Raw genomic sequence first — 43,322 nt, forward strand, 5'->3', positions numbered from 1 at the left:
GACTTCGCGTGCTGGCTCACCCTTGAAAACTAGAACACGTTTCTGTCATTGGTCAATGGGTGTTCGCGGGCTTGCGTCCGCCGGAGGTCGCGGTGACCGCATCGGCGGCGGTCACCAGAGCCTTGCCGCGCCGAGCGATCTCGGCGCCGGTGATGGACGCGCCGACGTACATGGTCAGCACCATGTTCTGTCTGCCCTCGGCGTCGTAGGTCGGGGCGGCCAGCAGGCTGACGGGATGATGCGCGCGAGGGCGCAGGTCCGAGCCGAGGTGCACCCGCTCACCGAGGCTGCCGACCAGTTCGCCGACGATTTCGCGCAACTCCGCGGGTAGATCGCGGTCGGCGACGCCGGCCAGCAGGGCGTAGAGGCGCCTGCCCGCCGCGGTGAGGCTTTCGACCAGGTAGCCGCGCTCGCGGCATTCGGCGACCACCCGGCGCAGGCGCGTCTCGTCCTGCTCGAGCGGGACCGCGGGTGGGATGGCCAGCCAGGCCTCGAGCGCTTCGTCGCGGTCCCAGAGCACGTACATCAGGCCGACCGGAGGAGCGAAGTGGTAGGAGGCGCCGACTTTCACCAGACCGGGGCCGGTGCTCTCCAGGATCGAGATCCGATCGCCGACGACGGCCGAAGCGGTGCAGGTCGTGCGGTACTCGACGCTGAGTTTCTCCAGTTCGGCGCGGGCGATCGCGGAGATGGCGAAACTCGCCTGGGCGACGCGGCCCGCGGCGATGAGCGCGGGGCCGAGGCCGTAGGTGTGCTGGCGCGGGTCGCGCACCAGGTAGCCGGCGGCGGTGAGCTCGTTGACGATTCCGAGCACCGTGGGTTTTGCCAGGTCGAGTTCGCGGGCCAGCTCGGACAGGCCGAAGCGTTTGCCGCGCTGCTCGACGAGGAAATCCAGCACCCGGACCACTCGGACGGCGGGGGCGGAGCGGCGGGCGGTCATGGGGACTCCGAATCGGAAATGCGGTGGATCATGGACAACTACTGGAACAGGTTCTAATCTGACCTCAGTCGAAATGTACCAGACCGGTACAAATATGAACCGATCATCGGAGATTGCTCTTGCTGACCGAGCCGTTCGCCGAGGCCATGGCCGCCGCCGAGAAGATCGTCCACGAAGCGCCGCACATCCGGACCGAACAGGATCTGGTGGAGGGCTTGGACTATCTGGCGGGCAGCGTGCGCGCCTGCCTGCAGCTGGCGTGGGCCTACGACCGCGACTTCCCGTTCTTCGCCCGCAGCACGCACCAGTACACGAAGATGGGCCTGGACAATCCGGACACCCTCTACTTCCACGCCTTCCTGCGCCCCGACGCCGAATACGTGGTCACCGGACGCCGCGGCACCACCCGTGACCTGAGTTTCCAGGTGCTCAACGGCAACTATTCACCGGTCGACGTGCCCGACAGCGAGACCGCCTTCGACGACCGCGAGCTGGACATCGACGCCGACGGCCGCTTCGAGCTGCGGCTGGGCCCAGGCCCCGCGGGCCCCGGCTATGTGCATCTCGCCGAGGACTCCGCCATGCTCGTGGTGCGCGAGGTCTACAGCGATTGGGCGAACGAGAGGCCGGGCAGCCTGCGCATCGAGCGGGTCGACACCGTCGGCAGCGCACCACCCGCGCCGACCCGCGAACTGCTCGCCAAGCGCTACGAGATCGCGGGCAGGATGCTGGTCTCCCGGCTGAAGACCTTCCTGGCCTTCCCCGAGTGGTTCTACCTGAAGCTGCCGGTCAACACGATGACCGAGCCGCGCTCGACACCGGGCGGGCTCACCACCCAGTTCTCCTCCGTCGGCCACTACGAACTCGACGACGACCAGGTCATGATCATCACCGTGCCCAAGTCGGACGCGCCCTATCAGGGCTTCCAGCTCGGCAGCATGTGGTACATCTCGCTGGACTACATCAACCACCAGACCAGCCTCACCGCCGATCAGGCCGGGGTGGACCCGGACGGCATGATCCGCCTGGTCGTGAGCGAGCGCGATCCCGGACTGGTCAACTGGATCGAGCGGACCGGGCACGCACGCGGGTACCTGCAGTTCCGCTGGCAGCGGTTGTCCAGGGATCTCGCCGCCGAGGACGGGCCGACGGTGGAGATCGTGACGTTCGACGACCTGCCGAGCCGATTGCCCTATTACGACGCCGCGCGCGTCACCCCGGAGCAATGGCGCGCGCGGATCGCGGCGCGTCAGGTCGCGGTCGCGGAGAGGATGTTGGGCTGATGTTGTTGCCGGACAAGGTCGTGGTGGTCTCCGGCGTCGGGCCGGGACTCGGACAGGCGATCGCGGTGCGCAGCGCCGTGGCGGGCGCCGATGTGGTGCTGGCCGCGCGCACGCGCTCGCGCTTGGAGAAGGTGGCCGAGGAGATCACCGCGCTGGGCAGGCGGGCGCTGGTCGTCCCGACCGACATCACCGACGAGGTGGCGGTGCAGGCGCTGGTCGACACCACGCGCGCGGAGTTCGGCCGGGTGGACACGGTGGTCAACAACGCGTTCGCGATCCCGCCGCTGGCCGATCTGGCCACCGTCGACATCGATCAGGTGCGCGCGGGCTTCGAGACGAACGTGCTGGCCGCGCTGCGTCTGACCAGACAGTTCATTCCGGACCTCGCCGAGTCGAAAGGCTCGGTGGTGATGATCAATTCGGCGGTCCTGCGGCATTCCCGCCGCACCTTCGGGCCCTACAAGATGGCCAAGGCGAGCCTGCTCGCACTGGCGCAGAGTCTGGCCACCGAGATCGGGCCGCAGGGCATCCGGGTCAATACCGTTGCCCCCGGCTACATCTGGGCCGACAACTTGAAGTGGTACTTCGACTATCTGGCCGGGCAGCGCGGCATCACCGCCGAGGAGGTCTATGCCGAGACGGCCTCGACCATCGACCTGCGCAAGCTGCCCGAACCCGACGAGATCGCCGACGCCGTGGTCTTCTTCGCCTCGTCGCTGGCACGCGCGATCACCGGCGCGTGCCTGGACGTCAACGCGGGCGAGTACCACCACTGATGAGGAGCACACAGAACATGATCGGCAGGGACGCATGATCGGCAGGGATGACGTCGGGACGGTCGAGGATCTGCACGCCTCGGCGGCCAAGGTGGTCGGGCTCGACGACTTCGGCGCGGACGACTATCGCGAGGGGCTTGGCGTGCTGCTCGACTCCTATCACCGTGAGGCGCAGCTGACCCCGTTCGGTAACAAGATCAACCGGGCCTTCCTGCGCGGCGCTCTGATCGCGCGGTTGTTGAGCGAGAACGCCTGGCAGCGGCATCCCGAGCATGCCGATGTCGCCATCGAACGGCCGATCTTCGTCACCGGCCTGCCGCGTTCGGGCACCACGGCGGTGCATCGCCTGCTGGAGGCCGACCCCGCGCATCAGGGTCTGCAGATGTGGCTGACCGAGATGCCGCAACCGCGCCCGCCGCGCGAGACCTGGGCGCAGAACCCGGTGTATCAGCGCATCGAGGCGGGCTTCGCCCGCCACCACGTGGAGCATCCCGAATTCCTGGGGATGCACCACATCTCGGCCGACCAGGTGGAGGAGTGCTGGCAGTTGCTGCGCCAGTCGGCGATGTCGGTGTCCTACGAATGCCTGGCCTATCTGCCCGGCTATTCGCAGTGGTTGAGCGGTCGCGACTGGACGTCCGCCTACGCCAGGCACAAGCGCAATCTGCAGCTGATCGGGCTGCCCGACGCCGAGAAGCGCTGGGTGTTGAAGAATCCCAGCCACCTGTTCGCCCTCGACGCCATCATGGCGGTCTACCCGGACGCGCTGATCGTGCAGATGCATCGCGATCCGAGCACCATCATCGCCTCGGTGTGCAGCCTGAACGAGAAGGCGAGTGAGGGCTGGTCGGAGAAGTTCCGCGGCGAGGTCGTGGGTGAGTCGCAGCTGGATCTGTGGGGGCGCGGGGCGCAGCGCTTCCTGGCCGACCGCAGGCGCTACGACCAGGCCCGGTTCGCCGATGTCTACTACGACGATTTCGTCGCCGATCCGCTGGCGTCGATCGCCGAGATCTACCAGCGGTTCGGGATGACACTCAGCGCCGGAGCCGAGGCGGCCATGCGGGACCTGCACAGCGAGAGCACCACGGGCGCGGCCCGTCCCGCGCACCGGTACACCCTCGCCGACTACGGGCTCACCGCCGCACAGGTCGACGAGCGTTTCGGGGAGTACCGGGCGGCGCACTTCCCGGGCCGTTGAGGCCCGGGCTGCTCAGGCCTGGCCCGGCCGCAGGACGATGAACAGCCCGTGCGCTTCGGCGCACAGGCGTTCCCCGTCGTGCAGGGTGGCGCGCACGTAGACCTTGCGGCCTTCGTGGTCCTCCACCCAGGACCGCAGCGTCAGTTCGGTGTTCAGCGGGGTGATGGACCGGTAGTCGACGGTCAGCGACGCCGTCCGGGTCACCGATCCGGCGTGGATGGCCGCCGCCATACCGCACAGCTCGTCGAAACCGACCGCCATCTGGCCGCCGTGCGCGGCCGCGTTGCCGCCCAGGTGGACGGTGCGGAAGGTGATCGCGGTCTCCACGCCCTTGCGGCTCGCGCGCTTGACCCGATAGGGCGGCAGGGTGATGTTGCCGCGCGCGGGCAGTTCGTGCCGGGTCCACGACGGCGCCGACCATTCGTCGACGACGGTTTCGGCGAGCGCGGCGTTGATCTCCTTGAGCTTGGCGATCAGGTCGAGGGCCTGATCGTCGCTGGGATTGGACAGCCTGGCGTGGTCCATCAGGGTGCGCACCTGCTCGATCATTTCGCCCAGGTGCGGTCCGCCGCGGCTGACGTCGGCGTCTTTCATCATCTGTTCCCACATCGGCCGGAATCCGCCTTCGTGGTGCTCGGCGGTCGGTAGTGCCTCGGCCACGTGGTCATCGGTCATGACTTCCAAGGTATCCGGTAGCCTGCCCGATACCGCTCGCCGGGTGGGCACCCGAGATCGCCACGGCCGAGGACGGGTTCAGTCGCCGGTGCGTCCGTCGATGCGCTCGCGCAGCAGGTCGGCGTGTCCGTTGTGCCGTGCGTACTCCTCGATCACGTGCACGTAGACCCAGCGCAGGCTGTATGTGGCGCCGCCGACGGGAAACGCGAAGGTGTGATCGAGCGGCAACGGGGCCACGGCGGAATCCGCGGCGGCCACCTCGGCGAGGAAGGTCGCGAACGCGGCCTGCGGGTCGGCATCGCCGATGTGATCGAAATCGCCGCCGGGGTCGTCCTCGGCGCAATACAGGTAGTCCAGCGGCATGCCGGCGGCCGCGATGCGGAACCAGCCGCGCTCGACCTCGCTCATGTGCCGCACGAGGCCGAGCAACGACAGCTCGGAGGGCGGGACGGAACGCAGCCGGAGCTGGTCGACGCTCAGGCCGGTGCACTTCCACAGCAGTGTCGCGCGGTGGCGGTCGAGCCAGCCCTGGAGGATCTCCCGTTCACTCGCGACGGTGGGCGCTGCGTTCCTGTCGATGCCGGGCGCTGTCCAGATCACGTCCCGAGGGTAACGAGGGACCATCTGCGTATGGCTCCGATCGAGAGCACGGGGTGGCGCCGAGCAGAGAATGGGGCAGACTGGCCCGATGCCTGCGGATTCCAGCGGACCGGGTCGCGCCGGTGACGGCGTGCCCGCTCACCTGCCCGGCGACCCCGAACGCTCCGTGCTGGAACTGGCTCGTGGCGAACAGCACTGGCTGCGCGCGCGGATGCTGCCCGAAGGGCTCTACGAACTCCGGTATCGCGACGGGCCGGGCGCGGAGCGGTTCGAACTGTTCAGCTCCGATCACGTATTGGTGCGCGACATCCTGTTCGCCTGGCTCGACGAGAACCCGTGGTGGCGCGACGGGGTCGCTTGGTCGCCGATCGACCCGGCCATCTCGGAGATCGAGGCGGTGCGCGACGAACTCGCCGATCTGCTGGGCGGTTTCGACCTGTTCGGCACGCTCGAGGATCTGGACGCCGGGCTCGACGAGTTGCTGGGGGAGCCGGACGGCGGCTCCGAATCGGGTTTCGACGGGTGAGCCCACTCCCGTCCGCGTGTGCGCAGCGGTGTTCGCGGGGGAGGTGCGTGCCGTGGCGCCGAAGCCTTGTGCCCACCCGGCGGGCCTGCCTACGATGCCGAAGGTAGAACACGTTCTATATTCGGCATTACGTCATCGAGGTCACGTCGCGGGTGCGCGGCGACGATGGGAGCGCACATGATTCTCGACCGGTTCCGCATCGACGGGCAGGTGGCCGTGGTGACGGGGGCGGGGCGCGGCTTGGGCCGCGCGATCGCCGTGGCCTTCGCGGAGGCGGGTGCCGACGTGGTGATCGCGGCGCGCACGAAGGAGCAGCTCGACGAGGTGGCCGAACAGGTGGCCGCGGCGGGCCGGAAGGCGCACGTGGTCCCGGCCGATCTCGGTGACCCGGAGGCCGCGGCCGCCCTGGCCGGGATCGCCGTCGAGCGGTTCGGCAGGCTCGACATCGTGGTGAACAATGTCGGCGGCGCGTTGCCGTACCCGCTGCTCGATACCACGCCGAAAGCGATGACGGAGGCGTTCGGCTTCAATGTGGCGAACGCGCACGCGCTGGTGCGCGCCGCCGTGCCGCACATGCTGGCGACCGCGGGCGGCGGGTCGATCGTCAACATCACCTCGAGCATGGGCAGGTTGCCCGGCCGGGCGTTCGCCGCCTACGGGACCGCCAAGGCCGCGCTCGCGCACTACACGAAACTGGCCGCCATGGATCTGAATCCGCGCATCCGCGTCAACGCCATCGCACCGGGGGCGATCCTGACCTCGGCGCTCGAGATCGTGGCCGGCGACGAGCGCATGCGCGGCGAGCTCGAGCGCAAGACGCCGCTGCACACCCTCGGCGAGCCGGAGGACATCGCGGCCGCCGCGCTGTACCTGGTCTCGCCCGCGGGAAAGTATCTGACCGGCAAGGTGATCGAGCCCGACGGCGGCATCATCGAACCCAACCTCGCGCTCCCGATCCCGGATCTGTGACCCCGGCGCGGGCCGGAGTCGGCCGGGGGCTCAGACGGGTGCCACGGGCTCGAACCGCAGCATCTCCTCGGAGCCTGCGCGGATGACCCCCACGCTGGATTCCGGCACCTCGTTCCAGGCGCCGGGCAGGTCGCGCAGCGGTTCGGAGACCACGAACCTGGTCAGGCCGCCGAGATGTCGCAGCGCCTCGACCTCGGGGTGCAACGCTTTCAGCTTCTCCATATCGGTCGAGAAGAACAGGGACCGGGACCGGTGTTCGGTCGAGTAGCGGAAGATCCAGATCGTCCCGCCGTCGGTCGTGGCGACGGTCATCTGGACCGGATGCTCCACCCCGTGCGCGCGGCCGACGTCCTCGACGAACCCGACCGCCCTGGACACGCCACCGACCGGGTCGTCGGTGAGGCCGAAGGTCAGGGCCAGATAGAACAGGACCTCGGAATCCGTCGTCCCCTCGAGTTCGGGGAACAGTTCCGGCGCCAGCGCCGTCATCAGGTCCCGGCGCATCTCGCGATGCCCCTCCAGGGCGCCGTTGTGCATCCACAGCCAGCGCCCGTGCCGGAACGGATGGCAGTTGCTGCGCTGGACCGGCGAGCCGGTCGAAGCGCGGACGTGCGCGAAGAACAACGGCGTGCGTATCTGACCGGCGATCTCGCGCAGGTTGCGGTCGTTCCAGGCCGGCTGAATGCTCTTGAACAGCGCGGGCTCGACGCCCTCGCCGTACCAGCCGATGCCGAAGCCGTCACCGTTGGTGGTGGTGGCTCCGAGATGCGATTCCATGCTCTGGTCGATCAGGGAATGCTCCGGGCGGACCAGCAGGTCCTCCGCGAGGATCGGCTCTCCTGCGTACGCCAGCCACCGGCACATCAATCCATTGAAACAGAGTTCCGCCCGGATGCGGTACCTCCGGCCCGGCGTGTGGTCAGTCCGGGAAAGCGCCCGAGGCCGCACCCGAGCCGAGCGGGATCGGCGCGCCCGCCGGGCTGAGCTGCGCGGCGTCGAACGGCAGCAGCGCGCCGGAGCGGGTGTTCGACCGCAGATAGGTCTGCAGCATGGCGGCCGCGTCGAAGCCGGCGACGGTGCGGTCGAACAGCGGGGGCGGGCTCGCGCCTGCGGTGCCGACGTACATCTTGGTCCCGTCGGCGGTGAACCCGACCGACATCGGCGAATCCACCGCGATCGAGCCGGTGATCTCGCCGGAGGCCAGGTCGATCACCTGCACGGCATCCGCTCCCGCGGTCGCCACCAGCAGACTGGTCCCGTCGGGGCTGATGGCTCCGGCCACCGGAGCGCTGCCCGGGGCGAAGGCGATCGCGCCGGTGCGGCTCCAGGACGCGATGTCGATCACCGAGACGTTGTCGCCGAGAGCGTTCACCGAATACAGCGTGTTGCCGTCGGGGGAGACAGCCGCCGCGAACGGCGCGGAGCCGTCGATCTGGATCCGCTCGCCCAGCTGGAATCCGGTCTCCGGGTCGAATACCGCGGCGGTCGAATCGGCGAAGACGGTGTAGAGCTGGCTGCCGTCGGGGGCGATGGCGGCCGCGAACGGGATGGCGGGCAACGGCATCGAGTCGACCAAGGTCTGCGACTCGGTGTCGATGACGTCGATGGACGGGCGCGCGGTGAAGATGTACACCCGGTCGCGCACCGGATCGGCGATCGGCTCGGTCATCCCGTCGGTGCCCGAGATCGGGATCCGTGCGGTGACGGTGTCGCTCGCGCGATCGATGACCGCGATGTCGTCGGGTCCGGTGAAGGGCGCGTTGAACGCCTGCACGTAGAGATGGCGGCCGTCGCGGGCGGCCACGACCGCCGACGCGTGCGCGCCCACTCCCTCGATACGGCTGTGCACCCGGTCGGTGGCGGTGTCCACGACCAGTACCGCGCCCTCGCCCGCGATCGGAATGTAGGCGTCGGCGACGCCGTCCCGTGCTCCCGCGACCGGAGCGAGCAGGGACAACAGGGCCGCGCTGAGCGCGAACGCGCGCGCGGGCCGACGCCGGAACCTGATTGCCATCCTCGGACCTTTCGTGTGGGTATCCGAACGGACTATTCCCCGGAAACGCCGCTGCCGCAAGCGTTGCCGTGATCGCTCACAGTACCCAGAGGAACGGCCGGACCCTCCTGCCCAGAAAAGACTACCGACCGGTATGGTTGTCCGGCTCGACATTTCGCAGGTCCCGCGCGTTCTGAAATGTGTTTATTCCGAACCTGATCGGTCCCACATATTCGACAGCAGCGTGAAACTCGGGGTGTCGGCCAGTGACTGGCTGGACTCGTAGATGCGCTGGTATCCGGTCTCCGCAATACGCCACACGCCGTCGGGGTCGCGGCGGTAACGATCGCGGTAATAGCCGGCGCCGCGGATGAGTGCGCCGAATTCGGTGGCGATGACGGTGTCCTCGAAGGCCCATGACCCGGTGGCGGTGTCGCCGTCGACGGTGATCTCGGGATGGTGTGCGATGTGTACCGTGACGATGGCGGGCCCCGCTGTGGTGCGCAGGAAATCCGTGATGGCCTGGCGTCCCTGGAAGGACAGCGGCTCGCCGAGCGCGTGCGTACCGTACTCGGCCCGAGCGTCTTCGGTGAGCGTGTCGGCGAATTCGTCCCAGAGTTTGAGGTCGAGTGTGCGGAAGTAGCGGTATTTGAGCCTGCGCACGGATTCGACGGCTTCCAGATCCATTCGGACAGCCTTGCACGGCGAATGGGACTCCACAAGAACGTGTTCTACTATTCCCGGTTGTTCGTGCACGCGCGGATATTTCTTCTAAGCTGGGCGCGCAGTGCGAGGAGAGGTTGTGTCATGACGGTCGAGATGGTGGGCCATCGCGAATTCGGCAGGGTGGTGTCCCATCGGGTGAGCGGCCCGGCTGTCCAGCCACCCGTCTCGATGATCGAGCGAATGACGGTGATCCTGGATGCCTTCGACGCCGAAACGCCGACCGTCACTCTGCTCGGCCTGACCGAACGCACCGGCCTGCCGCGGTCCACGGTGTACCGCATCCTCGACCAGATGGTGCGTCTGCGCTGGCTCGCGCACGCGCCCGGCGGTTACCGGCTCGGCCTGCGCGCCTTCGAGATCGGCGCACTGGCCACCGCGCACAACGAGATCCGCGAGGTGGTCAGCCCGCTGCTGCAGGATCTGTGTCAACGCATGTCCATGGCGGGGCATCTGGCCGTGCTCGACGGCCGCGAGGTGTTCTTCCTGGACAAGGCGGGTGGCAGGCAGGCCGCCGCGATCCCGACCCGGCTCGGCGGCAGGCTGCCCGCGCACAGCACCGCGCTCGGCAAAGCGCTGCTGGCGACGCTGGAGCCGAGCATCGTCGATGCCTCCCTGCGAGAACGGTTGCCGCAGTTGACCGCTCGCACCATCACCGAGCGCGGCGAACTGCACCGTGAACTGCGGCGGGTGCGCCGCCAGGGCGGTGTGGCGGTGGATTCGGAGGAATCGGTCGACGGGTTGTGCTGTGTGGCGGTGCCGTTGCGCGGGCGCGGCGCGGCGATCGCGGCTCTGTCGCTGTCCGGACTCGTCGACGGCGATCGTCCCGCGCTGGACACCGCCCGGCTGGCCAGGATGCTCGCGGAGACGGCGCAGGAAGCGGCCCGCGCGCTGTTCCCCCGGCACGCCCGGTTGCGCTAGGCCGGGATCCCGCAGCCGTCGGGGCGGTATCGCTCGAAGCGGCCGACCCGGAAGCGGGGAACCTCGGTGCGGCCGCCGGGAACCGCCCGTGACATCGCGTCCGGCCGGGATACGGGCCGGTGCGCCGCAATCGGGTTCACCGCCGACGCCGCGTCGGTCGGCGGAACTCAGCTGGGCTTGGCGACCGGGAATTCGGCGGCGAGTTCGGCGAAGACCGCGGAATTGAGATCGAAGGCGCGCTGCCCCTCGTCGAGCACGCGGCGGCGTTCGAGTTCGTCGACCGGCAGTTCGTCGAGCAGTGCGCGATATTCGCGCTTGAAGGCCGCGGGGTTGGCGATCTCGTCGAAGACGTAGAAGCGCACGCCGTCGCCGCGCCGCGGCAGGTCCCATAGTTTCTCGGCGGTGCCGCGGATGACCTGTCCGCCGGACAGGTCGCCGAGATAGCGGGTGTAGTGGTGCGCGACGTAGCCGGCGGGCCAGTCGCGCGCGCATTCGTCGATCCGCGCGGCGTAGGCGGCGGTGGCGGGCAGCGGTTCGATCTCGCTGCGCCAGTCCGCGCCGAGCAGCGCGGTGAGATCGCGTTCGAGTTCGGCGGTCCTGGCCAGTTCCTTGCGGACGAACGGGCCCGCGACGGGATCGGTGGCGAGTTCGTCGATGCGGGATTCCAGCGCGCGGTAGATGAACCAGAGTTGGCCGGTGTAGCGATGATAGGAGTCGATGCCCAGGCGTCCGCCGAGCATGTCGGAGATGAAACTGGAGTTCTCCGCCTCGGCATGCTGACGTTCTGTCGCGCTGCGGATGCGGGTTGAGAACGGAACGGCTTCCGACGACATTATTCGAAGTACCTCGCAATCACCTGAGGGCTGCCGGGAATTCCCCGGCAGCCCGACCGGATCGACGATACCGGTTCAGCCGGATTGTCGCACCGATGTGCGCCGGCGGTGGAAGGTCAGCGCTTGCCCTGCAGCACCGGCGCCAGGAACAGCAGCACGATCGCCGCGATGACGGCGAAGATGAAGCCCCAGAAGTTGAGCTCGGTGATCGACCCCTTTCCGATGAAGCTGGCCAGCAGGCCGCCGATGAGCGCGCCCGCCATGCCGAGCAGTGCGGTGAGCTTGAAGCTCATCTTGTCGTCACCGGGTTTCAGTGCCCGGGCTACATATCCGATGATCACGCCGATGATCAGAAAGCCGACGATCTGTACGATTGCGTTCCACATACCGCACAACTCTCCAACCGGTGCATCGGCTTGTCCAGCGACATGCCGAAGGACGTCGCTGTACACGGCGTGAATTCCTGCTATCGATCACGTTGCGACCCGGCCGATTCCGTGCGGCGGGCGCGCATATGAGATACCGGACTATCCGGACACGGTGGGCGGCTTCCGTTCCGGCCCGTGCAGGCGTCGCTTCCGCATCAACACCGGTTTGCGCAGGACGACCGTCGGTTTGCGCAGCACCACGACCGGTTTGCGCAACGATCCGAACCGGCTGCGGATGCGCGGCCTGCGCAGTGTGCGGTCGAACCATTCGCCGAGGGTCACGCCCGCGGCCAGTGCGCAACCGACGCCGAAGGCGGCGAACAGGTGGTCGAAGCCCAGTGTCAGTTCGTCGTTGAGCAACGCCGACAGGCCGCGATAGACCTTCAGGCCGGGCAACAGCGGGGTGATGCCGGCGACCGCGACGACCAGCGGCGGGGTCATCGCGCGCCGCGCCATCAGACCACCGGCCAGGCCGACCAGCGTCGCCGCGACGCCGGAGGAGATGATCGGCCCGAAGCCGAGATGCTGCACGAACAGAAAGCAGATGGTGCCCGCCGCGCCACCGAGCGCGGCGGCTGTCAGCGCCCGCCGCTCGGCGTAACAGGCCAGCGCGAATGCCGCCGCGGCGGCCGCGCCCGCGATGATCTTCACCGGAAGATCGGTGATATCGCGACCGGAACTCAGGTCGATCGCGGGAACGGTCGCACCGACGGTGACGCCCAGCCGCAGCGCGAGCGCGATACCGGCGATGATGCCGCCGGTCATCATCATCAGCTCCAGCATGCGGGCGGAGGCGGTGATCGGCGCACCGGTGATCGCGTCCTGGACCGAGCCGACCAGCGCGAGTCCGCTGAGCAGCACCGTGATGCCCGCCGCCACGATGAGGGTGGCGTCGACGCTCAGCCCGAGCGGGTCGGCGAAAGTGGCCAGCACGATGGCCGGGGTGGCGGCGATGAAGCCGCCGGCGACGTGCTGGAAGAAGAACGGCAGGCCGTATTGGTTGAGGGTGCGGTTGGTCCGGTCGATCGCGCCGGTGGTGATGAAACTGAGCACCGTCACCAGTACATCCGCGCCGAGCAGGGCGGCGATGGCGGCGGCCATCAGCGACCAGCCGAGCGTCGCGACCCAGCGCGGGTACGGATGCGGCGCGGCGACGATGGCGTCGAGTTCGGCGCGCGCCTCGGCGGGGGACAGGACATGATCGCGGATACGGCGGGTGAGCCGGTCGGCGGCGGCCAGCCGGGTGAAATCGTGCGAGCGATATCGCACCACCCGCATGGTGCCCGCCGGTGGCAGCCGCGGCCCGCGATCGGCCCAGACGCGGATGGAGTCGTAGGTGACGTCGACATCGCAGCGGGCCAGGCCGTAGGTGGCGGCCACGAAGCGGATCTGGGTAGCGGTATCGATCACGCCGGTGCCGGAGGCCAGCACCACCTCGCCGACCCGGACCGCCAGATCCAGCACTTCGGCCACCGCGGCTTCGTCGGTGAGATCGATCGGCTGCAGCGGCGCGGGCGGCGCGAGGATGGCGTCCGCGGTCGCGGGCCGGTCGGCGACCAGCACGCCGACCGCCTGTTCCAGCAGTTTCGGCGCCCTGCGCACTCTGCGGTGACCACCCCACGCGGAACGTGGCTCGTGGCGGACCAGGTGGTCCACTCCTTCCGGATTCTCGTCAGGCCCCATGCCCGCGAAGGTAGTCGCCGTTCGCGCGAGGGTGTCGCTACGCGGATCGGGCGCCATAGTGTTCCTCGAACTCGCGCAGCAGTCTGCGCAGTGCCCATTCCAGCGTCGCGGTGTCGCGGTCGGCGTCCAGTTCCTGGTAGCCGGCCAGCAGGTACATGGCCCAGCGCGCGCGGGCGAGCGCCTCGCGCTCGTCGTCGAATACCGCTCGCGCGGCGCGCAGGACCACCTCCGTGCGCCTGCTGTCGACCTGCTCCTGGACGGCCCGGACTTCGGGATCGACCTTGCTCCACACCCGGATGGCCGCCTCCGCGCGATGCGGCAGCGTGAGCGAGAACTGCAGCAGGGTCTCCAACTGCTCGAGCGGGTCGTCGAGATCCCGGGTCAGGCCGACCAGCCGGGTGGTGCGGTCGGCCAGCCAGTGGTCGAGCAGCTGGCTGGTGAAGTCGTGCCAGTTCTCGAAATAGTGGTAGAAGGAGCCGGTCGTCACGTTGAGCCGCTTGCACAACGGCGCCTGCTTCAGTGCGCTGTACCCCTGCGCGGAGAGCATGTCGAACGCGGCGTCGAAGTAGTCCTGCTTGGTGGCCATCGGTCTCCGTGAGTGGGTCGGTCGGGGAGGTCGGACAACCATTGTCCTCCGGTGCCCCGGCGTCGTCGGTGAGGCCGATCGGCGGCAGCCGTGCGAGCGGCCGGGGCCCGGTTATCCGGTGCGATGCAGGTCGCGGTGGCGATATCCGGCGAGTCCGAGCCCGATCAGCACCGCGGCGACCGCCGACAGCCACAGCACCGGGGTGGGGTGGAATGCGGCGCCGGGCAGCTTCGGCGGATGCACGAACGGCACCAGATCCACGGTCCACTGTGGCAGCCCGTCGAGCGAGCCGACGATGAAGAGCATGATCATGGCGCTGAGCACCCCCCAGGCCGCCGGCGCGAAGCGCGGTGCCAGCCCGAACAACGCGACCGCGACACCGGTCACCACCCAGACCGCGGGCACTTGCACCAGGGCGGCGCCGATCGCCCGCGGCAGGTTCGTCCCGAGATCACCGGCGGCCGTGCCGTAGACCACGCCGATCGCCACGCCCGCCACGGCCAGCGCCAGCGCGGGGCCGAGCAGGGCGACGCCGAGATGGCCCGCGACATAGCGCATTCGGCCGACCGCGCCGACGAGGACGGCCTCGTCTCGCCCGTTGCTCTCCTCGTCGTGCAGGCGCAGGACCGACGAGATCGAGTAGGCCGACGCGGCCGCGGCGAGCATGATCACCGCGTAGGCGATGAATCCGTGCTCCAGGCTCTCCGAGCCACCCATCCGGCGGATCATGTCGCTGATCGCACCGCTGTCGCCGAGCATCTTGCCGATGGAATTGGTCGCGGCGCCGATGAGCAGCCCGTACAGGCCGAATCCGATGGTCCAGACCAACAGTGAGCCACGCTGCAATCGCCATGCCAGACCGGTCGGGCCGGACAGCCTCGGCGCGGCCGCGGCGGGGCCCGGCCGCTGCTTCAGCAGGCCGGCTCCGGTGTCACGGCTGTCGAGCAACGCGTAGGCGATCAGCGTCGCCGCCACCGCCGTGGCGGCCAGCGGCAGCAGCACCCACCAGCGTTCCTGCGCGAAGGGGCGGATCTGCAGGCACCAGCCCAGCGGTGAGAACCAGGACAGCGTGCCGCTGCCCGCGTCACCGGCCGCGCGCAGCGCGAACGCGGTGCCCAGGAGCGCGAACGCGATGCCGCGCGTCACCCTGGCGAAGGCGCTGAGCTGCGCGCTGACCGCCGCCACCGCGCCCCAGACGATGCCCGACGCTGCCAGCGCGGCGCCGAAGGCGATGGAACCGGCGGCGGCCTGATCGCTGGCGTACAGCGACGCCGCGCAGAGAATTCCGGTGGCCACTGCGGCGCCGAAGGTCAGCAGCAGAGCGGCGGACAGGCCGGCGCGGCGGCCGATGCTGGTGGCCCCGACGAGCTCGGCCCGCCCGGATTCTTCCTCCACCCTGGTGTGCCGGATAACGGTGAGTACGGCCGCGATCGCGATCATGGTGTACATCGCGCCGGCCTTCCAGGTGCCGATCGACCCGAGCGCAGTGCCGAACACCGGTCCGTACATGGCCAGCAGCGCGGGGCTGGCGGCGGTGGTGGTGGCGAAATCGTTCAGCTGCTGCTGGCTCGTGTAGAGGTCGCGCACGCTGACGAGCTGGAACGCCGGCATCAAGCCGATGACCAGCGTCCACAGCGGCAGCACGATCCGGTCCCGGCGCAGCGCGAGGCGAAGCAGCCGACCGGTGCCGGAGAAGTCCGCGGTCCGGCCGAACAGCGCCGTGTCCACGGGCCGCTTCGCGGTGATCGTGGTCATGCCCGCACCTCCTGCGGCTCGGTCTCGGCGGCGCCGTCGATGTGATAGTGGCGCAGGAACAGCTCCTCGAGCGTCGGCGGGGCGCTGGTCAGGCTGCGCACGCCGGTGTCGCCGAGTACCCGGATCAGCTCACCGAGGTGCTCGTTGTCGACCTGGCAGCGCAGGGTCGCGCCGTCGCGTTCGATGTCGCCCAGGCCGGGGATGCGGCTCAGATCGCCCGGGTCGCCGAGGAGTTCGGCGGTGATGGAAGTGCGCGACAGGTGCCGCAGCTGCGACAGCGAGCCGCTCTCCACCGTTCGGCCGGCCCGGATGATGGTGACCCGGTCGCACAGCGACTCCACCTCCGAGAGGATGTGACTGGACAGCAGCACGGTCGTGCCGCGCTCGGTGGCCTCCCGTACGCATTCGCGGAACTGCTTCTCCATCAACGGGTCCAGGCCGGAGGTGGGCTCGTCCAGCAGGAGCAGCCGGACGTCGGAAGACAGCGCCGAGATCAGCGCCACCTTCTGCCGGTTGCCCTTGGAGTACGCCCGCGCCTTCTTGCGCGGGTCCAGGTCGAAGCGCTCGATGAGTTCCGCGCGGCGCGCCTGATCGAGGCCACCGCGCATACGGCCGAGCAGATCGATCGTCTCACCACCGGTGAGGGACGGCCACAAGGTGACATCGCCTGGCACATAAGCCAATTCGCGATGCAGCTCGACGGCATCGGTCCACGGGTCGCGGCCGAGCAGGCTCGCCTGTCCGGAGGTGGCCCGTAGGATGCCGAGCAGGATGCGGATGGTGGTGGACTTGCCCGCGCCGTTCGGGCCGAGGAAGCCGTGGATCTCGCCTTCGGCGACCTCCAGGTTCAATCCATCCAGCGCGATCGCGTGGCCGAAGCTTTTACGCAGATCCCGGATGACGATGACTTCGGACATCAATGCTCCTCGAGAACTCGGTCCAAAAGTGTGGGGTCGGTGAGCATCCCCTGGGTGTAGAGCTCTACGGCCGGGGGAGTGAGCTCGTCGCTGATGCGGCGGATGGCGGCGCGGAAGTCGATCGGCTCGCCGGCGCGCTGATGCAGGCGAACCCACAGCAGCGTGGCGCCGGTGCTGGTCAGCACCAGGTACCTGGCGCGAGCGCGCGGATCGCGGCTCGGCTTGAGCACGCCGGCCTCGACGCCCTGACGGATGTAGTCCTCGGCGTCGGAGATCATGTGCTCGAGCAGCGATTCCGCCATGGGGCCGCCCGCTTCCAGGCTGCGGATCATGTAGGCCAGCAGTGGTCCGTAGGCCTCGACCTCGGCCAGGGCGGAGAGCATGCCCGCTCCGGTGTCCGGGGCGAGCAGCGACTTCAGCTTCTCGTCGTGGATGAGTTGGAGCACCCGTTCGTCGCACGCGGAACGCAGGCCGTCCTTGGAGCCGAAGTGGTGGTTGACCAACCCGGGGGAGACTCCCGCCGCGGCCGCGATGGCACGCACGCCGACGGCGAATCCGCGATCGCCGAAGAGCTCTATCGCGGCATCACGGATGCGCGCCGCCGTGGTCAGTTCATTGGCGGGGCCGTGGGATACCGGCTGCTGTTTGAACATTCGTTCAGAATACTAAACGCGCGTTCAAGCGTCTACCGGAGTTTGACAACCCCGCTTGGCGGTTATGGTCGGAAACATGGGAACCGGTAGCTCGACAACGGCAGAGAACCTTCGCGCGGCACTGGACGGCCCGTGGCGCGAGATCCGGGAGAAGGCCCGGGTGGAACTCGCCGACGGGCGCTTCTTCGGTGATCCGGCGCTGGATTACAAGGCCGCTCGCGCTCGCGTGCTCGAGCAGATGGGTGAGCTGGCCGCGCTGGACTACGCCAAGCGCGGATTCGGCCTCGAGGCGGGCGGACTGGCCGACCCGGGCGGCGCGGTCACCGCACTGGAGATGGTCGCCTACGCCGACCTGTCGTTGTGGGTCAAGTGCGGTGTGCAGTGGGGCCTGTTCGGCGGCGCGGTGGAGAACCTCGGCACCGAACGGCACCGCGAGTATCTGAAGCGGCTCATCTCACTGGAATTGCCGGGATGCTTCGCGATGACCGAATCCGGCCACGGCAGCGATGTCGCCAGCTTGGAGACCACCGCCACCTACGATCCGGCCACCGAGGAGTTCGTGATCCACTCGCCGACGCCCTCGGCGCGCAAGGATTACATCGGCGGCGCGGCCGAGCACGCCCGGATGGCGGCGGTCTTCGCCCAGCTCATCACCCAGGGCGAAAGCAAGGGCGTGCACTGCTTCCTGGTGCCGATCCGCGACGAGCAGGGCGCCGATCTGCCCGGCGTGACGACCAGCGACGACGGCCTCAAGGGCGGTCTGCTCGGCGTCGACAACGGCCGCATCGTCTTCGACCACGTGCGGGTGCCGCGCGAGGCGCTGCTGAACCGCTACGCCGATGTCGCCCCCGACGGCACCTACGAATCGCCGATCGAGAACCCGAGCAGGCGTTTCTTCACCACCCTCGGCACGCTCGTGCGCGGTCGCATCAGCGTCGGCGGCGCGGCGGCGGCGGGCGCGCGAGTGGCTTTGAGCATCGCCGTGCGCTACGCCCTGCAGCGCCGTCAGTTCTCCGACCCCGACTCCGGGGAGGAGACCGTGCTCATGGACTACCGGATGCATCAGCGCAGGCTGCTGCCGCTGGTCGCCAAGTCCTACGCTTTCGCCTTCGCCCAGAACGATCTGGTCCGGCGCATGCACCTGGTGCAGAGCGGCCAGGATCTCGATCCCGGCGCGCAGCGGGCGCTGGAGAAGCGGGCCGCCGGCTTGAAGGTCGCCCAGACCAGGCACGCCACCCGTGCCATCCAGGAATGCCGCGAAGCCTGTGGCGGCGCCGGATATCTCACCGAGAACCGGCTGGTGACCCTCAAGGCCGATACCGACGTCTTCACCACTTTCGAGGGCGACAACGTCGTGCTCACGCAACTGGTCGCCAAGGAACTGCTGACCGCCTATGCCGACGAGGTGCGCGATCTCGACACCATGGGCTGGGTGCGTTTCGCGGCCACGATGGCCGGTGACGTGGTGCGCAAGCGCTCCGGCGTGCGCCAGCTCATCCAGACGCTGCGCGACCGCGGCGGCGAATCGGTGGACGAGGCCGACATCTCCCGCCGCGACGTGCAGCTGGCCCTGTTCGCCGACCGCGAGGACTACCTGGTGCGTACCGCCGCGCACCGGTTGCGCGCCCGTGCCGAGGAGACCGGCCCGTTCGAGGCGTTCAACAACGCCCAGGACCACATCCTGGCGGCCGGTAGCGCGCACATCGACCGGCTGGTGCTGGAGGCCTTCATCGAGGGCATCGGTGATATCGAGGATCCCGAAGCCAGGAAGCTGGCCGAGGACATGTGCGATCTGTTCGTCTACACCCTGCTCGAGGAGAACTCGGCCTGGTTCATCATGCACCGCTTCATGTCGGTGGAGCGGGCCAAGGCCGTGCGACGCGGGGTGAACGAACTCGTCGACCGGCTGCGTCCGCACGCGCTGACCCTCGTCGAGGGGATGGGCGTGCCGGAGGAGATGCTCAACGCCGCGCTGCTGCACGACGCGAGCGTGTATCAGCGCTCCTGATGCTCGCCGCCGGGACGTTCGACCGGAGCGTCCCGGCGTGTTCTGTGGCCATCGGACGGGTGGGAGGCGGCGAGTTCCACCGCGGTGCAGCACACGACGGTGATGCTCAGCCCCGCCGCGGCGCCGCCGGCCACATCGGTCAGATGGTGGTAACCCATGCCGACCTGGCCTGCCGCCGCCGCGATCACCGCGACGCCCGCGACGGCGCCGATCACCCACCCGGCCCGCCTGGAATCGCAGAGCAGTACGAAGGCACAGGCGACGGCGACCATGTGCACCGTGTGCCCGCTCGGATAGGCGAGATAGTCCTCGAGCGGACGGTCGAACAGCGGCTTGAGCGCCCATGTGTTCAGCGCCAGCGCCAGTTCGGGCACCACCGCCATCGTGACCATCGCGAGCCATCGACGCTGCCACGCGAACCAGCCGACCGCCAGGAGCAGCGCGGCGAGCACCACGGGGGCATCGCTCGGCGCGACGAGAAGGCGATCGAGCGCGGACGGTGGCCCGGCGGCCACCGCGTCGGCGAACGCCCTGTCCAGTGCGGTCGGGCCGCCGCCGGGCGGAAATGTCAACGGCAGCAGGCAGACCGTGAGCGCGCCCGCCGTCGCCGCGGCCGCGCGGACGGCGGGCGCGCCCACCCTCTTCCCGAGCATTCCGCCGACGATACGGGGCGGATTCAGCTCAGGATGTAGGTGGACAGCAGCGACAGCACGAACCACACCGTCCACACCGCCACGATCAGCATGCCGATGGCCAGCGTGGTGCGCATCCACGCCCGGCCCATGTCGATATCGCCGGACTCGCCCGGATACAGCTTCCACGGGCTGTACCAGGGCGCGCGCACCAATCGCGGGCGGGCGTCGCGCTCGAGCTGGGCCTGCTCCTCCGCGTAGGCCTCCGCCTGTGCCTGATTAGGGCCGCCGTGCCACAGCCCGATGTCGATGGGGCCGAGGAAGCCCTCGTTGAGCAGTTCCTGCGGCGCGGGCAGGTAGGGCAGCAGGCCGAGACCGCGGAAGGCGACCGCCACGTCGTTGGCCGTCCACAGGTGCTTCTCGCTCTGCGCGAGCGTGCCGAAATAGTGGCGCAGCCGATCCGGATCGTTGCCGAGGATGGCGTCGAAGCTCGGATCGCTCCACGCCTGGCGGATCTCGATCGTGGTGCCGCGCGGCGGAATGATCAGCGACACCCCGTGCACGGCCCGTTGTCCGAGACCGCGCGCCGCCAGCCAGTCCTGCAGGGCGTGGGTGTGCTCGCGGGAGCGTTCCAGCGGCGTGCGCTTGTCCCGGCCGATCGCCACGGGTGCGCCGTCGATCGTCCAGGAGCCGTTGAGCGGGACGTCGAGCAGGCCGCCGCTGTCGGTGTCGGGCACATCGGCTTCGATCACCACACAGCTGGTCGGGGTCCACACCACCGCGTCGAACTGGTGCAGCTGATCGCGGTGGAACAGGCTGCAATTGATGGTCGCGACACCGTGCGGGCTGCCCGGGTCCTTCCAGGTCCGCAGCCAGTCGATCAGCGCCCGTTCGGCATCGGTGCCCGCCGGATTCTGTACTCGCACAAGCATTCGCGACCGCCCTTCACGTCGTCACCCCACCAGGGGACAGGATACGGGCGATGGGCGCGCCCCGGTGCCGGGCGCGTCGAGACCGGGTGTGTCGGCTGTTCACTCCGCGAGTTCGGCCCTGATGCGGCCCGCCGCGACCGCCCGCGTCAGCTCGGCGTGATCGGCCTCGGTCAGGTCGGCGTAGCGCACCGCGAACGCGGTCACCGATTCCTCGAAGCGCTCGTCGCCGTCGAGATAGCCCGACAGCAGGCGCGGATCCAGCGACCGCGCGTGTGCCCTGGCCAGCAGCGCGCCGGCGAGCCTGCCGTAGTCGTCGAGCAGGTCGGCCCCCAGCCCCGCCGGATCGATGCTGCCCTTGAGATTGCGGAACTGGCGCACGATGAACGGCAGCTCCCCGCCGTGCAGGCGAAGCGTGGTCCAGCCGAGCAGGATGTCGCTCTCGGCTTGAACCAGCCTGGCGCCGCGCACGATTCGCTCGCCCTCGTGCGCCACCGGCGCAGCGGGCAGGTACGGGGCGAGCGCCGAGGGGATGGACTGCTTGAGTTGCAGCACCAGCACCTCGCCGTCGTTGCCGTGCATCAGCGCCACATAGCTGTGCAGGCCCACACTGCCGGTGCCGACGACGCGGAAGGCCACATCCGAGACGGCGAATCGGGCCAGCAGATTGCGCCGGGAATCGGGCAGGGTGTGCGCGTAGCGCTCGAGTCCGTCGGTCACCTCCTCGGCGACGACATCGTCCACCGGGGTGAGCACCGGCGGATCGCTGACGAAACGGTGCTTGCGCACACCGGTCTCGTGATCGTCGATGTGCTCACCCCACTTGGCGACGACCTTGGCGCTGGTGTTCTTGCGCGCTTTCTTGGCGGCCTTCTCGAAGGCGTCGACGAGATCGTCGGCCTTGGCGTGCGCGAGGATCGATTGATCGGGCAGCGCGCTCCACGACCGCATGAACGGCTGCTCGGCCAGCGCGTCGATCGCCAGCCGGTAGGAGCGCGCGGCATCGCACGCGGCCCGCGCGCAGCCCGGCTCGCCGACCCCGGATTCCCGGCCCGCCAGCACCAGGCTCGCCGCCAGGCGCTCGACGTCCCACTCCCACGGCCCGGCGATGGTTTCGTCGAAATCGTTGACGTCCATGACGATTTCGCCACGCGAGGTGCCGTACAGGCCGAAATTGGCGGCGTGCGCGTCGCCGCACAGCTGCGCGTGCAGGCCGCTGACCGGACCGTCGGCGAGATCGGCGGCCATCAGCCCGGCCGTGCCGCGATAGAAGGTGAACGGCCCGCTGACCATCCTGCCCACGCGCAGCGGCACCAGATGCGCGAGCCGGCCCGCGTGCGCGGCGGTGACGAACTCGAGCACGTCGGGGCGGTGCTCGCCGCGGGCCTTCCGGTCGCGTGCGGTCACCGGCACCCGCTCGCGCAGCGCCTTGCCGCGGGCGCGCACCTGCTCGGCGGGCACATAGGAGCGCAGGTCCAAACGATCTTCCGGCACAAGAGATCACGGTAACCCTCCGGCTGCCCGCCGCGCTCGCCGTGGGTGTGATCTTCCTTCGAACCGTGAGCCCCGAACGGGCCGCCGGTCCGAGGCGGCCGGACCGATGCGATGTCCGAACCGGGGTCAGGGAGCCGTCGGCACCGCCGGATCGATAGGGGTGATCGGCAGCCGCAGCGCGCCGGGCGCGGCATCGGGCACGGTCGGGCGCACCGGCCGGACCGGCTGGATCCGCCGGTACCGCCCGCCCAGTTCCGGGCGGGGATCGGCTTCGCCCTTGTTCGGCCAGAAGGCCATCGCCCGCTCGGCCTGGGCGGTGATGGTCAGTGAGGGGTTCACGCCCAGGTTCGCGGTCACCGCCGAACCGTCGGCGATGTGCAGTCCGGGATGACCGAACACGCGCTGGTAGGGGTCGACCACGCCGCTCTCCGGGCCCTCGCCGATCACGCAGCCGCCGATGTAGTGCGCGGTCGCCGGGATGTCGAACACGTCCATGATCAAGCCGTGGGCATCGCCGTCGACCTTGTCGGCGAAGCGTTCGGCGACCTCGTGGGCCAGCGGGATCCAGGTCGGATTCGGCTCGCCGGTGCCCTGTTTCGTGCGTAGCGCGCCGCGCTTGCGGAAGGAGGTCAGCGAGTTGTCCAGCGACTGCATCACCAGCAGGATCACCGAGCGCTCCGAGCCCCGGTAGATCCAGCAGCTGCGCAGGAAGTGGATCGGGTGCGCCACGGTGGCCAGCAGGAACCGCAGGAACCGGAAGGCGCCGCCGTCGATCATCGGGACCGCCATGGTGGCCAGCGCGTTCTGCCCGGCGCCGTAGTGACAGACCTCGACGTGGGTGTTCGGCTCGGGGTGGATGGAGGAGGTGATGGCCACGCCCTGGGCGAAGTCGTAGCGGCTGCGGCTGGCGACGTTGAGGATCGCCTCGGAATTGCTGCGGGTCAGCTCGCCGAGCCGGGGCGAGAGGTTGGGCAGCACGCCCTCGTCGCGCATCTTGTGCAGCAGCTTCTGGGTGCCGAGCGCCGCGCCCGCGAACACCACCTGCGCGGCGGTGAAGATCTTGGGCTCCTTGCGGATCCAGCGTCCGGAGCGGACCGTGTCGATCGCGTAGCCGCCGCCGTCCAGCGGGCGCACCGACGTCGCGGTGGTCAGCGCGTGCACCTGCGCGCCCGCCTGCTCGGCGAGGTAGAGGTAGTTGGTGGGGGTGGTGTTCTTGGCGTTGTGCGGGCAGCCGGTCAGGCAGCGCGAACAGTGGATGCAGCCGTTGCGGCGCGGTCCCGCGCCGCCGAAATAGGGGTCGTCGACCTCGACGCCCTCGGCCTCGTCGTTGAAGAACACCCCGACCTGGGTCGCGTGGAAGGTGTCCCCGACGCCCATGTCGTCGGCGACCTGCTTGATGATGTCGTCGGCCGGGGTCATCCGCGGATTGGTGACCACGCCGAGCATGCGCTGCGCCTGGTCGTAGTACGGGGCCAGTTCGCTGCGCCAGTCGGTGATGTGGGCCCACTGCTTGTCGGTGTAGAAGGCGGGCAGCGGCTCGTAGAGCGTGTTGCCGTAGATGAGCGATCCGCCGCCGACCCCCGCGCCGGAGAAGACCGCGCACTTGCCCAGGATGCTGATGGCCTGCGGACCCGTCATGCCGAGTTTGGGCGCCCAGATGGACTTGCGCAGATTCCAGTTGGTCTTCGGCAGGTTCTCCGCCGTCCAGCGCCTGCCCGCCTCGAGCACCCCGACCCGATAGCCCTTCTCGGTCAGCCGCAGCGCGCTGACGCTGCCGCCGAACCCGGAGCCGATCACCACCACGTCGTAGTCGAACTCGGCCATTGTTTCCTCTCGATCACCTACGGTTCGATGAGATGCTTTCACATTCATTCTTTCACCGCGGTCGTTGTGGTGAAAAGCAAACGGCGAGCTCCGCCACGGCGTGCCCGGATGGCGAGTCCCGGCGCCGGTGCGGTAAGCACAGCGGGTGACCACGAACGCCGCCGACCGCATCCTCACCGTCCCCAATGTGCTGAGCGTGCTGCGCCTGGTCGGAGTACCGGTGTTCCTGTGGTTGATGCTGGTCGAACATGCCGACGGCTGGGCCTTCGCGCTGCTGATCGCCAGCGGCCTCACCGACTTCCTGGACGGCAAGCTCGCCAGGCTGCTCGATCAGGGTTCCCGGCTCGGCGCGATCCTCGATCCGTTCGTCGACCGGCTGTTCCTGGTGACCACCCTGGCGGCCTTCGTGGTGCGCGGACTGCTGCCCTGGTGGGTGGCCGTGCTGCTGATCGGGCGTGATGTCGTGTTGGCGCTGCTGCTGCCGATCTACCGCCGTCGCGATCTCGACCCGCCCGAGGTGATCTACCTCGGCAAAGCCGCCACTTTCGCGTTGATGTCGGCGCTGCCGTGGCTGCTGGCGGGGGAGATGGATTGGCCGCTGGACGGATTCGGCGCGGCCTTCGGTGCGGCGTTGTTGATCTGGGGCACCGTGGCCTATCTGTGGACCGGCCTGTTGTACGCGGGCAAGGCGGTCGCGGTGGCGCGTGCGATACCGGCTGTGCGGCACCGTCACCCATAGCGGATAAGGTTGCGTGCAACGTTCACGACGAAAGGACGCCACGTGGCACTGACCCCCGAGGATCTGCGCTACACCGAGGAACACGAGTGGGTACGCCGGATCGGCCCTACCCGGGTGCGAGTCGGCATCACCGACTACGCGCAGTCCCAGCTCGGCGATGTCGTGTTCGTTCAACTGCCGGACGTGCCACGCACGGCCGATGCGGGGGAGAGCGTCGCAGAGGTGGAGTCGACCAAGAGCGTTTCCGACATCTACGCGCCTCTCGCCGCGAAAATCGTTGTGGTGAACGAGGAATTGTCCGCCGCGCCGGAGACGCTGAACGCCGATCCGTACGGTGCCGGGTGGCTGTTCGAGGCCGAGGTCGAGGACGCTTCCGCACTCGACATCACACTCGGTGAACTGCTGGATGCGGCAGGTTATCAAGGAGTTATCGGGGGCTGAATCGGCCTTCCCGGTTCCCCCTGCACGGGCAGCCCCCGGCAGGGTACGGTCAAAGCCAACGGATGAGTCGGCGCATTCGCGCGGGCATTCTGCCGACACGGACTCGTGTCGACCAAAGCATCACCTGCTTGCATGGATAATCAGGTTCGAGGAGGAGAGAAACGGTGAGCGAGAACAAAGACCCGGGGTACCAGGAGACCGCGGCCGAGACGACGTCGGTCTTCCGCGCGGATTTCCTGAACGAGGTCGACGCGTCGCGCTCCGAGCAGACCGGCGAACCGCCGGTCCAGGGGGTCGAGGGCCTACCGGCGGGAGCCGCTCTCCTTGTCGTCAAGCGCGGGCCGAACGCCGGGTCGAGGTTTCTGCTGGATCAGCCCACCACCTCGGCGGGTCGCCATCCCGACAGCGACATCTTCCTCGACGATGTCACCGTCAGCCGGCGGCACGCGGAGTTCCGTCAGGACGACGACACCTTCCAGGTGGTCGATGTGGGCAGCCTGAACGGCACCTACGTCAACCGGGAACCGGTGGACTCCTCCGAACTGCAGAACGGTGACGAGGTACAGATCGGCAAGTTCCGCTTGGTATTCCTGACCGGGCCGCGCGCGCAGGCGAACGAGTCCTCGGCAGGCGCGGGAAGCCTGTGACACCGCCTCGGGCGGCAGTGTCGGGCGGTGTCGGTCTCAGGAGCGGTGTCGCCCGGAACAGGCTGGGGGACGGGAAGGGCTAGGCGACGGTGAGTGGTGCGGCGCAGTGGGCACGCGGAGGGATGTCGATCGGTTCCGTGCTCGACCTGCTGCGCCCGGACTTCCCCGACGTCACCATTTCCAAGATCCGGTTCCTCGAATCCGAGGGATTGATCCGCCCCGAGCGTACGCCGTCGGGATACCGGCGGTTCTCGGTGGCCGACTGTGAGCGTCTGCGGTTCATCCTGACCGCGCAGCGCGACCAGTACCTGCCGCTGAAGGTGATCAAGGAACAGCTCGAGGCGATCGACAGCGGGGCGGCGACGCTCGGTGTCCGGGAAGCGCGCGCCCGCTCGCATCCCGGTCGGCCGGGCGCCCCGGAATCGGAGCGTTCCGCGGGCGCCGCCGGACGCACCACCGCCCGTCCGCTCAATGTGGTGGGTGAGTCGGTGAGCCCGGAGGAATTGCGCTTCGATCACGAAATCCGGCTCACCCGAAGCGATCTGCTCGCTCGAGCCGGCGTCGACGAGAAGTTTCTCAACGATCTCGTCCGGGCGAATCTGGTCGTTCCCGGCCCGGCCGGTTTCTTCGGCGCCGACGACGTGCCGCTGGTACGGACCGCCCGCGCGATGGCCGAATTCGGACTCGAAGCGCGCCATCTGCGGGCCTTCAAGCTGGCCGCCGACCGGGAAGCGGCATTGCTGGCCCAGATCGCCGCGCCGATCGCCAAGAGCCGGGACGCGGGCGCGCGGGCGCGCGCCGAGGAGACCGTGCGCGAGCTCGCGGCCTTGTCGCTGAGCTTGCACACGCACCTGGTGAAAGCCGCGGTCCGCAACGCGCTCGGCAACTGAGCCCCGCGGCCGGCCCCGTTTCGACCACAGGTCGCCCCGGTCGATCGCGGCACCTCCGCGAATTCGCCTAGACTCGTATTCACGGCGAGCTCTGCGGCGGTCGGGCCGGGCGGTCGGCGATTATGGGAGGCAGTGGCATGAGTGAAATGCGTGTGATCGGCATCCGCGTCGAGCAGCCACAGAACCAGCCGGTGCTGTTGCTCCGGGAGGTGTCCGGGGAGAGGTACCTGCCCATATGGATCGGGCAGGCCGAGGCCGCGGCCATCGTGCTCGAACAGGAGCGGGTGACTCCGGTGCGCCCGCTGACCCACGATCTGATCAAGATCATGATCACCGAACTCGGGCACACGCTCAAAGAGGTGCGGATCGTGGATCTGAAACAGGGCACCTTCTACGCCGACCTGGTGTTCGAGAACGATCTGCGGATCTCGGCGCGCCCCTCGGATTCGATTGCCATCGCGCTGCGCGTGGGTTGCCCGATCTATGCCGAGGAGCCGGTACTCGAGGAAGCGGGTCTGGTCATGCCCGACGAGCGCGAGGACGAGGTCGAGAAGTTCAAGGAGTTCCTCGAGTCGGTGTCGCCGGACGATTTCAAAGCCACCGACAGCTGATTATCTCTACACCTGAAGTACAGCCTGAGACTTTTACTGCGCGTGTCGTTTGGTCGGACGACACCCGTGCCCGGACAATCGACGGGAGTAATCTCGATAGTCGGGCCGTGCTCGTCGGCGATGTGTCTTCGCGGCGAGCATCGGTCGCTAACGGAGTCGGGTCATCCATGGGGCCAGGCGTCGGCGGAGCAAGGGAGTGGTCAATGGCAGAGCAATCGCGGGATGTGGTACAGCCAGGCCTGTTCCCCAATGACGCGGTGCCGGACGATCTGGTCGGCTACCGGGTTCCCAGCGCGTGTCAGGTCGCCGGCATCACCTACCGTCAGCTCGATTACTGGGCCAGAACCGGTCTGGTCGTGCCCTCGATCCGCAGCGCGGCCGGTTCGGGAAGTCAGCGGCTCTATTCGTTCAAGGACATTCTGGTCCTGAAGATCGTCAAGCGACTGCTCGACGCCGGGATCTCGCTGCAGAACATTCGCATCGCGGTGGATCATCTGCGTAGTCGCGGTGTCGAGGATCTGGCCGGTATCACCCTGTTCTCCGACGGAACTTCGGTCTACGAATGCACCTCGCCCGAGGAGGTCGTCGATTTACTGCAGGGCGGCCAGGGCGTGTTCGGAATCGCGGTCAGCGGCGCGATGCGGGAACTGACCGGCGTCATCGCGAATTTCCCGGCCGAACGCGCCGCGGCGATCACCGAGCGCCCCGAGGACGAATTGTCCTACCGTCGCAAAGCGCGGATGAATCGCGCCACCGGATAGGCGTACATCGGCGTTCGCCGGCGGTTCGCCGGAGTGACGAGCGCGACACTGCCGCCGACGCCTGGATTCGCAGAGCCCCGGCCTAGACTGGGTGGGCGTCGCGTCGTGCGGGAGAGTCCCGGTTTGCTGGAACCGGGCGCCGAAGGAGCAACACCTCCCCGTCAACCTCTCAGGCACCAGGACCGTACGACCTTCGACGCCTCTGGAAAGCGGTGATCCGCGCGCACGCGCGGTAGCGCCCGCCCACGGGGAAAGGGACTCGGCTCCGCACCGGGTTCCCGAATCTCTCAGGCACCAGCGACAGAGGGGGAGGGCAGGAAACTGTCGACCTGGTCGACCCCGCCCGCCTGGAGTTGCCGCCGTGACCCGATCATCCTTCGCCGACCGTCATATCGGTCCCGATGCCGACGAGCTGACCAGAATTCTCGAGGTCGTCGGCGTCGGCTCGCTCGACGCGCTGGCCACGGCCGCGCTGCCCGCGAGCATCCTCGACGAGGCCGGCGGCCCGCTGGCCGCCCTGCCGCCGGCCGTGAGCGAACACGAGGCGCTGGCCCAGCTCTCGGCGCTGGCCGCCTCGAACACCGTCGCGACGTCGATGATCGGCCTGGGCTATTACGACACCCTGACCCCGCCGGTGCTGGTGCGCAATCTCATCGAGAACCCGGCCTGGTACACCGCGTACACGCCCTATCAGCCGGAGATCAGCCAGGGCAGGCTCGAGGCGCTGCTCAATTTCCAGACCATGGTCTCGGATCTGACCGGCATGCAGGTCGCCAACGCGTCGATGCTGGACGAGGCCACCGCGGCCGCCGAAGCCATGACGCTGCTGCGTCGCGCCGGGAAGTCCCGCTCGGCCCGGCTGGTGATCGACGTCGATCTGTTCCCGCAGACCCGCACCGTGCTGTGCACCCGCGCGGAACCGCTCGGCATCGAGATCGTCGAGGCCGATCTGGCGTCGCAGGGGCTGCCGGAGGGTGAATTCTTCGGGGTCGTCGTGCAGACACCGGGCGCTTCCGGGCGGCTGGTCGACTGGTCGTCGCTGATCGAGGCCGCGCACGAGCGCGGCGCGCTGGTCGCCGCGGGGGCCGATCTGCTGGCGATGACACTGGTGACTCCGCCCGGCGAGCAGGGCGCGGACGCGTGTTTCGGCACCACCCAGCGCTTCGGTGTGCCGATGGGCTTCGGCGGTCCGCATGCCGGCTATCTCGCGGTGCGCACCGCGCACGCGCGTCAGTTGCCCGGCCGGCTCGTCGGGGTGTCGAAGGACGCCGACGGCAATGCCGCCTACCGGCTCGCGTTGCAGACCCGGGAACAGCACATCCGCCGGGAGAAGGCCACCTCGAACATCTGCACCGCCCAGGTGCTGCTGGCGATTCTGGCCGCGATGTACGCGAGCTACCACGGCGCCGACGGGCTGCGCGCGATCGCGCGGCGGGTGCACGCGCAGGCCGAACGCCTCGCCGGGGCCCTGGGTGACGCGCTGGTGCACGACCGCTTCTTCGACACCGTGCTGGCCCGGGTCCCCGGTCATGCCGAGGCCGTGGTCGCCAAGGCCGCCGCGTGCGGGATCAACCTGCGCCTGGTCGACGCCGACCACGTGGCGGTGGCCTGCGACGAGGCCACCACCGACGCCCACATCGAGTCCGTGCTCGATGCCTTCGGCGTCGCGGCGGCCGAACCGGCGGCCGTGCGCATCGAGGACCGCGCCTCGGACTACCTGACCCACCCGGCGTTCACCCGCTACCGCACCGAGACCGCGATGCTGCGCTACCTGCGCGGGCTGTCGGACAAGGACATCGCCTTGGACCGCAGCATGATTCCGCTGGGCTCGTGCACCATGAAGCTCAACGCCACCGCGGAGATGGAGCCGATCACCTGGCCAGGTTTCAGCAAGCTGCATCCCTACGCCCCGGTGGCGGACGTGCCGGGCATGCTGAAGCTGATCGAGGATCTGGAGACCTGGCTGGCCGAGATCACCGGCTACGACGCGGTGAGCCTGCAGCCCAACGCGGGCAGCCAGGGCGAGTACGCGGGGCTGCTGGCGATCCGCCGCTACCACCTCGATCGCGGCGACACCCATCGCGACACCTGCCTGATCCCCTCCAGCGCGCACGGCACCAATGCCGCCTCCGCGGCCATGGCGGGTCTGCGGGTGGAGATGGTGAAGTGCCGGGACAACGGTGATGTCGACCTCGACGACCTGCGCGCCAAGATCGCCGATCACGCCGAGCGGTTGGCCTGCATCATGATCACCTACCCCTCCACGCACGGCGTCTACGAGCACGAGATCGCCGATCTGTGCGCGCTGGTGCACGACGCGGGCGGCCAGGTCTACGTCGACGGCGCGAACCTCAACGCACTGGTCGGCCTGGCCCGGCCGGGGCGCTTCGGCGGCGACGTCAGCCACCTCAACCTGCACAAGACGTTCTGCATCCCGCACGGCGGCGGCGGCCCCGGTGTCGGCCCGGTCGCGGTGCGCTCGCACCTGGCCGAGTATCTGCCGGGCGATCCGCTGGAGCCGGGCTCGCACGCGGTCGCGGCGGCCCGCTACGGCTCGGCCTCGATCCTGCCCATCACCTGGGCGTACATCCGCATGATGGGCGCCGACGGCCTGCGCCGGGCGACGCTGTCGGCGATCGCCTCGGCCAATTACCTGGCCCGCCGCCTCGACGAGTACTTCCCGGTGCTCTACACCGGCGAGAACGGCATGGTGGCCCACGAGTGCATCCTCGACCTGCGCGAGATCACCAAGCGCACCGGCGTCACCGTCGACGATGTGGCAAAGCGTCTGGCGGACTACGGTTTCCACGCGCCGACCATGAGCTTCCCGGTCGCCGGCACCCTGATGGTGGAGCCGACCGAGAGCGAGGACCTGGCCGAGCTCGACGAGTTCGTCGAGGCGATGATCGCCATCCGCGCCGAGATCGACCAGGTGGGCTCGGGTGTGTGGCCGGTGGCGGACAATCCGCTGCGCGGCGCCCCGCATACCGCCGAGTGCCTGGTCGGGGAGTGGGACCACCCGTACTCGCGTGAGATCGCCGTCTACCCGCGCGGTCTCGGGCACAGCCGGGCCAAGGTGTGGCCGTCGGTGCGGCGCATCGACGGTGCGTTCGGCGACCGCAATCTGGTCTGCTCCTGCCCGCCGCTGGCGGCCTACACGGAGTGATCCGCTGCCGCGCCGGGCTCCCGATCGAGGAGTCCGGCGCGGGCCGCCGCGGCCGCGATGTCGGCGATGCGGCGGGTGAACGACTCGTCCACCGGCTCGTGGGTGATGAGCAGCCGGTGGAAAACCGGGGCGACCGCATACCGGATCACCGCCGCGGCGTCGACCTCGGGGGAGATCTCGCCGCGGGCCACCGCGCGTTCGACCAGCACCGCGCACTGGCGATGCCGGGCGCGGTAGAACTCGCGCAGCGCGTCGGCGGCCTCCGCGCTCTGCAGTGCCGCGGCGACGAAGGCGGTCGACACCGGTCCCGCGTCCGGATCGGCGAATCCGGTGTGCACCAGCGTGGTCAGCGCGCGTAGGTCCGTGTCGAGACCACCGGTGTCGGGTAGCGGCCAGGGTTCGTCGGCGGCCAAGGCGAGCGCGTCGGCGACCAGCCCCGCGGCATTGCGCCAGCGGCGGTAGACGGTGGTCTTGTGGACACCGGAGCGCTGCGCGACATTGTCCACGGTCAGGCCCGGAAATCCGTGGGCCACCAGTTCCTCCAGCGTCGCCTGGCGCACGGCGTCGCGCACTCTGGCGCTGCGCCCGCCGGGTCTCTTCGCGGGTTCCAAAAACAACTCCTGTTGCGTTAGTCGAGTGCGTGGACTATCTTAATGCTACGCATATAGCGATTGGAGTTCGGTCTGACCACTCGACGTGTGACCACGCAAGCGAATCCGGCGACGCAGCTGACGTTGCGCGGGATCGAGAAGTCCTACGGCCCCCGGCTCGTGCTCGACAAGGTGTCGCTCTCGGTCGCTCCCGGCGAGCGGGTGGGCATCGTCGGCGAGAACGGCTCGGGGAAGTCCACCCTGTTGCGGATCACGGCCGGGATCGAGTCGCCCGACGCGGGCGTCGTGGTCTGTCACGCGCCCGGCGGTGTCGGCATCGTCGAACAGACACTCGACGCTGAAACCGTAGGCGGGGCAATAGATTCCGCGCTGGCGGAGGTCCGGGAACTCGAGCGGGCCATGCAGCGGGCCGCCGAGGCGCAGGACATGGAGGCCTACGGCGAACTGCTCACCGCCTTCGAGGCGCGCGACGGCTACCGAGCCGATTTGCGGGTCGAGCAGTCCATGCACGGGCTCGGTCTCGGGCAGGTGGGCCGGGAGCGGGAGGTGGCGACGCTGTCCGGTGGCGAAGGGACCCGCCTGGCGCTGGCCTGCCTGCTCGCCGCCTCGCCGGAGATCCTGTTGCTCGACGAGCCGACCAACCATCTCGACGACGCCGCGCTGACCTGGCTCGAGGAGCGCTTGCGCGCCCATCGCGGCACGGTCGTCGTGGTCTCGCACGACCGGGTCTTCCTCGATCGCGTGGCCACGGCGGTGGTCCGGGTGGAGGAGGGTGCGGTGACCCGCTTCGGCGGCGGCTACTCGCAGATGCTCGCCGCGGAAGCCGCCGCGCGCAGGCGCTGGGAGGAGGACTACGCGCGCTGGTGCGTCGAGATCGAGCGGCTGCGCGAGTTCTCCCGCGAGACCGCCCACCGGGTCGCCGTGGGCCGCGGGCCGCGGGACAACAACAAGATGGCCTACGACAGGCACGCCGGGCGGGTGCAGAGTTCGGTGTCCTCGCGGGTGCGGCAGGCAGCCGAGAAGGTACGCAGGCTCGAGGCCGATCCGGTGCCGCGGCCGCCGGAGCCGTTGCGGTTCCGCGCCGGATTCCATGCCGCGCGCCCGGCCCGCTTCGATCTCGGCGTCCTGGCGCTGGGACCGGGGGAGCGCCTGCTCATCTACGGGCCGAACGGCACGGGGAAGTCCAGGCTGCTCGACCGGATGTACGCCACGGTGTCCGGGCGCGTCGGCTACCTGCGCCAGGAGGAGCGATTCGATCCGCGGCAGAGCGTGGTGCAGGCCTACGGCGGTTCCCGCTCGGCGCTGCCGGCGACCGGCTTGTTCCGCGCCGATGCCCTGGATCAGCCGGTCGGCGCGCTGTCGGAAGGGCAGCGGCGGCGGCTGTCGCTGGCCCGGCTGCTCGCGGGCGAGCACGATCTGTTGCTACTCGACGAGCCGACCAACCACCTGTCCCTGCGGCTGGTGGAGGAACTGGAGCAGGCGCTGGCCGAGTACCGGGGCGCGCTGGTGGTGGTGACCCACGATCGCGGGCTGCGGCGCCGGTTCCGGGGCGTGCACATGGAGGTGGGCGAGTTTGCCTGAGATCGTCGAAGTCGTCGAGATCGACGGTGATCCCTACGGCGTCGCCGTGGACGGGGCGGGTGCGGTGTGGTGCACGCTGCCCGGGCGCGGGGCGATCGGGCGGTGGGACGGCGCCGAGGTCGTGACGTTCGCGCTGGAACCGGCCGACGGGTCGCCGACCGTTCTCGTCGCGGACGGAAACCGATTGTGGTTCAGCGAGTTCCGCGGGGACCGGATCGGCAGGATCGCCTCGGACGGCGCGGTCGAATTCCTGCCCGCCGCCTCGCCGTACGGTCTGTGCCGCGCGCCGGACGGTGCGCTGTGGTTCACCGAGATGAACGCGGACGCCGTGGTGCGCCGGGGCTCGGACGGATCCGTCGACCGGTATGCCGTCGAGGGCATGCCGTCGATGATCGCCGCCGGCCCCGACGGCGCCGTCTGGTTCACGCTCAATCGAGCGAACGCGATCGGCCGGATCACCGCGAGCGGGGTGCTGACCGTCCGGCCGTTGGCCACCGAGGCGGCAGCGCCGGTCGGGATCACCGCCGGTGCGGAGGGCGCGTGGTTCGCCGAGATCGGCGCGGGGCAGCTCGGCCACATCGATGCGCGCGGCACGGTCACCGAATTTCCGTTGCCGGATCGCGCGGCCCGGCCGCACGCCGTGGTCATCGGTCCCGACGGGGCGCTGTGGTTCACCGAATGGGCGACCTCGCGGCTCGGGCGGATGACCGTGGACGGCGGGTTCACCGCTCTGACGCTGCCCGGCGCGGAGCCGCACGGTCTCACCGCCGCGCCCGACGGTTCGATCTGGGTGGCGATGGAGTCGGGCGCACTCGTCCGGGTGCGCCCGGATACCGCCGGATAGTCACCGGACTCGGGGCGGTCGTCGGCGCCCAGGGCGTCACCTCCGCCGTGCACACGGCCGACTGATCGTGACGAGTGCCTGATCGGCGGACGCCCGACCGCCACACCGACCGGGCGAACTCGACGACAGCGCGACGCGGTGATGGTGACGTACACGCTCGCCGGGCTCCGCCCCGATCGACGCTGCCTCGGGTGGTGCCAACCTCCGAGCCCGGGCTCGGTGAGGGCTAGGTGGTCGTCAGGGCCTGCACGACGGCGGTGCCGAAGCCGAGATCGTCGGAGGTGGCCGCCCTGGTGTAGGTGCCGCCGGTGCGGTCCGCGGCCGACTTCAGGGACTCGGAGCCGTCGCCGCCGATCACGATCACATCGATGCGGACCGGGCGCTGGGGATCCGCGGCCTCGCTCAGCGCCGACAGCAGCGCGGCACCGGTGAGCGAGGAGTCGTCGTCGGGGCCGTCGGTGATCAGCAGGATCGAATTGGTGCGTCCGGCTTCGTAGTTCCTGATGGCCGCGCGGTAGGCGGCCAGCAGCGACGGATATGCCTGGTCGGCGGCGGTGGAGGTGGCCTCGACGGCGCCGAGTGCCCGGTCGACGGCGGCGCGCTGGGTGTCGGTGAGCGTGGCTGTGGCGGCCTGTACCTCGTAGGGCGTGCTGCCGTCGAGGTTCTTGCCGAAGGTCCAGACGCCGAAGCCGAAGTCGGGCGGCATGACATTGAGGGTCGAGCGCAGCGCGCCGAGGGTGTTGGTCAGGCGCGTGGTGGCGCCCTCGGCGGTCGACATGGAAGAGGAGACGTCGAGCAGGACAGTCGCGTGCACGCCGAGGACGGGGTTGTCCAGGGTGGCACGAATCTTCTCGAGCGCCGCGCGGTTCGCGCCCGCGCCGGTGGGCGCGGGTGTCGCGGTGAAGCCCGCGGAACTGAAGAACTGGGCCTGCTGGGGGTGGCGCAGATAGTCGACGAACAGGCCCGCGGCCAGGTTCGCGGTCTGATCGACCCACGGTCCCGACATGAGCGCGGCCGGGTGATCGGCGTACACGGTGGTGCCCACCGGGCGATACGCGACCAGTCCCGGTTGCCCGGCGATCTGCTGTTCGGTGGCCGCCACCGCATGGACGGCCGACCCGGCTCCACCTGCCGCGGCCAATGCCGAGGTCGTATCGGTGGATTGCGGGGCGCCGACACCCAGACCCGACACCGCGGCGACCGCCTGGCCGGAGGCCGCGCCCGGCTCGGTCAACGGCTCCTCCCCGGACACCGCCGCCGCGACCGACATGGCGACCGCGAGACCCGCGTCCCCGGGGGGCAGGGCCAGCGAGAGCCCACCCCAGCCGGACAGGCCCAGCTCGTCCAGCGAACCCTGTTGGAAGCGAGCCAGGTCCGCCCACGCGACCTGCGACTGCGTCAGCGCGGCGTGCAGCTGCTCCGGCACGCCGAGTGCGATCGGGGTAGCGGCGATGGGGGAGGGCTCGCCCTCGACCAGACCGGGCACCCGCATGTACTCCACCGACCGCGAGGAATCCGGGATCCACAGCACCGGCTGCGGGCCGAGCGCGCTCGCATCCCAGGCCCCGCCCGCGCGGAACGCCTCGGCGATCATCGCGGACGGTCGCGCGAGGACCGAGACCCGCACGCAGTGATCGCGCACGATCGGTTCGGTGGCGTTGTATTTCTCGGCGACAGCGCGCACCGGCCCCTCGACATCGGGATCGACCGTCACATCGACTACCGCTTCGCCTTCCACGCACTCGGCCGCCGCCGCGCTGTCGCGGTCGGCCGCCCGGTCCTGGAACTGGAACCACGCGAAGACCGCCGCGACGAACAGCAGCAGGGCTACCACGGCGAGAACCGGACCTTTGCTGATACCTCGGGAGCGGTTTTCGCTGCGATGTGTACCCACGGCGGCTAAGTGTATGGTGACCCGCCATGTGACGGGCGTCGAGGGAGGCGCTGCCGCTCGGACGGGAAGATCGCCAGGTCGAGGGGGTCTTCTCGGTGGTGGCGGCACGTGTGTGCGGCGCCACGGAGGCCGGTCCGTCCGGCGGTGGGGAGGCGGTTCGGCAGGGCGGTGCGGAGGTGGGTCCGCCGGGCGGCGACGGTCGGTCGCACGCCCGGCGGCGGTGGCGACAGCGGTCGATCGGGCATCGGCGGATGCCGCCCGTCGGCCCTCGTCGGCCGGCGTGGGTCAGTCGCGCACCAGGGTTCCACGGTCGAACTCCGACCCGCCCCATACTCCGGACTGCCCGGTCTCGGCCGCGAACTCCCCGCAGGCGGTCCGGATGGGGCAGGCCGCGCAGATGGCGCGGGCGTAGTCGAAGTCTTCGGACGGGAACGGGAACCAGGCGTCGTGGTTCGGGTCGCCCCGGCAGGCGGCGCGATGCCAGTCGCGCGCGTCGGACAGCGGCAGCAGGTCGGCGAGGACCCGCTGGGCCGCGGTGGGCAGGGTTCGGACGTTCATGATCGCGGTCTCCTCTCGGTGCGGGCGTTGCGCTAGGCCGGCAGTTGCTTCCAGATCTGACGTTGCCGCTTGCGCAAGAGGTCGGGCGCCTTCGGCTGCCACAGCAGCCGCATCCGGGCCTCCTCCGGCGTGCGGTCGGCCTTGCGGGTATTGCAGGGCGCACAGCAGGCGACGAGGTTCTCCCAGGTGTTGGGGCCGCCCCGGCTGCGCGGGCGGATGTGGTCGACGGTGTGCGCCCAGTCCGCGCAGTAACCGCACCGGTTGCCGTCGCGGCGCAGGACGCCGGCCAGGGTGGCGCGGCTGTCGTCGCGCAGGGTCACCGCGTGCTCGAGGAACACGTAGCGCAGCAGCCGGATGGTCTGCGGGAGCGCGATCTCGAGCCGCTGCGACCGGATCGGCACGTAGGGCTCCCGGTGGGCGATGGCCTCGGCGGCGCCGCTGATCAGCAGGACGACCGCCCGATCGGCGGTGACCTCGTCCAGCGCCTCGTAGGAGGCGTTGAGCACCAGCACACGGCTGTGTATCCAGTTGTCCACGGGCGCGGCCACCGTGGTGGTGGCGGAACTGAACGGCATCGGGCTCACCCCTGTTTTTCGTGTGGGAATCTCTCGCGGGCTGACGACGGGGACTGCGGCGGCGACCGATGCGGGGACGGCAGGGGATGCCGCCGGCGACCGCCGGGAGAGTGGGAACGGCTGCAAAAGGCCCGGACCGGACGCCCGCAGGCGATCGCGGAACCGGTCAGTGACCGGCGTAGCGGGCCGCTGCCCGGCGCATCCCGGGGTTCGGTCGACGGCCGTACCCGCGTTCGCTCGATTCGTGCTGCAGCGCAGTCGATTTCGCGTCGATCACTCGATTCGACGGCATCGGCCACCCCCTTCCCGGTGCTCGGCGGCTCCATCCCCCGGTGGGGCGAGCGGCGTGGAATCACATGGTGACACGGCTATCGACGCGTTGTCGCCTCATTTTCCGGCGACCACTCGTCGGACCGTGCGCCGGGCGATGTCCTCGATCGTCCTGCGGCGCAACGCTGCCATGAGGTGATCGGACTCGAGCGAGCCTCGGCGTCGAGGCAGCGGACAGCGCCGCACCCGCGATCCGGATCGCGGGTGCGGCGTGGTTCTGCGTGGGCGACGGCTACCCCAGCGGGCTGTGGCCGAGCCGGACATTGCCGGTGAAGCGGAGTTGCTTGGCGCGGGGCAGGGGGTGGAAGAGGATGCCGTGGACGTCGCGGTAGCGGCGTTCGATATCGCAGCCGCGGGAGTATCCGAGGCCGCCGACGGTCTCCATGGCCAGCCGGACGGTGGCGATGAGCTGGTCGGCGGCGACGGTCTTGCGGCCGAGGGTGCGGGCGGCGTGCGCGTCGGTGTTGTCGAAACGCAGGTCGTCGGAGTCGGCGAACATGGCCGTGGCCAGGTCGGCGGCGGTGGTGTGGGCATTGGCCATCTCGCCCGCGGTCTGCACGACGTGCGCGTCGCTGCGGCCCGCGGACAGGCTGAGTGCGGTGTCGACCGCGCCGTCGGCGATGCCGAGGTAGGCGGCGACGATGAGCGGCATCGCCGCGCCGATCACGGTGTTCAGCAGCGGCGGCCAGGCGTCGGCGGGCCGGATGAGGGAGACCGCCGCGTCGGGGACGAACACGTCATCGAGCACCACGGTGTGCGATCCGGTGGCGCGCAGACCGAGGGTGTCCCAGGTCTGCTCGATGCGCACGCCCGGTGCGGAGAACGGTACGGCGCAGTGCAATACGCGCGGCCCCTCGGGGGCGTCGTCCCAGCGGATGCTGGTCACCAGGATGGTGCCCGCCTCACAGCCGCTGGCAGGGGCCTTGCGGGCCGAGACCCGGTAGCCGCCGTCGACCCGCTCGGCGTGGCCGGTGGAGGCGACCCAGTCCGAGGCGCCGGTGCTGACCAGGATCGCACCGGCGGCGACCTTGCCGAGCACGCCGGAGGCGTCCGCGCCGTGCTTGTGCCGCCACACCTGGGTGGCCACGAGGTGGCAGTGCATGGCGAAGGCGACGGCGGTGGAGGGATCGTGGCGGCCGAGTTCGCGCAGGATCGCGCCCACCTCGGTGTGCGTGGCGCCGCCCCCGCCGAACTCGGCCGGGACGCCCGCGGCGGAGAGGCCGTGTTCGCGCAGCAGGTCGAAGGCGGTGCGGGAGAGCTCGCCGGTGCGGTCGCGTTCGGCGGCTTCGGGGCGCAGGAATTCACCGACGATCCGGGCGCGGTCGATCCAGGTCGCCGTGGAGTTCGTGGTCGGGGTGGCCGCGGTGACGATGTCGGCCATGGTTGCCATGTCGGTCGTGGTGGTGTCGGTCGTGGTGGCGCCGTCGGTGCGGGTCGTCTCGGTAGTGGCCGGGGTGTCGTGGGCGGTCGGGGTGGGCACGGTGGCGTCCGTGGTCGGGGTGGGCTCGGGGGTCTGGGTGGCTGCGGTAGTGGTCATGTTTCGAAGCTAGGAACCGGCGCGATAACCGGATAGTCCAGGAAATGAACCCCTCCGGTGCACGAACAGGACCGGCGGTGCGCGAGGTGGAGGCCTCATGACGAATCCGACCGTGCTGGATCAGACGAACCGGAACCGGACCCCGCTCGGCCGGGACGTGCAGTCCCGAGCCATGCCGAACGAGACCGCGCAGAACTCGACCGCGCTCGCTGCGGAGGCCATGAACGACGACGCGGGGGCCACGAACGCGAGTGTGGGCTACGGCCAGTACTGCCCGATCTCGCGCGCCCTCGAACTGCTCGGCGAGCGCTGGTCGCTGCTGATCCTGCGCGATCTGGTGCTCGGCAGCACCCGGTTCAACGACTTGGCGCGCGGTCTGCCCGGCCTGTCGCGCAGTCTGCTGGCCAAGCGGCTGCGGCAGTTCGAACGGGCCGAGCTGGTGCGCAAGACCGGCGCGCACTACGTGCTCACCGACTCCGGCCGCGACCTCGAGCCGATTCTGTTCGGCCTCGCCGAGTGGGGCGCGAAATGGACTTTCGGCGAACCGGATGCCACCGAGCTGGACCCCGACGTCCTGGTGTGGTGGATGCACACTCGGCTGGACACCTCCGGCTTGCCGGGGCAGCGCCAGGTCTTCGCGGTCCGCTTCACCGACGATCCGCGCCGGTACTGGATCGTCGTCGACCGCGGCGCGCCTTCGGTCTGCGTGACCGATCCGGGCTTCGACGTCGACGCCACCATCGTCTCCGACGTCTCGTCCCTCTACCAGGTCTGGCTCGGCCGGATACCGATTCTGCACGCCCTGCGCTCCGGCCGCCTGACCTTCACCGGCCCGTCCGCGCTCACCCGCCGGATGCCCGACATCCTGCGCCTGAGCCCGGTCGCGCCGTACTTCGCGACACCGCTGCATGCCGAGGCCAGCGCCTGACGCAGCTTCGGGGCGAGCCGGGCACGGGGGTGCTGCCGAGCGGACACGCCGCGCCGGGGACCGCGGAAGCAGGCCCCGGCGCGCCGACGTCAGAGATTGCCGACGACGTGCTCGAGCCGCTGGGCGACCAGCTCGCGCGCCTTCTCCGCCAGCGCGGGCCGGTACCCGCTCGGGTACACCTGGTCGCCGGGTTCGTAGTTCTTCAGCACTTCCCTGGCCAGGGTGACCTTGTGGACCTCGGTCGGGCCGTCGGCCAGGCCCATGACCTCGGCATAGGTGAGCATGTCGATGAAGGGCAGGTCGGTGCTGACGCCGATGGCGCCGTGCAGATGCAGCGCGCGCTGGGCGATGTCGTGCATGACCTTGGGCATGGCGACCTTGATCGCGGCGATGTCCTTGCGGACCGCGAGGTAGTCCTGTTCCTTGTCGATGCGCCAGGCGGTACGCAGCACGAGCAGGCGGAACTGCTCCATCTCGATCCAGCTGTCGGCGATGCGCTCCTGGGTCATCTGCAATCCGGCCAGCGGGCCCTTGCGCATCTGCCGCGACACCGCGCGCTCGCACATCATGTCGAAGGCCTTGCGCACCAAGGCGACCGTGCGCATGGCGTGGTGCACCCGGCCGCCGCCGAGACGGGTCTGGGCGACGATGAAGCCCTGGCCCTCCGCGCCGAGCAGATGGTCGGCGGGCACCCGCACATCGGTGAACCGCAGGTGTCCCTCGTGCTCGCTGAAGCCCGGGACGTGGAAGTTCTTGACGATCTCCAGCCCGGGGGTATCGGCGGGCACGATGAACATCGACATGCCCTGATGCGGGCTGACCTCGCGGTTGGTGACCACCATGACGATGTGGAAGGAGGCGAACTGGGCGTTGGAGTTGAACCACTTCTCGCCGTTGATGACCCAGTGGTCGCCGTCGCGCACGGCGGTGGTGGTGAACAGCGTCGGATCCGAGCCGCCGGTGGGCTCGGTCATCACGTAACAGGAGCCGATCTCGCCGTCGAGCAGCGGCTGCAGGTACTTCTCCTTCTGCTCCGGGGTGCCGTAGTGGGCGAGGATCTCGGCATTGCCGGAGTCGGGGGCCTGGCAGCCGAACACCGAGGGCGCCCAGACCGACGTGCCGAGCACCTCGTTGAGCAGGGCGAGCTTCATCTGGCCGAAGCCGGGACCGCCGAGCTCGGGGCCCAGATGGCAGGCCCACAGGCCCTGCTCCTTGACCTTCTCCTTGAGCGGGCGCATCAGCGCCATCGCCTCTTTGTTCGTGCGGTCGTAGGGGTTCGGGTAGATCAGGTCGAGCGGCTCCACCTCGGTGCGCACGAACTCCTCGGCCCAGTCCAGTTTCTTCTGGAACTCCGGATCGGTTTCGAAATCCCAAGCCATGGTCAGCCTTTCGTATCGGGATGGGTACGGACACCGTCGAGAACGGTGCCCGCGAGGATGTCGGCGATCTCGTCGGGGGTGCGGCCGCCGTGCGTGCGGTACCAGAGGACCACTGTGTTCAACATGCCGAGCACGCTGTTGGTGACGACGTGGTCGGCGGTGCGCAGCACGCCCTCCGCCGCGCCCGCGTCGAGCGCGCGCTGCCACTGCCCCTGGATGCGATCGCGCAGCTCCTGCAGTTGCGCAGCGCGCTCGCCGGTCAGCGCGGTCACGTCGCGCAGTTGGATGGCGACCTGGCGGCGGTACGCGACGATCAAGCGCACGTGGCTGCGGATCAGCCGGCGCAGCGTGGCGACGGGGTCGTCGGCGGCGGCGACGATGCGGTCGGCGTCGGCGAGCATCAGCTCGGTGTAGTCGCGCAGGATCTCCCACAACAGCTCCTCCTTGGAGCCGATGTGGTAGTACAGCGCGCCGCGCTGCACGCCCGCCCGGTCGCCGATCTCGGCGACGCCGGTGCCGTGGAATCCCTTCTCCGCGAACAGTTCCACGGCGGCCTCCATGATCCGCGCCCTGGTGTCGCCGGGGACGGACGTGGCGGCAGGCGGGCGGCCGCGTCGGCGCGCGGGCACGGCCTCGGTCACTGCCGCGCCGCCGTGGTCGTCGCGGGACGCGCCGCGGCCGTCATCGCCAGCCGCCGTCGAGAGCGAGCGTGGCGCCGGTGGCGAAGGAGGACGCCTCGGTGGCGAAGAACAGGGCGGCGCCGACGATCTCGTGCGGCTCGCCGATTCGGCCGAGCGCGTTGCGCCGGGTGAGTTCGGCGCGCAGCTCTTCGGGCCAGGCCGCGGAGATGTCGGTGGCGAACGGGCCACATTGGATGGTGTTGACCCGAACCGAGGGGCCGAAGGTCTGCGCGAGGCCTGCGGTCAGCGCGTTCAGGCCGGCCTTCGCCGCGGCGTAGGGCACGGCCAGCGGTTCCGGCTCGGCCGCCTCGATCGAGGAGATGTTGACGATGCTGCCGCCTCCGGCCGCCGCCATCCGCGTGCCGATGAGCGCCGACAGCCGGAACGGGCCCTTGAGGTTCACCCCGATCACCTTGTCGAACATCGCCTCGCTCACCTGGTCCAGGCTGGGGTAGAGCAGCGACATGCCCGCGTTGTTGACCAGCACGTCGACCCGGCCGAACTCGCCGTAGGCAGCCTCGACCAGGGCGTCGCACTGCGCCCAGTCGCTGACATCGGCCGCGACCGGCAGCGCCCGGCGTCCGTGTTCGCGGACCTGTGCGGCGAGCTCGGCGCAGCCGTCGAACTTGCGGCCGGCGATGACGACATCGGCCCCCGCGGCGGCGAAAGCGAGCACCATCTGTCGGCCGAGGCCGCGGCTGCCGCCGGTCACGAGGACGACTTTGTCGGTGAGGGGCACCCGCGCTCCTTCGGTCGGTGCAGGCGGAACACATGCGTTCCGAGGGAAATGTTCCGATCAGTACA

The 43,322-nt window shown here is 69.6% G+C and carries 43 protein-coding genes and 1 riboswitch (1 of these 44 only partly in view); of the genes, 17 read left to right on the plus strand and 26 right to left on the minus strand.

The window, feature by feature from the left end; all coding sequences use genetic code 11:
- Together cysD and ON26_RS12090 are read right to left on the minus strand one after the other, a co-directional pair.
- Positions 1–20 carry the beginning of a sulfate adenylyltransferase subunit CysD gene (gene cysD / locus ON26_RS12085; protein ID WP_040796161.1) on the minus strand. 913 nt of this gene lie to the left of the window's left edge, so the window shows 20 of its 933 coding nt (coding positions 1–20); the start codon lies at positions 18–20; its stop codon lies off the left edge, out of view.
- A 32-nt stretch (positions 21–52) separates the two neighbouring features.
- On the minus strand, positions 53–940 hold the full coding sequence (locus tag ON26_RS12090; protein WP_040796162.1) for a helix-turn-helix domain-containing protein: 888 nt from the start codon (positions 938–940) through the stop codon (positions 53–55).
- A 119-nt stretch (positions 941–1,059) separates the two neighbouring features.
- Between ON26_RS12090 and ON26_RS12095 the strand changes: the two genes are divergently transcribed.
- The 3 genes from ON26_RS12095 to ON26_RS12105 are packed head-to-tail and all read left to right on the plus strand — an operon-like array spanning position 1,060 to position 4,197.
- The gene (locus ON26_RS12095; protein ID WP_040796163.1) at positions 1,060–2,223 is read left to right on the plus strand and encodes a hypothetical protein; all 1,164 of its coding nucleotides are present in this window, start codon (positions 1,060–1,062) and stop codon (positions 2,221–2,223) included.
- Positions 2,223–2,999: an SDR family oxidoreductase gene (locus ON26_RS12100; RefSeq protein ID WP_040796164.1), complete on the plus strand. Its 777-nt coding sequence runs from the start codon at positions 2,223–2,225 to the stop codon at positions 2,997–2,999. The genes ON26_RS12095 and ON26_RS12100 overlap by 1 nt, the downstream gene beginning before the upstream one ends.
- Positions 3,000–3,033: 34 nt before the next feature.
- Entirely contained in the window at positions 3,034–4,197 is a 1,164-nt protein-coding gene (locus ON26_RS12105; protein WP_040796165.1) for a sulfotransferase family protein, read from the plus strand.
- 12 nt (positions 4,198–4,209) lie between these two features.
- On the opposite strand, the gene ON26_RS12110 is transcribed toward ON26_RS12105, so the two are convergent.
- The gene (locus ON26_RS12110; protein ID WP_040796166.1) at positions 4,210–4,872 is read right to left on the minus strand and encodes a PaaI family thioesterase; all 663 of its coding nucleotides are present in this window, start codon (positions 4,870–4,872) and stop codon (positions 4,210–4,212) included.
- A 78-nt stretch (positions 4,873–4,950) separates the two neighbouring features.
- Positions 4,951–5,472: a DinB family protein gene (locus ON26_RS12115; RefSeq protein WP_040796167.1), complete on the minus strand. Its 522-nt coding sequence runs from the start codon at positions 5,470–5,472 to the stop codon at positions 4,951–4,953.
- Positions 5,473–5,560: 88 nt separating this feature from the next.
- On the opposite strand from ON26_RS12115, the gene ON26_RS12120 reads away from it, so the two are divergent.
- Together ON26_RS12120 and ON26_RS12125 are read left to right on the plus strand one after the other, a co-directional pair.
- Positions 5,561–5,998: a hypothetical protein gene (locus tag ON26_RS12120; protein ID WP_040796168.1), complete on the plus strand. Its 438-nt coding sequence runs from the start codon at positions 5,561–5,563 to the stop codon at positions 5,996–5,998.
- 177 nt (positions 5,999–6,175) lie between these two features.
- On the plus strand, positions 6,176–6,967 hold the full coding sequence (locus tag ON26_RS12125) for an SDR family oxidoreductase (RefSeq protein ID WP_040796217.1): 792 nt from the start codon (positions 6,176–6,178) through the stop codon (positions 6,965–6,967).
- A gap of 30 nt (positions 6,968–6,997) precedes the next feature.
- Here the strand turns inward: ON26_RS12125 and ON26_RS12130 are convergent, their stop codons facing one another.
- From ON26_RS12130 to ON26_RS12140, 3 genes are all read right to left on the minus strand, one after another.
- Complete coding sequence (locus ON26_RS12130; protein ID WP_174375396.1) at positions 6,998–7,831, minus strand: class II glutamine amidotransferase; 834 nt, start codon at positions 7,829–7,831, stop codon at positions 6,998–7,000.
- Between the two features lie 55 nt (positions 7,832–7,886).
- The gene (locus ON26_RS12135; protein ID WP_040796169.1) at positions 7,887–8,981 is read right to left on the minus strand and encodes a YncE family protein; all 1,095 of its coding nucleotides are present in this window, start codon (positions 8,979–8,981) and stop codon (positions 7,887–7,889) included.
- Between the two features lie 183 nt (positions 8,982–9,164).
- Positions 9,165–9,647, minus strand: coding sequence for a nuclear transport factor 2 family protein (locus ON26_RS12140; RefSeq protein ID WP_040796170.1), 483 nt, complete (start codon positions 9,645–9,647; stop codon positions 9,165–9,167).
- A 120-nt stretch (positions 9,648–9,767) separates the two neighbouring features.
- Here ON26_RS12140 and ON26_RS12145 point away from each other — a divergent pair, with 120 nt between their 5' ends.
- The gene (locus ON26_RS12145) at positions 9,768–10,604 is read left to right on the plus strand and encodes an IclR family transcriptional regulator (RefSeq protein ID WP_040796171.1); all 837 of its coding nucleotides are present in this window, start codon (positions 9,768–9,770) and stop codon (positions 10,602–10,604) included.
- Positions 10,605–10,771: 167 nt separating this feature from the next.
- Here the strand turns inward: ON26_RS12145 and ON26_RS12150 are convergent, their stop codons facing one another.
- The 7 genes from ON26_RS12150 to ON26_RS12180 form a co-directional block, all read right to left on the minus strand.
- Complete coding sequence (locus ON26_RS12150; protein ID WP_040796172.1) at positions 10,772–11,437, minus strand: biliverdin-producing heme oxygenase; 666 nt, start codon at positions 11,435–11,437, stop codon at positions 10,772–10,774.
- Between the two features lie 116 nt (positions 11,438–11,553).
- A complete protein-coding gene (locus ON26_RS12155; protein WP_083884024.1) occupies positions 11,554–11,823 on the minus strand; it encodes a GlsB/YeaQ/YmgE family stress response membrane protein in 270 nt (89 codons plus the stop codon).
- A 141-nt stretch (positions 11,824–11,964) separates the two neighbouring features.
- Positions 11,965–13,548, minus strand: coding sequence for a threonine/serine exporter family protein (locus tag ON26_RS12160; protein ID WP_083884030.1), 1,584 nt, complete (start codon positions 13,546–13,548; stop codon positions 11,965–11,967).
- A 37-nt stretch (positions 13,549–13,585) separates the two neighbouring features.
- The gene (locus tag ON26_RS12165; RefSeq protein WP_051026974.1) at positions 13,586–14,134 is read right to left on the minus strand and encodes a TetR/AcrR family transcriptional regulator; all 549 of its coding nucleotides are present in this window, start codon (positions 14,132–14,134) and stop codon (positions 13,586–13,588) included.
- A gap of 111 nt (positions 14,135–14,245) precedes the next feature.
- The gene (locus tag ON26_RS12170) at positions 14,246–15,889 is read right to left on the minus strand and encodes an ABC transporter permease (RefSeq protein ID WP_040796173.1); all 1,644 of its coding nucleotides are present in this window, start codon (positions 15,887–15,889) and stop codon (positions 14,246–14,248) included.
- Positions 15,886–16,806 carry an ABC transporter ATP-binding protein gene (locus ON26_RS12175; RefSeq protein WP_040796174.1) on the minus strand — a complete coding sequence of 307 codons (921 nt, stop codon included), beginning with the start codon at positions 16,804–16,806 and terminating at the stop codon, positions 15,886–15,888. Before ON26_RS12175 ends, ON26_RS12170 begins: the two co-directional genes overlap by 4 nt.
- Positions 16,806–17,459 carry a TetR/AcrR family transcriptional regulator gene (locus tag ON26_RS12180; RefSeq protein WP_040796175.1) on the minus strand — a complete coding sequence of 218 codons (654 nt, stop codon included), beginning with the start codon at positions 17,457–17,459 and terminating at the stop codon, positions 16,806–16,808. The genes ON26_RS12175 and ON26_RS12180 overlap by 1 nt, the downstream gene beginning before the upstream one ends.
- Positions 17,460–17,535: 76 nt before the next feature.
- Between ON26_RS12180 and ON26_RS12185 the strand changes: the two genes are divergently transcribed.
- A complete protein-coding gene (locus ON26_RS12185; protein WP_040796222.1) occupies positions 17,536–19,467 on the plus strand; it encodes an acyl-CoA dehydrogenase family protein in 1,932 nt (643 codons plus the stop codon).
- Here ON26_RS12185 and ON26_RS12190 read toward each other — a convergent pair.
- The 4 genes from ON26_RS12190 to ON26_RS12205 form a co-directional block, all read right to left on the minus strand.
- Positions 19,455–20,120: a phosphatase PAP2 family protein gene (locus ON26_RS12190; protein ID WP_051026975.1), complete on the minus strand. Its 666-nt coding sequence runs from the start codon at positions 20,118–20,120 to the stop codon at positions 19,455–19,457. The two genes, ON26_RS12185 and ON26_RS12190, sit on opposite strands and share 13 nt — an antisense overlap.
- 23 nt (positions 20,121–20,143) lie before the next feature.
- Positions 20,144–21,031 (minus strand): nuclease-related domain-containing protein, encoded by an 888-nt coding sequence (locus ON26_RS12195; RefSeq protein ID WP_040796176.1) that lies wholly within the window; start codon positions 21,029–21,031, stop codon positions 20,144–20,146.
- Between the two features lie 99 nt (positions 21,032–21,130).
- A complete protein-coding gene (locus ON26_RS12200) occupies positions 21,131–22,522 on the minus strand; it encodes a DUF2252 domain-containing protein (protein ID WP_040796177.1) in 1,392 nt (463 codons plus the stop codon).
- A gap of 126 nt (positions 22,523–22,648) precedes the next feature.
- A complete protein-coding gene (locus tag ON26_RS12205) occupies positions 22,649–24,346 on the minus strand; it encodes a GMC oxidoreductase (protein WP_040796178.1) in 1,698 nt (565 codons plus the stop codon).
- A 145-nt stretch (positions 24,347–24,491) separates the two neighbouring features.
- Between ON26_RS12205 and ON26_RS12210 the strand changes: the two genes are divergently transcribed.
- From ON26_RS12210 to gcvP, 7 genes are all read left to right on the plus strand, one after another.
- On the plus strand, positions 24,492–25,085 hold the full coding sequence (locus ON26_RS12210; protein ID WP_040796179.1) for a CDP-alcohol phosphatidyltransferase family protein: 594 nt from the start codon (positions 24,492–24,494) through the stop codon (positions 25,083–25,085).
- 42 nt (positions 25,086–25,127) lie between these two features.
- Positions 25,128–25,526, plus strand: a complete 399-nt coding sequence (gene gcvH, locus ON26_RS12215) for a glycine cleavage system protein GcvH (RefSeq protein WP_040796180.1) — start codon at positions 25,128–25,130, stop codon at positions 25,524–25,526.
- Positions 25,527–25,690: 164 nt separating this feature from the next.
- A complete protein-coding gene (garA, locus tag ON26_RS12220) occupies positions 25,691–26,173 on the plus strand; it encodes a glycogen accumulation regulator GarA (protein ID WP_040796181.1) in 483 nt (160 codons plus the stop codon).
- A gap of 122 nt (positions 26,174–26,295) precedes the next feature.
- Positions 26,296–27,063: a transcriptional regulator FtsR gene (ftsR, locus tag ON26_RS12225; RefSeq protein WP_085998994.1), complete on the plus strand. Its 768-nt coding sequence runs from the start codon at positions 26,296–26,298 to the stop codon at positions 27,061–27,063.
- 137 nt (positions 27,064–27,200) lie between these two features.
- The gene (locus ON26_RS12230) at positions 27,201–27,674 is read left to right on the plus strand and encodes a bifunctional nuclease family protein (RefSeq protein WP_040796183.1); all 474 of its coding nucleotides are present in this window, start codon (positions 27,201–27,203) and stop codon (positions 27,672–27,674) included.
- A gap of 167 nt (positions 27,675–27,841) precedes the next feature.
- On the plus strand, positions 27,842–28,435 hold the full coding sequence (locus tag ON26_RS12235) for a MerR family transcriptional regulator (protein ID WP_040796184.1): 594 nt from the start codon (positions 27,842–27,844) through the stop codon (positions 28,433–28,435).
- A 98-nt stretch (positions 28,436–28,533) separates the two neighbouring features.
- A riboswitch (glycine riboswitch) is annotated at positions 28,534–28,630 on the plus strand.
- 166 nt (positions 28,631–28,796) lie between these two features.
- Positions 28,797–31,601 carry an aminomethyl-transferring glycine dehydrogenase gene (gene gcvP / locus ON26_RS12240; RefSeq protein ID WP_040796185.1) on the plus strand — a complete coding sequence of 935 codons (2,805 nt, stop codon included), beginning with the start codon at positions 28,797–28,799 and terminating at the stop codon, positions 31,599–31,601.
- On the opposite strand, the gene ON26_RS12245 is transcribed toward gcvP, so the two are convergent.
- Complete coding sequence (locus tag ON26_RS12245; protein ID WP_040796186.1) at positions 31,589–32,212, minus strand: TetR/AcrR family transcriptional regulator; 624 nt, start codon at positions 32,210–32,212, stop codon at positions 31,589–31,591. The two genes, gcvP and ON26_RS12245, sit on opposite strands and share 13 nt — an antisense overlap.
- Before the next feature lie 87 nt (positions 32,213–32,299).
- On the opposite strand from ON26_RS12245, the gene ON26_RS12250 reads away from it, so the two are divergent.
- A complete protein-coding gene (locus ON26_RS12250) occupies positions 32,300–33,793 on the plus strand; it encodes an ABC-F family ATP-binding cassette domain-containing protein (protein ID WP_245545822.1) in 1,494 nt (497 codons plus the stop codon).
- The gene (locus ON26_RS12255) at positions 33,786–34,637 is read left to right on the plus strand and encodes a Vgb family protein (protein WP_040796187.1); all 852 of its coding nucleotides are present in this window, start codon (positions 33,786–33,788) and stop codon (positions 34,635–34,637) included. The genes ON26_RS12250 and ON26_RS12255 overlap by 8 nt, the downstream gene beginning before the upstream one ends.
- A 226-nt stretch (positions 34,638–34,863) precedes the next feature.
- On the opposite strand, the gene ON26_RS12260 is transcribed toward ON26_RS12255, so the two are convergent.
- The 4 genes from ON26_RS12260 to ON26_RS12275 form a co-directional block, all read right to left on the minus strand.
- The gene (locus ON26_RS12260; protein ID WP_051026976.1) at positions 34,864–36,471 is read right to left on the minus strand and encodes a vWA domain-containing protein; all 1,608 of its coding nucleotides are present in this window, start codon (positions 36,469–36,471) and stop codon (positions 34,864–34,866) included.
- Between the two features lie 345 nt (positions 36,472–36,816).
- Positions 36,817–37,089, minus strand: coding sequence for a WhiB family transcriptional regulator (locus ON26_RS12265; protein WP_051026977.1), 273 nt, complete (start codon positions 37,087–37,089; stop codon positions 36,817–36,819).
- Positions 37,090–37,121: 32 nt separating this feature from the next.
- Complete coding sequence (locus ON26_RS12270; RefSeq protein ID WP_051026978.1) at positions 37,122–37,664, minus strand: HNH endonuclease; 543 nt, start codon at positions 37,662–37,664, stop codon at positions 37,122–37,124.
- Between the two features lie 562 nt (positions 37,665–38,226).
- Positions 38,227–39,531, minus strand: a complete 1,305-nt coding sequence (locus ON26_RS12275) for an acyl-CoA dehydrogenase family protein (RefSeq protein ID WP_245545823.1) — start codon at positions 39,529–39,531, stop codon at positions 38,227–38,229.
- Positions 39,532–39,628: 97 nt separating this feature from the next.
- Between ON26_RS12275 and ON26_RS12280 the strand changes: the two genes are divergently transcribed.
- Positions 39,629–40,459 (plus strand): winged helix-turn-helix transcriptional regulator, encoded by an 831-nt coding sequence (locus ON26_RS12280; RefSeq protein ID WP_245545824.1) that lies wholly within the window; start codon positions 39,629–39,631, stop codon positions 40,457–40,459.
- An 89-nt stretch (positions 40,460–40,548) separates the two neighbouring features.
- On the opposite strand, the gene ON26_RS12285 is transcribed toward ON26_RS12280, so the two are convergent.
- From ON26_RS12285 to ON26_RS12295, 3 genes are read right to left on the minus strand one after another with little or no spacing between them, the layout of a single operon-like run.
- On the minus strand, positions 40,549–41,838 hold the full coding sequence (locus ON26_RS12285; RefSeq protein ID WP_040796189.1) for an acyl-CoA dehydrogenase family protein: 1,290 nt from the start codon (positions 41,836–41,838) through the stop codon (positions 40,549–40,551).
- A 2-nt stretch (positions 41,839–41,840) separates the two neighbouring features.
- A complete protein-coding gene (locus ON26_RS12290) occupies positions 41,841–42,479 on the minus strand; it encodes a TetR/AcrR family transcriptional regulator (RefSeq protein ID WP_040796190.1) in 639 nt (212 codons plus the stop codon).
- Positions 42,480–42,519: 40 nt separating this feature from the next.
- Entirely contained in the window at positions 42,520–43,257 is a 738-nt protein-coding gene (locus tag ON26_RS12295; RefSeq protein WP_040796191.1) for an SDR family NAD(P)-dependent oxidoreductase, read from the minus strand.
- Positions 43,258–43,322: the final 65 nt, after the last annotated feature.

Origin of the sequence: Nocardia higoensis NBRC 100133, from assembly GCF_000308595.1 — a bacterium.
Classification (GTDB): Bacteria; Actinomycetota; Actinomycetes; order Mycobacteriales; family Mycobacteriaceae; genus Nocardia; species Nocardia higoensis.

Excerpts from the sequence above, each read along its gene's own strand:
- ON26_RS12090 (WP_040796162.1), bottom strand. The coding sequence starts at position 940 with ATGACCGCCCGCCGCTCCGCCCCCGCCGTCCGAGTGGTCCGGGTGCTG.
- ON26_RS12100 (WP_040796164.1), top strand. The coding sequence starts at position 2,223 with ATGTTGTTGCCGGACAAGGTCGTGGTGGTCTCCGGCGTCGGGCCGGGA.
- ON26_RS12105 (WP_040796165.1), top strand. The coding sequence starts at position 3,034 with ATGATCGGCAGGGATGACGTCGGGACGGTCGAGGATCTGCACGCCTCG.
- ON26_RS12110 (WP_040796166.1), bottom strand. The coding sequence starts at position 4,872 with ATGACCGATGACCACGTGGCCGAGGCACTACCGACCGCCGAGCACCAC.
- ON26_RS12120 (WP_040796168.1), top strand. The coding sequence starts at position 5,561 with ATGCCTGCGGATTCCAGCGGACCGGGTCGCGCCGGTGACGGCGTGCCC.
- ON26_RS12125 (WP_040796217.1), top strand. The coding sequence starts at position 6,176 with ATGATTCTCGACCGGTTCCGCATCGACGGGCAGGTGGCCGTGGTGACG.
- ON26_RS12130 (WP_174375396.1), bottom strand. The coding sequence starts at position 7,831 with ATGTGCCGGTGGCTGGCGTACGCAGGAGAGCCGATCCTCGCGGAGGAC.
- ON26_RS12135 (WP_040796169.1), bottom strand. The coding sequence starts at position 8,981 with ATGGCAATCAGGTTCCGGCGTCGGCCCGCGCGCGCGTTCGCGCTCAGC.
- ON26_RS12140 (WP_040796170.1), bottom strand. The coding sequence starts at position 9,647 with ATGGATCTGGAAGCCGTCGAATCCGTGCGCAGGCTCAAATACCGCTAC.
- ON26_RS12145 (WP_040796171.1), top strand. The coding sequence starts at position 9,768 with ATGACGGTCGAGATGGTGGGCCATCGCGAATTCGGCAGGGTGGTGTCC.
- ON26_RS12150 (WP_040796172.1), bottom strand. The coding sequence starts at position 11,437 with ATGTCGTCGGAAGCCGTTCCGTTCTCAACCCGCATCCGCAGCGCGACA.
- ON26_RS12155 (WP_083884024.1), bottom strand. The coding sequence starts at position 11,823 with ATGTGGAACGCAATCGTACAGATCGTCGGCTTTCTGATCATCGGCGTG.
- ON26_RS12160 (WP_083884030.1), bottom strand. The coding sequence starts at position 13,548 with ATGGGGCCTGACGAGAATCCGGAAGGAGTGGACCACCTGGTCCGCCAC.
- ON26_RS12165 (WP_051026974.1), bottom strand. The coding sequence starts at position 14,134 with ATGGCCACCAAGCAGGACTACTTCGACGCCGCGTTCGACATGCTCTCC.
- ON26_RS12170 (WP_040796173.1), bottom strand. The coding sequence starts at position 15,889 with ATGACCACGATCACCGCGAAGCGGCCCGTGGACACGGCGCTGTTCGGC.
- ON26_RS12175 (WP_040796174.1), bottom strand. The coding sequence starts at position 16,806 with ATGTCCGAAGTCATCGTCATCCGGGATCTGCGTAAAAGCTTCGGCCAC.
- ON26_RS12180 (WP_040796175.1), bottom strand. The coding sequence starts at position 17,459 with ATGTTCAAACAGCAGCCGGTATCCCACGGCCCCGCCAATGAACTGACC.
- ON26_RS12185 (WP_040796222.1), top strand. The coding sequence starts at position 17,536 with ATGGGAACCGGTAGCTCGACAACGGCAGAGAACCTTCGCGCGGCACTG.
- ON26_RS12190 (WP_051026975.1), bottom strand. The coding sequence starts at position 20,120 with ATGCTCGGGAAGAGGGTGGGCGCGCCCGCCGTCCGCGCGGCCGCGGCG.
- ON26_RS12195 (WP_040796176.1), bottom strand. The coding sequence starts at position 21,031 with ATGCTTGTGCGAGTACAGAATCCGGCGGGCACCGATGCCGAACGGGCG.
- ON26_RS12205 (WP_040796178.1), bottom strand. The coding sequence starts at position 24,346 with ATGGCCGAGTTCGACTACGACGTGGTGGTGATCGGCTCCGGGTTCGGC.
- ftsR (WP_085998994.1), top strand. The coding sequence starts at position 26,296 with ATGTCGATCGGTTCCGTGCTCGACCTGCTGCGCCCGGACTTCCCCGAC.
- ON26_RS12230 (WP_040796183.1), top strand. The coding sequence starts at position 27,201 with ATGAGTGAAATGCGTGTGATCGGCATCCGCGTCGAGCAGCCACAGAAC.
- ON26_RS12235 (WP_040796184.1), top strand. The coding sequence starts at position 27,842 with ATGGGGCCAGGCGTCGGCGGAGCAAGGGAGTGGTCAATGGCAGAGCAA.
- ON26_RS12265 (WP_051026977.1), bottom strand. The coding sequence starts at position 37,089 with ATGAACGTCCGAACCCTGCCCACCGCGGCCCAGCGGGTCCTCGCCGAC.
- ON26_RS12270 (WP_051026978.1), bottom strand. The coding sequence starts at position 37,664 with ATGCCGTTCAGTTCCGCCACCACCACGGTGGCCGCGCCCGTGGACAAC.
- ON26_RS12275 (WP_245545823.1), bottom strand. The coding sequence starts at position 39,531 with ATGACCACTACCGCAGCCACCCAGACCCCCGAGCCCACCCCGACCACG.
- ON26_RS12280 (WP_245545824.1), top strand. The coding sequence starts at position 39,629 with ATGACGAATCCGACCGTGCTGGATCAGACGAACCGGAACCGGACCCCG.
- ON26_RS12285 (WP_040796189.1), bottom strand. The coding sequence starts at position 41,838 with ATGGCTTGGGATTTCGAAACCGATCCGGAGTTCCAGAAGAAACTGGAC.